Source organism: Lachnobacterium bovis DSM 14045 (assembly GCF_900107245.1).
GTDB classification, from domain to species: domain Bacteria; phylum Bacillota; class Clostridia; order Lachnospirales; family Lachnospiraceae; genus Roseburia; species Roseburia bovis.
Genome location: NZ_FNPG01000028.1, coordinates 1 through 41,404, shown reverse-complemented (window position 1 = coordinate 41,404; position 41,404 = coordinate 1). Strand labels below are relative to the sequence as shown.

General features: G+C 31.4%; 33 protein-coding genes, 1 tRNA gene and 1 riboswitch. Of the genes, 4 read left to right on the top strand and 30 right to left on the bottom strand.

What is annotated here, in order from left to right; genetic code table 11:
• Positions 1-383: 383 nt before the first annotated feature.
• From BLV79_RS10555 to BLV79_RS10500, 12 genes are all read right to left on the bottom strand, one after another.
• Positions 384-1,181, bottom strand: a complete 798-nt coding sequence (locus BLV79_RS10555; RefSeq protein WP_074718799.1) for a carbohydrate ABC transporter permease — start codon at positions 1,179-1,181, stop codon at positions 384-386.
• Between the two features lie 22 nt (positions 1,182-1,203).
• Complete coding sequence (locus tag BLV79_RS10550) at positions 1,204-2,124, bottom strand: carbohydrate ABC transporter permease (protein ID WP_074718797.1); 921 nt, start codon at positions 2,122-2,124, stop codon at positions 1,204-1,206.
• A gap of 124 nt (positions 2,125-2,248) precedes the next feature.
• Positions 2,249-3,589: an ABC transporter substrate-binding protein gene (locus BLV79_RS10545; RefSeq protein WP_074718789.1), complete on the bottom strand. Its 1,341-nt coding sequence runs from the start codon at positions 3,587-3,589 to the stop codon at positions 2,249-2,251.
• 215 nt (positions 3,590-3,804) lie between these two features.
• The gene (locus tag BLV79_RS10540) at positions 3,805-6,114 is read right to left on the bottom strand and encodes an ABC transporter permease (protein WP_074718787.1); all 2,310 of its coding nucleotides are present in this window, start codon (positions 6,112-6,114) and stop codon (positions 3,805-3,807) included.
• Positions 6,104-6,871 (bottom strand): ABC transporter ATP-binding protein, encoded by a 768-nt coding sequence (locus tag BLV79_RS10535; protein WP_074718785.1) that lies wholly within the window; start codon positions 6,869-6,871, stop codon positions 6,104-6,106. The genes BLV79_RS10540 and BLV79_RS10535 overlap by 11 nt, the downstream gene beginning before the upstream one ends.
• Positions 6,872-7,006: 135 nt before the next feature.
• On the bottom strand, positions 7,007-8,056 hold the full coding sequence (locus BLV79_RS10530; RefSeq protein WP_074718783.1) for a sensor histidine kinase: 1,050 nt from the start codon (positions 8,054-8,056) through the stop codon (positions 7,007-7,009).
• On the bottom strand, positions 8,053-8,721 hold the full coding sequence (locus BLV79_RS10525; RefSeq protein ID WP_074718781.1) for a response regulator transcription factor: 669 nt from the start codon (positions 8,719-8,721) through the stop codon (positions 8,053-8,055). The genes BLV79_RS10530 and BLV79_RS10525 overlap by 4 nt, the downstream gene beginning before the upstream one ends.
• Before the next feature lie 71 nt (positions 8,722-8,792).
• Entirely contained in the window at positions 8,793-9,593 is an 801-nt protein-coding gene (locus tag BLV79_RS10520; protein WP_074718779.1) for a hypothetical protein, read from the bottom strand.
• Positions 9,594-9,770: 177 nt separating this feature from the next.
• Positions 9,771-10,628 carry a carbohydrate ABC transporter permease gene (locus tag BLV79_RS10515; protein WP_074718777.1) on the bottom strand — a complete coding sequence of 286 codons (858 nt, stop codon included), beginning with the start codon at positions 10,626-10,628 and terminating at the stop codon, positions 9,771-9,773.
• Positions 10,629-10,646: 18 nt separating this feature from the next.
• Positions 10,647-11,567 (bottom strand): carbohydrate ABC transporter permease, encoded by a 921-nt coding sequence (locus tag BLV79_RS10510; RefSeq protein WP_074718795.1) that lies wholly within the window; start codon positions 11,565-11,567, stop codon positions 10,647-10,649.
• Between the two features lie 70 nt (positions 11,568-11,637).
• Positions 11,638-13,026, bottom strand: a complete 1,389-nt coding sequence (locus tag BLV79_RS10505; protein WP_074718775.1) for a type 2 periplasmic-binding domain-containing protein — start codon at positions 13,024-13,026, stop codon at positions 11,638-11,640.
• Between the two features lie 58 nt (positions 13,027-13,084).
• Complete coding sequence (locus tag BLV79_RS10500; protein WP_074718773.1) at positions 13,085-14,098, bottom strand: LacI family DNA-binding transcriptional regulator; 1,014 nt, start codon at positions 14,096-14,098, stop codon at positions 13,085-13,087.
• A 270-nt stretch (positions 14,099-14,368) separates the two neighbouring features.
• Here BLV79_RS10500 and BLV79_RS10495 point away from each other — a divergent pair, with 270 nt between their 5' ends.
• Positions 14,369-16,804, top strand: coding sequence for a glycoside hydrolase family 94 protein (locus tag BLV79_RS10495; RefSeq protein WP_074718771.1), 2,436 nt, complete (start codon positions 14,369-14,371; stop codon positions 16,802-16,804).
• Between the two features lie 289 nt (positions 16,805-17,093).
• On the opposite strand, the gene BLV79_RS10490 is transcribed toward BLV79_RS10495, so the two are convergent.
• From BLV79_RS10490 to ribD, 16 genes are all read right to left on the bottom strand, one after another.
• On the bottom strand, positions 17,094-18,485 hold the full coding sequence (locus BLV79_RS10490; RefSeq protein ID WP_074718769.1) for an MATE family efflux transporter: 1,392 nt from the start codon (positions 18,483-18,485) through the stop codon (positions 17,094-17,096).
• 16 nt (positions 18,486-18,501) lie between these two features.
• Positions 18,502-19,020: a hypothetical protein gene (locus tag BLV79_RS10485; RefSeq protein ID WP_074718767.1), complete on the bottom strand. Its 519-nt coding sequence runs from the start codon at positions 19,018-19,020 to the stop codon at positions 18,502-18,504.
• Positions 19,021-19,212: 192 nt separating this feature from the next.
• Positions 19,213-19,707, bottom strand: coding sequence for an HD domain-containing protein (locus tag BLV79_RS10480; protein ID WP_074718765.1), 495 nt, complete (start codon positions 19,705-19,707; stop codon positions 19,213-19,215).
• Between the two features lie 208 nt (positions 19,708-19,915).
• Positions 19,916-21,271: an NCS2 family permease gene (locus BLV79_RS10475; protein ID WP_074718763.1), complete on the bottom strand. Its 1,356-nt coding sequence runs from the start codon at positions 21,269-21,271 to the stop codon at positions 19,916-19,918.
• Between the two features lie 108 nt (positions 21,272-21,379).
• Positions 21,380-22,654, bottom strand: coding sequence for a phosphoribosylamine--glycine ligase (gene purD / locus BLV79_RS10470; RefSeq protein ID WP_074718761.1), 1,275 nt, complete (start codon positions 22,652-22,654; stop codon positions 21,380-21,382).
• Positions 22,655-22,745: 91 nt separating this feature from the next.
• On the bottom strand, positions 22,746-23,369 hold the full coding sequence (gene purN, locus BLV79_RS10465) for a phosphoribosylglycinamide formyltransferase (RefSeq protein ID WP_074718759.1): 624 nt from the start codon (positions 23,367-23,369) through the stop codon (positions 22,746-22,748).
• A complete protein-coding gene (purM, locus tag BLV79_RS10460) occupies positions 23,363-24,388 on the bottom strand; it encodes a phosphoribosylformylglycinamidine cyclo-ligase (protein WP_074718757.1) in 1,026 nt (341 codons plus the stop codon). Before purM ends, purN begins: the two co-directional genes overlap by 7 nt.
• Positions 24,389-24,552: 164 nt before the next feature.
• Positions 24,553-28,347: an efflux RND transporter permease subunit gene (locus BLV79_RS10455; RefSeq protein WP_074718755.1), complete on the bottom strand. Its 3,795-nt coding sequence runs from the start codon at positions 28,345-28,347 to the stop codon at positions 24,553-24,555.
• A gap of 97 nt (positions 28,348-28,444) precedes the next feature.
• A complete protein-coding gene (locus tag BLV79_RS12905) occupies positions 28,445-28,585 on the bottom strand; it encodes a hypothetical protein (RefSeq protein ID WP_173335698.1) in 141 nt (46 codons plus the stop codon).
• Positions 28,586-28,761: 176 nt separating this feature from the next.
• Entirely contained in the window at positions 28,762-29,457 is a 696-nt protein-coding gene (locus BLV79_RS10450; RefSeq protein ID WP_074718753.1) for a 5'-methylthioadenosine/adenosylhomocysteine nucleosidase, read from the bottom strand.
• Positions 29,458-29,599: 142 nt separating this feature from the next.
• Positions 29,600-30,061 carry an S-ribosylhomocysteine lyase gene (locus BLV79_RS10445; RefSeq protein ID WP_074718751.1) on the bottom strand — a complete coding sequence of 154 codons (462 nt, stop codon included), beginning with the start codon at positions 30,059-30,061 and terminating at the stop codon, positions 29,600-29,602.
• Positions 30,062-30,137: 76 nt separating this feature from the next.
• Complete coding sequence (gene pepF / locus BLV79_RS10440; protein WP_074718749.1) at positions 30,138-31,934, bottom strand: oligoendopeptidase F; 1,797 nt, start codon at positions 31,932-31,934, stop codon at positions 30,138-30,140.
• A gap of 181 nt (positions 31,935-32,115) precedes the next feature.
• A complete protein-coding gene (gene ribH, locus BLV79_RS10435) occupies positions 32,116-32,589 on the bottom strand; it encodes a 6,7-dimethyl-8-ribityllumazine synthase (protein WP_074718747.1) in 474 nt (157 codons plus the stop codon).
• A gap of 24 nt (positions 32,590-32,613) precedes the next feature.
• Entirely contained in the window at positions 32,614-33,873 is a 1,260-nt protein-coding gene (locus tag BLV79_RS10430; RefSeq protein WP_200795896.1) for a bifunctional 3,4-dihydroxy-2-butanone-4-phosphate synthase/GTP cyclohydrolase II, read from the bottom strand.
• Positions 33,874-33,926: 53 nt separating this feature from the next.
• The gene (ribE, locus tag BLV79_RS10425) at positions 33,927-34,589 is read right to left on the bottom strand and encodes a riboflavin synthase (RefSeq protein ID WP_074718791.1); all 663 of its coding nucleotides are present in this window, start codon (positions 34,587-34,589) and stop codon (positions 33,927-33,929) included.
• Positions 34,590-34,629: 40 nt separating this feature from the next.
• Positions 34,630-35,865, bottom strand: coding sequence for a bifunctional diaminohydroxyphosphoribosylaminopyrimidine deaminase/5-amino-6-(5-phosphoribosylamino)uracil reductase RibD (gene ribD / locus BLV79_RS10420; protein WP_074718745.1), 1,236 nt, complete (start codon positions 35,863-35,865; stop codon positions 34,630-34,632).
• Between the two features lie 241 nt (positions 35,866-36,106).
• Positions 36,107-36,220, bottom strand: a riboswitch (FMN riboswitch).
• A 434-nt stretch (positions 36,221-36,654) separates the two neighbouring features.
• On the opposite strand from ribD, the gene BLV79_RS10415 reads away from it, so the two are divergent.
• The 3 genes from BLV79_RS10415 to hydF are packed head-to-tail and all read left to right on the top strand — an operon-like array spanning position 36,655 to position 39,679.
• Positions 36,655-36,900, top strand: a complete 246-nt coding sequence (locus tag BLV79_RS10415) for a TM1266 family iron-only hydrogenase system putative regulator (RefSeq protein ID WP_074718743.1) — start codon at positions 36,655-36,657, stop codon at positions 36,898-36,900.
• 40 nt (positions 36,901-36,940) lie between these two features.
• Complete coding sequence (gene hydG / locus BLV79_RS10410; RefSeq protein WP_074718741.1) at positions 36,941-38,389, top strand: [FeFe] hydrogenase H-cluster radical SAM maturase HydG; 1,449 nt, start codon at positions 36,941-36,943, stop codon at positions 38,387-38,389.
• A 12-nt stretch (positions 38,390-38,401) separates the two neighbouring features.
• Entirely contained in the window at positions 38,402-39,679 is a 1,278-nt protein-coding gene (gene hydF, locus BLV79_RS10405; RefSeq protein WP_074718739.1) for a [FeFe] hydrogenase H-cluster maturation GTPase HydF, read from the top strand.
• A gap of 217 nt (positions 39,680-39,896) precedes the next feature.
• On the opposite strand, the gene BLV79_RS10400 is transcribed toward hydF, so the two are convergent.
• On the bottom strand, positions 39,897-41,114 hold the full coding sequence (locus BLV79_RS10400) for a GGDEF domain-containing protein (protein ID WP_074718737.1): 1,218 nt from the start codon (positions 41,112-41,114) through the stop codon (positions 39,897-39,899).
• A 189-nt stretch (positions 41,115-41,303) separates the two neighbouring features.
• Positions 41,304-41,376, bottom strand: a tRNA-Gly gene (locus BLV79_RS10395).
• Positions 41,377-41,404: the final 28 nt, after the last annotated feature.

Here is a 41,404-nt window from a genome sequence, read left to right as displayed (position 1 = left end):
TATCATCTCTGCTAGAAGAAGTCGTTGCAAAAGTAAACTAGACTTTTTTAGCCATTTTCAGTTGTCAAAGTACAGGTTTAGTTTTTCATTCTAGGCTATATGTAACTCTATTGTATCAAAAATAATATATAGAATATCATACTTTTCTTAAAATTAACATAAATAAACCTTAAGAAATCTTAAGATATCATAATATATTTAAATATATTATTTCCAACACTGTACCATTATATCATAAAACTGTACATATGTCCTTTAGCAATATTAACAATTTATTATAACTTAAAAAGCCACACCTTGCAAATCACAGTGCATGGCATGGCTTTTATAATAATAAATAAAGAAGAATGATTATGTAAAAAAGGAATCTTTACCACATTGAATTATTTTACGGCACCTGTAATACCTTCTGCAAACTGTTTCTGTAATACAAAGAATACAACAATTGTTGGAATTGAACAGAATAAAACACCCATCATAAGTACTCCATAGTCAATTGTATATCCTGCTGATAGATTGGCAATTAGCATTGGCATTGTTTGTGCACTATTATCTAACATTACTACTTTTGGCCACATGTAAGCGTTCCATGCATTCATAAAAGTAATAACCGCTGCTGCTGCATATGTCGATTTCATAATTGGCATATACATTTTGTAAAAGATTTTAAACTCACTCAATCCATCTATTCTAGCAGCTTCCATGATAGAGGTTGGAAAGTTTCTTGAATTTTGTCTAAACATCATTATCATAAATGGTGTTGAAATACTTGGTAAAATGAATGCCCAAACAGAATTTAATAATTTCATTGAAGACATCATTTTAAATAATGGAATCATTGTTGCAACCTGTGGAACCATCATTGCAAGTAATAAGATTGCAAATAGTTTATCTTTTCCTGCGTCATGATATAATTCAAATCCATACCCTGCTAATGAACAAATCAATAAGCAAAGAACTGTCTGTACAATCGCATAAAAGAACGAATTACCAAGTGCTCCCCAAAGGTCCTGACCTTCTAATAATTTTCTCATATTTTCGGCAGCCTTCATGCCGAATACTATTTTTCCTCTAGCCACATCTACTGTATCATTTGTAGCTGCTGTAATCATCCAATACAATGGAAAAACCGAAATAAATGATACTATAATTAAAAATATGTAACTAGGGATAAGTCTCATTTGTATAGCTGAAATTCTTTTTTTAGTCACGAGTATCACCTACTTTCAAATTAATTGCAGCAAGTACAGCTACTAATACAAATACGAAAAATGACATTGCTGAAGCATATCCAAAGTTCGCAACTCCCTGTCCAAACGAATTGTTATATATATAGTGTGACATAGTAATTGTTGTATTTGCTGGTCCACCTTTTGTCAAGTTTACGGATTCATCAAATAATTGAAGTGTACCATTAATTGACATAATAAATGTCATGATGATTGTAGGTTTTAGTAGTGGAACTGTTATATGCCAAAAAGTTTTCCAGCCATTTGCACCATCGATTTTTGCAGCTTCATATACTGAATACTCTATGTTTTGCAAACCTGCTAAGTAAAATACCATATTATATCCTGTCCATCTCCAAATTAATGCAAGTATTATTACAACTTTTGCACTAGATGGTGTTCCTAAAAAATTATAATTACTATGTAATATTCCAATTTTAACTAAAATACTATTAATTAAACCTTGTGTTGCAAATAATGATTTAAAAATCAATGCATATGATACTAATGATGTTGCGCATGGTAAAAACACGCATGTACGAAAAATACCTCTAAATTTGATATCTCTGTTATTTAATATCTGTGCTAACAAAATAGCAAAAATTAACATTATTGGAACTTCTATTATTAAATATAAAAATGTATTTCCAACTGATCTTAAAAACAAATCATCTGAAAACATTCTAGTATAATTTCTAAAAAGCGGTTTAGACCAAACCATATCGGCACTTGATCCTGTTTTAAATGATGTTATTAATGCCTGAAACATTGGATAAAAACTCATTATAGTTATAAACAACGTTGCAGGTGTTAAAAATGCCCATCCAGCAGTGTGTTGTTTAGATGTAACCGTTCTTTTTTTTCTCATTTTAATATGGTTCTTACTGTTTTTCATATTTTTTGTACCTGTATAGCTTGCACTTAGCGTTTTACTACCCAAAGCTTATGCCCCCTTTTAAAAAAGGGAATTGTTAATCTAGTAATCATTTTAACAATTCCCCTGAATTGAACTCTTTTAACTATTTATCCATAGCAAACTTAACTTGTTTTTCAGCATCTTTTAATGCATCATCTGTTGATGTGCCATTAATGATATTCTGAATTGCTGCTGCTACTTGTTCTCTACATACGTAGTGGAAATCACTTTGTTCTACAACTTTAACTTTTGCACTCATTTCTACAATCTTTGAATAAATTGGCTGATCTCCAAAGTATTTAACACCTTTGTTGTAAACTTCTGATTTACCAGCTGAGATACATGTTGTGATAACTCCACCATCTTCAAGGGCTTTATCGTATGTCATTTGTTTTCCTTCTCCACCGCCAAATGTGTAAGCCAAGAAATCCTTAGCTAAATCCTGTTTTCTACAGTTACTTGTAATATATAAAGAAGAACCACCATTTGAGGCATATCCTTCTTCACCACTTAGTGTAGGCATTGATGTAATAGCCCACTTACCTTCGTTTTTCTTAACCTGTTTAATAGTTGGAATAATCCAGTTTCCGTTCATAACGCCACATACCATATCTCCAATAATTGTTTGATCTGTATAATCAGACCAATCATTAGCAAGATATAAAACATCTTTTTGTTTCATCTCTACGATTTTGTCAATTATCTTTTTAACTGTATCATTTTTAGTTAAATTAACTTTGCCATTTTTAAATTGAGAAACACCTTCTGCCTGTAACATCATGTATGGTAAGTCATTACCTGCACCATCCATTGAAAGTAAATATTTACCAGTTTTCTTATGTACTTTTTCACCAATCTCAATGAATTTGTCCCAGGTTACTCCTGTTAAATCATCAATTGTATATCCGCACTCTTTTAATAAATCTGTTCTGTAAGCACATACTACTGTTCCATTATCAACTGGTACTCCATAATGTTTTCCTTTAATAGTTGAATATGATAATTTTTCTTCTCCAAAATCTGCCCATTGAACATCAGATTTATCAAGATTTACCCATGCTTTAGGATAATCTGTTACATATTTTTGAAAATAATGATCCTGGAATAAAACAATATCTGGTAATGTTGTAAAATCACCTGCTGAGCCTGCTGTTGTAATTGCAGTTTCTACATCTGATGATTGTGACTGCTCAATAATATTTAATTTAAACTTCGGATTCTTTTTTTGGTATGCTTTTTCTGCAGCTTTTAACGCTGGAATATTAAAGTTTTTGTCCCAGGCATATACTGATAAAGTATTTTTATCTTCCTTAGTAACATCAACTTTTGATACTTTTTTGCCATTCTTTTTGTCTGAACCTGAAGCTTCCCCTGAACCACAAGCTGCTAAAGAAGCTAGCATTGCACCTGTTAAAATAACTGAAATAACTTTTCTTTTCTTCATATAGTTTTCCTCCGTTCCCCTCTGTTTTCGCAATTTTTAGTTATCTTGACGAAAACCTTATAACTTTTCCTTTTCTTTGTAGTTATTTTAACAGTATTATTTAAATTAATGTAACCGTTAACATACAAAAAAAGTGCATTTTCAACTATATTCTATTTTTGTTCTTTGTATATATTCTTTGTTTTTGTTTCTATTTCGTTGTTTTTTTATTATTTCTACTTTCTTTTTATAATTCTTTTACTATTTAAGTATGTCACGATAAAATATGTAACATAAATCACAATAATCCAAGCAAAAACAACTAAAACTGTACACATATTAAGATTAGAATTTGATGCAACAAAAATTTTATTTGAAAATTCAATACCAAAAATACAATGAATCAATGCAATGACGAGTGGCATCATAAAGAAAATGAATCCTTGCTTAAATAGTGACGCATTAATCATTTTTTCATCAGCTCCAATTCGTCTAAGGACATCATATCTTCCAATACTGTCTGTGTTATTTGCTAATTCTTTTAAAGCTAAAAGTGCAACAGATACTATTAAGCAACCTCCACCTATATAAAAGCCAACAAATACTACAATTACACCAATACTAACTGATTCATCAAGCATCGTGGTTCTTAAGTTTACAATTCTAAAACCTGTCATCATTTCCAACTTATCTTGAAATTTGTCAGTAAAAGCACGATCTATCTTTCTTTTTACATCAGTAGAGTTTGCTTTATAATTGCCTACTAAAACTTCATAAGAAGGACTACCATTATTTTCTACAATATAATATTTGCCCGAATTACCTAATCTCTCAAGATAATTCTGTTTTTCTTCGTCTGTTTTTTTACTGTTTATTTCATTAATGGCATTATTTATGAAGTCCTCGTTTCTTTTAGCTATTGCCTTATAAAGTTTGGCATACATTTCATCTGATACAATAATTGCTCCTGAAGAATCCGCTAAACTATTTTCTGTAGTTACTCTTCCATATTGAATATGCTTGTATTTAGGTGTCACTTCAATTCCACAAATTGGTATTTTATTTAACTCAACTTCATCAAGTACTGCCTTCTGATAATTCTCTTTACCTGAGTAAAAAAGTACAACATACTCATCATTTTTTACAGAAACCTGTCGTGACTCTGTTATTTTTGCAAGTTTGTTATATTCACTTTGCTTGTAAATATTTTTAAACAAAGAAAATGAATATCTATTATCATTTCTTTCAGCAAGTTTATAATTTGGATCACTAGATAAACTCTTTGTATTTATCTCCAATGGGCCTCTGTTATCTACCCAGCTTATTGGTCTGACTATTGCATACTCTTTAACATTATCAAAATATTTGCTATCAAGCTTGTTAATTTTTTCTTTTATGCCAAGTCTCTGAAATGCGTATTTTTTTTGTCGTTTTTTACTATCTTTTTTAATAATATCTTTATATTCTTTATCATTTTTATTGACTTCATCATTTAAAAGATCATCAACATTTTGTTGACCTTCACGCAATGTTGAATTTGAAATTTCTATGTCAAAAGGCATAATCTTTCTTGCTTTATTTGATAAATCTTGTTTTAAAGAAAAACCTGTCGCTGTAATACACAAAGTTACAAATAGTAAAATACAAATAATTGACATTGCTACTACATTTGTATTAATTTGATAGCTTAACTGTCTATAGGAAAAACTGTTAAGGTTCCTATAATAAATATTAGATTTATGTATTAAAATTCTTAATGCAAAACCTGCTACCGACCAGAAAAACATCAATGTACCGACACAACCTAAAATAATCGCAACAAGAAGTTTAATTTCAATATTTGATGTAAATGAATCTGAGAAACAATCAACTAATGCTATATGATATGCAATGCCTAATACTATAATTGATAACATAAAAACTATAATACTTGGCCATATTCTTTTTATTTTTATGCTTTCTGATTTGCGATTTTCATATAACATATCAATTAATTTGTATCTACCGATTTGGAAAACATGAAAAACAATATCTACCAAGAAAATAATTCCAAAGCAAATCATTGTTTTTATAATTGCATGTTTCGAAAGAACAAATTCAAATTTTGTCATATCTGCTTCAAATAAACCTGCAACTAATCCACTAACAAAATATGAACCGAATATTCCTACTAACAATCCAACAACAAGTGAAAACAATCCAATTAATAGATTCTCTCCTACTAAGATAAATGAAACCTGTTTTTTGCTCATACCTAAAGTAAGATAGATTCCAAATTCATTTTTTCTTCTTCTTATTAAAAATCTACTTGCATAAATTATTAAGCATCCAAAAATAACTGAAATAAAATAACTCAATATATTTATTACGCTCATAAGAGTTTCTATCAAATTAAAACTACTTGCGTTCATCTTCATTATTGCACTTTGCGAGTCTAATGAATTGAATAAATAAAACATTGAAACACCAAGTGCTAAAGTCATAAAATAAACAACATAATCTTTGATTCCGGACTTTATGTTTTTGTATGAAAGTTTAAATAACATCACTTACATCTCCTCCTAATAATGCAATAACATCTATTATTTTGTTAAAGAAAACATTACGTTTATCATTACCACGATTAATCTCATGGAAAACTTCGCCATCTTTAATAAAAATAACTCTATTTGCATAACTTGCACTAAAGGCGTCATGAGTAACCATTAAAATAGTTGCATCATTTTTTTCATTTAATTCTCTAAACTGACTAAGTAACATTGCTGCAGATTTTGAATCAAGTGCACCTGTTGGTTCATCTGCTAAAATCAATGATGGTTTATTTATAATTGCTCTTGCTGCTGCAACTCTTTGTTTTTGACCACCTGATAATTGATAAGGATACTTTGGAAGAATTTCTGTTATTCCAAGGATTCCGGATATCTCAGCAATTCTTTCTTTTATAATATCTGGCTTGACTTTTTGAATAGAAAGTGCAAGTGCGATATTTTCATAGGCTGTAAGCGTATCTAACAAATTAAAATCCTGAAATACAAATCCTAATTCATCGCGCCTGAATTTGTTTAATTTATTTCCTTTTAATTTTGTAATCTCTGTACCATTTACAACAATACTACCTGCAGTAACTTTATCAATTGTTGAAACAAGATTCAATAAAGTAGTTTTTCCACTTCCTGATGATCCCATGATAGCTACAAACTCTTTTTTTTGAACTTCAAGCGAAATATCTGAAATAGCTTTTGTTAAACATGATTTGTTTCCGTAATATTTTTTTATGTGATCGATTTTTAAAATTGTTCCCATTTTGGTCCTTTCTCCAATTAATCAATTGGTAAAAATATTTTATGTTCTTTTTTATACACTTCTTTGTTTTTTCATCTTACATGCATATAATAAGCTATTTCAAAGTTTTTGTCGCAATTTTAATATTACTTAACATTACAAATTTGTAATATTCATATATTGATTCTTACCAAAATATAATATTACTTTTGTATACTCGTGTTTCACTGACTCAATCTCAATTTTATGTCCTAACGATGTGATAAGTTTTTTAACGATATAAAGCCCAATTCCTGTGGACTTATTAAAGACTCTCCCATTTTCTCCTGTAAAACATTTTTTAAAAACATTAGATAAGTCTTTTTTATCTATTCCAATCCCATTATCTTCTATTTCCAATCTGATTAAATCTTTTCCATCTATTGCAGTGATTTTAATATACGAATCATTCTTAAGCTCATCTGAGTATTTAATACTATTATTAATAATTTGGTTAATTATAAAAATCAACCATTTTTTATCTGTTAATACCTCTAAATCATTTACATCAACAGATAACGATATATCTTTTTCTAGCAAATCATCTTTATTATTTAAAGCAACATCTTTTATTATTTCTCTCAATTTACAACGCCCAAAGATATAATCACTTTCTTTGTGCTCTGAACGAGTATAATACAAAACCTGTTCAAGATATGTATCAATTTTTTTTAATTGCTTACTTATCTTTTTATAGTTTGTCATCTCGTCTATAGTATTATCACTATTTAGACCATTTTTACACATTATTACTGCACTCGCTAAAGGGATTTTCACTTCATGAACCCACATTTCTATAAATTCTTTGTATTCTTTGACTACTCTTTCATAATAACTGACATGATCACACATAGATTTGTCAATATCATAAATCCATTCTGAAAATATTTTTCCTTCATAATAGTCTGTTTCTTCTAGTAATTCTGTAACTAAATATTTTTCATCTAATGAATTCAACATATCTTCTGTTTTTTTAAAAAATTTTCTTTTCTTAGAATAGCATATACTTAATGATACGATTTCCTGCAAAATGAATACCAATACAATTGTATGAATAAACTCTTTATTGAGTCCATAGGCATATCCAAAAACTGTAAAATTTATCATTGCGAGAAATTTAATTATTATTATTATTGCTTTACTTTTTAAATATTTTATTAATGTCATTTTAAAATGTACCCCTGTTTTTTTCTGGTTTCTATTACATCTGAATATCCATAATTATCAAATTTACCCCTTAATCTGCTAATATTAACTGTCAGGGCATTGTCATTTATATATTCATCATTATCCCACAAACAATTCATAATATCTTCTCTTGATACTATTTTTCCTTTATTTTCAAGTAAACACATAAAGATAATCATTTCATTTTTAGTAAATATAATTTCACAATTTTCATTAAAAAGCGTACTTTTAGCTAAGTCTATTTTAAAATCTTTATAACTAATTTCGCTATTATTTGGGATATTATCATTTCTTTTAAGCACTGCCGAAATATGAAGCAAAAGCAAAGTTGGATTATATGGTTTGGTAATATAATCATCTGCTCCATAACTTAATGATAAAACTTCATCAATTTCACTTGTTCGACTCGTCACCATAATCACCGGAACCTGAGACTGTTTTCTTAATTGCTTTAAAACAATCTCACCATTCACAACCGGGAGATTAATATCCAACAGAACTAAATTGGCATTTTGATTAACGATTTCATCAACAATATTGTCAAATTTATCAACTTTATAAGTTTCATAACCTGATGTTTCAAGTAAAATTGACAATTCCTGTCTTAATGATACATCATCTTCTACTATTACTATTTTTTTCATTTCTGCTCCAATCTGTTTTCTCAAGATTTGTAGTGATGGATTTGGAATCACTTATTATATTTTTGTCTGCTTTATTCTAAACTCTTTACATCTTCTATCTTCACGTCTACTTTTACCAAAAAATTGACATGACTTATGTCATCCATACACCATAAATAATATTGTTTTCCATTATAATCCGAAACCTTCTTTACGAAAGCTTTTCTTGATTCTATGCTTATATCCTTTTGTCTTTCCTGCATAGTAACTCCCCAAGCTATATCTCCTTTTACATTATAGATTTTATTACGTTTTAAAACTTGTAATGCATCTACTCTAATTGTTTTCTTCTCAGAATATTTTTTTCTTTCTCCAAAAACACATTCTCTTTTTCCAATATAGTAATACTTATTTGAAACATTTATTATTTCATAACCTGTTATTTTATTTCCTAATTTATAAAAATCTATTTCCACATCCTTATTCCTAATGGAATAAACTTTATAAGCACCATATGGAATTGGAAGGTTCTTTCTTGTTTCATCAAAACTTTTATATGTTTTTTTAATTTTACCTTCGATATATTTACAAGTATTGTAATTGTTTCCTGCCTGAAAAACTTTATCCTTTGTAACAACAAACAATGAACAAATCTGTACTCCTAATAAAACAGCCAATCCAATCGTTACCAATGATATTCTCACAACATGATATTTATTTCTTATAAGTAAAATATTTATAACCAGAATTCCCCACAGTGAGCCAGCCATAACTAGCATTCGTAATCCTTCTTCAACAATACTCTTTGAAAAAACCAAAACATTTGCAAAGAATATAACATCTAAAATAATACCCTTCAAAACTAATTCAAATTCAAACTTATTAATTTTCATACAAACCTCTTTCTATTACTCGTTATAACCCTTTTAACATTCTATCATATTTCAAATACATTTTCACTATAAGCCTCTATTTTTATATATCATACTCAAAAACGCCGCCCTTACACTATATACTATGCAAGAGCGACGCCTTATTTACTTATTACACCATTAATTAAAACTAAGTAATTACTCTTTTACACCACCTAATGTTACACCTGCAACGATGTACTTAGAAAGGATAATGTAAACTATGATAATTGGAATAATTGCAATCATAATCAATGTGTAAACTTTACCCATATCAAACTTCAAGAAATCGGCACCTCTTAATGAAGCAATCAAAATTGGAAGTGTCTTTAATTCTTTTCTGTTGATAACTAAAGCTGGCATGAAGTAATTATTCCATGAACTAACAAATGCAAATATTGCTTGTACTGCAAGTGCTGGTTTCATAATTGGCATTACAACACGGTTAAATGTTTTAAATTCTGAACAACCATCTATTCTTGCCGCCTCTACTAACTCCATTGGAAGCGATGACTGCATGTAACTATACATGAAGTAGAAAATCGCTGGAGCAGCTATTGATGGAATAATAAGTGGCAATAAATTGTCGCTCATAAATGGGATTTTTTTAACTAATCTTAAAAATCCTAATGCAGAAACCTGTGTAGGCATTACTAAAATAAGTAAGATAAACACAAATGCTGGTTTCTTTAATTTAAAATCATAAGCATAAATACCATAAGCTGTTAGTGCTGAGAAATATACTGCCAATGCAGCTGATGCAGCTGAAACTATAAATGAGTTTTTTATACCAGATAAAATTGGTACATTGGCATCATTTAATACGTTGTTAAAGTTCTTCATAAACGAAGATCCTGGTATTGCCGAAAAACCTTTCTGTATTTGTGCATGGTTTCTTGTTGAGTTAATAATTAAAATGTAAAAGAAGAACAAACATAGGAAAGCTAATATAATTAATACTAGATATGCAATTAATTTTCTAAGTCCGCCTGCTTTTAATCCTTTTCTGCTATTCATATTAATCTTTCTCCTTCCTTATTTATTCTCTCCAGCTGGGTCAGATGTCTTGTAAACTGCTAAACATAAGATCGCACAAATTACAAATAATACTACTGATACTGCACCTGCCATACCGTTATTCTTGCTGTAAAGGTGGTTATTTAAGAACATAATCATTGTTGTTGTTGTTCTATTTGGACTACCTGATCCACCTGTTAAAATCTGTGGAACATCGAACATCTGTAATCCACCAATCATAGATGTGATAAATACATATACAAGTATTGGTCTAATACTTGGTAATGTAATTTTAAAGAATATCTGTCTATGATTACATCCATCTAATTGAGCTGCCTCAAATAATGATGGACTAATGCCCATTACTGCTGCCATAAGCAAAATAGTTGTATTTCCAAACCACATCAAAAAGTTCATGAGTGCTATTAGGCCTCTTGCTCCAACTACAGACGATAAGAATCTAATTGGACTCTTAATTAAGCCTATTGACTGTAAAAACGAGTTAATTGGTCCAATGTCTGAAAATAATGCGAAGAACAACATTGAAAAAGCACTCGCCATAATAAGGTTAGGCATATAAATTACCACCTTAAAAAACTGTTTACCTTTAATCTTTAATCTCTCATCTGTAAACCATGCAGCTAGTATCAAAGATACGATAATCTGTGGGATGAAGCCGACTATCCAAAGAACAAATGTATTTCCCATATATTTTGGTAAATCAGCTCCAAATAATTCAATGTAATTTCTTAATCCCACAAACTTTGGTCCAACGATATCAAGACCATCTTTATAGTACTCAAAAAAACTATAGTATACTGTTGATGCCAATGGAATCAACTGAAATATGGCAAAAGCAAGAAAGAAAGGCAATATAAATACGTAACCCCATACACCATGTTTGTCTCGTTTGTATTTTTTTGTTTTATTTTCTTTCATTTTCCTCACCATTTTCCCTTTTCTCATTTATATAATACTTTTATTACCTTATTTTAAATCAAAATCAAAATCAATCTTTTGGCCATTTAACTTTTTTGATGTTTGGATAAACTTCTTTGATTGATGTTTCGAAGTTCTTTTTAGCTTTGTCTAATGAAACTTTTCCATCAAAATAGTCTTTCATAGCTGTCTGGATCTTTTCGTTACATCCTTGATCGTATTTACTTGTGTTAGACATATCAATCTTCTTAGCTGACTCACTGAATAATGCAACGTGGTTTTGTCCACCTAAGAATGAAGAACTAAATTTAGGATCCTGAGCGATTTCTTCCATACCTGATTGAGTGTTTGTATAATCTTGAATGTCAGGATTCTCTGTCATTTTCTTCATGTTCTCTTTATCACAAGTAAGTTTTAACATGATATTTTTGATTTCTTTTTTGTCATCTGTTCCTTTTGCAGCGCAAAGCCATGTTCCACCCCAGTAATATGGAGCTGGTCCTTCACAAACTGCCCAGTCACCGTATGCACCGTTTCCTACTTCAGCTTTTCCATCTGGATTAGCTAAAGAGTTTTTCATCAATGTAAAGTTGATTCCCCATGTTGAATAGAAGAAACCAAATACTTTTCCGTCTGGTCCTTGATCTTTAGACCATGCATCAGACCAAAGAGATGTTTTATTATTGTATCCTTTGTCTGTGAATTCTTTAGTTTGTTTTACCCAATTCATGATATTTTCATCAACTGTTACAGTATCACCTTTAACCCAAGGCTGTTTTACATTGTTAGAGTAAACTCTAAATGAATCATCATAACCTGATAGCATCTGATATCCAGCTGTTTTTGCTTTACCAGCTACTTCATTGAATTTATTCCAATCGCCTAATGCTTCTTGAACCTGTTTTGGATCATCTGTTCCTAAAACCTGTTTAGCGATAGTTCTTCTATATGCAAATAGACCTGGTGTAGCTTGCCAAGATGTTGCTTTTTGAACACCCTTGCTTGTTACGATATCTTTTGTATATTTATATTGATCTCCTAAATCTTTCTTTGTAAGACCAATATCTTTAACAACATCAAGTGTGCTTGAAGAATTTACATATTTTAATGCGTAATCTGCTTCAATTAAAAAAATATCGATTTTATCGTTATCATCTTTTTCATCTTGCTCTTGAAGAGCTTCATCTAATTTATTCTGATAGTTATTATCTTTGTTTTCATTTATTGTCCATTTAACAACTGTACCATCTTTTAAGTAAGTTTTTGATTTATCTTTAGAAACTTTCTTAACTTCTGGATAATAGTCATTAAATCTGCTTTGGAATTCATCATTCCAGCACCAAATGTTTAATACATGCTCATCACTTGCAGATTTCTTACTTGTTGAACAAGCTGTCATTGGTACTAACATAGATGTTGTTAATAATAATGCCATTAATTTTGTGATTCTTTTTTTCATAGATTTTTCCCCCTAATCTACCTATAAATTTAATAAGTTAGTTTTAAAACGTTCATGTTTATTTACTTAAGTCTTTGACTGTGCCACCCTCAATGATTTTTCCTCCAACCATTATTTGTTCAGGCACGCAAAACTTAGGTTGTTCTATTATTTCTACCAATTTTCTTATTGACTTAACACCAATCGTCTCTGCGTTTTGGTAATAAGTTGTAAGTTTAGGTCTAAGGACTTGCGTTAATTTGACACCATCATATCCAACTACGCTTACATCGCCCGGAACCGAAAGATTCAATTTTTCTAAAGCATTTAATCCTCCTAAATAAGCAAAATCGTCTGGATACATAATCGCTGTTGGTTTTTCTTGCAACTTCATTATTTTTTCAGTTGCTTCCTCACTAGATTTCGTATCATGGTATTTTGCTTCAACGACCCATTCTTTTTTTTCAAGTATTCCTCCTTCCTTACAAGCTCTAAAAAAACCATTCAATCTCTTCTCAGTCACTGACGTTTTCTCGCCATGGATAAACGCTATCTTTTTATGACCCTTATTTATTAAAAATTTAGTAAGTTCATACGTTCCCTCTATATTATCTGACATTACACTGCTGTGATTGTCGTACGCATAATCAATGCTAATTGTTGGGATTTCGCTGTTTACTAAATTAATAACCTCTTGATCCTTATAATTGATACTAGCAATCAAAACTCCATCCACTTTTCTATATCTTGCATGATCTAAATAAGAAAAGTTTTTTCTTCCCATGTTTTTACTAATAAATGTCATATCATAGCCTAATCTCTCAGCCTCTTCTTTTGCACTATTTAATATAGTGGAGAAATATTCATGAGTCAGGCCACTATTTGTTTCATCAACAAACAAGACTCCAATGTTGTGTGACATGTTCGTCTTTAATTGTCTTGCTGCCGCATTTGGAAAATAATGCATTTCTCTAGCGGTTTTAAGAACTAAGTCTCTTGTTTTATCACTTATATCTTTATAACCATTCAACGCTTTACTAACCGTAGTCGTCGATACGTTACACGCTTTCGAAATATCTTTTATCGTTACCATTTTTATCCTTCCTAACACTAACGTATCTTGCGAATACGTTTTCGTTAATTTAATTCTATCCTAGTTATCTATTAGCGTCAACTTCTATATTTCACAATAAAAAGAATTATTTTTTGTAATTTATGCACAATTTTACATTTTTTTGCATTTTTGTGTTTATTTTTCTATATTTGCTTGCTATAATGACAATGAAAAGTTTACGAAAACGTATTCGTAGTTAGTATTTATAGGATTTAAGGAAATGTTACTTATTTTGATTGGAGGTATATAATGAAATACGGATTTTTCGATGACAAAAATAAAGAATATGTTATAACAACACCTAAGACTCCATTACCATGGATCAATTACTTAGGATCAAATGATTTTTTCGGTATTATTTCTAATACCGCAGGTGGTTATGACTTCTATAAGGATGCTAAGTTACTAAGACTTACTAGATATAGATATAATAACTGTCCATATGACTCAAACGGTCGTTACTACTATATTAAGGACAACGAAACTATTTGGAATCCAGGTTGGCAACCTACTCAAACACCACTAGATTCCTACGAATGTAGACATGGTCTTGGTTACTCTACATTCGAAAGTGAGAAAAATAAGCTTCGTGCTAAAATGACAGCTTTCGTTCCTATTAAGGACAACGTTGAAATAAACAAATTAGAATTAACGAATATTAGCGAAAACGTAAAAACACTAGACTTATTCAGTTATGTAGAGTTCTGTTTATGGAATGCAGAAGACGATTGTACTAATTTCCAACGAAACTTTTCTACAGGTGAAGTTGAAGTAATTGATAGCACAATCTACCACAAAACCGAATATCGTGAAAGAAGAAATCATTATGCCATTTATCATGTAAACCATGAAATTGATGGTTTTGATACTGACAGAGCGACATTTACAGGTTTTTATAATAGCCCAGCTAATCCTGACGTTGTAAAAGCTGGCGTTTCAAAAAATAGTGTTGCTCATGGTTGGTCTCCAATCGGAAGTCATCATATAAAAGTAACATTACAGCCAAATGAATCCGCTTCATTTATTTTCTTGTTAGGATATTGCAAAAATAAAAAAGAAGAGAAATTTGAAGCTCCAAATGTTATCAATAAAGCTCCTGCAAAAGAGTTAATCGCAAAATATTCTACAGATGAGCAAGTTGATACAGCTTTAAATGAATTAAAAACATATTGGACTAATTTATTATCTAAATTTAACATCGAAACTGGTAACGAACAGTTAAATCGAAGTGTTAATATTTGGAACCAATATCAGTGTATGGTTACATTTAACATGAGTAGAAGTGCTAGTTACTTCGAAAGTGGAATGGGACGAGGAATGGGATTTAGAGATTCTTCTCAAGATCTACTTGGATTTGTTCATCTTATTCCATCAAGAGCTAGAGAAAGAATCCTTGATATTGCAAATACTCAATTTGAAGATGGTAGTGCATATCACCAATATCAGCCACTTACAAAAACTGGTAACTTAAATGTAGGTAGTGGATTTAATGATGATCCATTATGGTTAATTGCCGGAACATGTGCGTACATCAAAGAAACTGGTGATTATTCTATTCTTGATGAAGAATGTACATTCGACAGTGATGCAAATAAAAAAGCTACTCTTTTAGAGCACTTAAGACGCAGCTTTAACTATACAGTTACTCACAAAGGTCCACACGGTCTTCCATTAATCGGTCGTGCTGATTGGAATGATTGTCTAAACCTTAACTGCTTCTCAGATACACCTGGTGAAAGCTTCCAGACAACTGGTCCAAGCTCAGGTCCTGTAGCAGAAAGTGTATTTATTGCAGGCTTATTCGTTAAATACGGAAAAGAATATGTTACATTATGTCAAAAACTTAACCTTGATGACGAAGCTAAAGCTTGTCAAAAAGAAGTTGATACTATGATTGAGGCAATTACAACCCATGGTTGGGATGGAAAATGGTTTATCCGTGCATTTGATGCTAATTCAAATCCTATCGGAAGCCACGTTAATAAAGAAGGTCAAATCTTCATCGAGTCTCAAGGTATGTGCGTAATGGCTGAAGTTGGTGTTGATAATGGTATGGCCCTTGAAGCATTAAATAGTGTTAAAGAAAGACTTGATACTAAATACGGAATCATGCTTCAACAACCTGCATATACAACATATCATCTTGAACTGGGTGAAATTTCTTCTTATCCACCAGGATATAAAGAAAATGCTGGTATTTTCTGCCACAATAACCCATGGATTGTCTGCTCTGAAACAATAGTTGGACACGGTAACAGAGCCTTCGAATTGTATAAGAAAACAAATCCAATTTTCTTAGAAGACGTTCAAGATGTACATAGAACAGAACCATATGCATTCTGTCAGATGGTAGCTGGTAAAGATGCTCCTTCATTTGGTGAAGGAAAGAACAGCTGGCTTACAGGTACAGCTGCTTGGACATTTGCTACAATCAGTCAATTTATTCTAGGTATTAAACCTGATTTTGACGGATTACGCATTGATCCATGTATTCCAAGTGACTGCGATGGCTACAATTGTGTTAGAGTATTCCGTGGAAAAACATATAACATCCACGTTACAAATCCTAACCACGTTGAAAAAGGCGTTGCGTCACTTAAGGTAAACGGAACAGTTATGCCTTCTAACGTTATCGATCCAACTCTTGGAGAAGATACAGTAGAAGTAGAAGTTGTTCTTGGATAAATGTTTTGGATGATTGTTTAGAGATAATTATCACTAGATAATTTTTCTTGATAATTGTTCTGATAAAAACATTTTTATAAAATAATCATTTGAAATAATACAGTGAAATAACTGAAACACAACATTTAAGATTACACTTTTTTAATAATTATATAAGTTTTCCTTTTTTTAAAACACAGCATCGAAAGCCTAAATTGTCATAGGTAATCGATGCTGTGCTAAATTATATATTTTTTTACATCTTACATAAAGCAATAACTTTTTTGTTCTTATTCAAGTTAATAATAACTTATACTTCCTGCGTTAAATCATGAATCCACATTCCACTTTTTACCATTAAAAAAGCCACTAAGCATTTTATGAGATCTGCTAACTGAACTATTATAAAAGTTGTAATAATATCGAAGCTAGTGAAATGTGTAATCACAAAAGCTAATGGTAAACTACATACCCACACAAATCCTGCATCAAATAAAAATGTAATAAATGTTTTTCCACCTGATCTGATTGTAAAATAAGAGGCATTTTCAAATGCATAGACAGGCATAAAAATAGCACCAATTTTTATTAATGCACTTGCCACCTCTTTAATCTGCGCTTCTGTTTTATAAAGCATCGGAAATATTCCCGATAAAGAAAACATTATTAGTCCCATAAGAATACTTACTTCTACTGAAAAAATAATCATTTTATTAGCGTCATCTCTTGCTTTTTCTAATTTACCACTTCCAAGTTCCTGTCCTAAAATAATTGCTATTGCATCTCCTAATGCAATAAAACCAATATTACAGACATTTGCAAGTGTACTGTGTATATTAAAGGCTGCAACAACACTAAATCCTAATTTTGAATATTGCTGACTCAAAACTGTATTTCCCAGTGACCATAAAGTTTCATTTAAAAGAAGAGGCCATGCTTTTAACATTATTCTTTTTGCAATATCAAGAGGTATATGAAATTTCGAATATAATCCTTTGATAAAACAATATTTTGCTTTATTTCTACTAACCCACAAAACAACATAAATCACTTCAACGCATCGTGAAATAACCGTTGCTGTAGCCGCGCCAACAACTCCAAGCTCTGGCAACCCAAATTTTCCATAGATTAGTAAATAATTACCGATTAAGTTGACAAAAATAGCTACAATTCCGGCTTTCATTGGAGTAAGTGTTTCTCCGCATTCTCTTAAAGTACCAGAATAAACCTGCCCAATTGCAAATGGTATAAGACTTATACAGAGTGTAAATAGATATATTTTTGCCGCATGCAATGTCTCAACCATGCTTGCTTTATCAGCTGTTTTAGTCAACCATAACGATGCTACATCAACTCCTTTTGTATAAAAGAATACAAGACCTGTAATTGATAGTACTAATGCCATTACTATTTTCATTCGAACTGTTATTCTTATTCCTTCATCATCGCCTCTTCCAACATACTGTGCTGTAAAAATACCAATACCTGCAAGTCCACCGAAAATCATTAGATAAAAAACAAACATCATCTGATTAATAATCGCAACACCTGACATCTGGTTTGTACCAACTTGGCCAACCATAATATTATCTAACATTCCTACCAAATTTGTTATACCATTTTGAATCATTATTGGAATTGCAATTTTCAATACTTTATAATAAAAATCTTTAGATGCTATAAAATTATTCTTTTTAAACATTACTCTTCCTTTCCTATTATAATTTCCTTTTTTCTTTTAATTTTCTCTGATGTCGCTTAATCATAAACACATCTAAAATCATTTCAATTCCAAGAACCCTTATATGAAAAATAAAATGATGGAATGGATCTACCATAAGCATTATTGCAAAAATTGTTGAAATCACACACACTAAAATTCTTAATTTAGAAAAACACCTTTCCGACAACATCTCATCTATTTCTTCACCTATCTCTTTCAATGAAATAAAAGCCCACAAAATCCCCATAATGGCCAATGTATTTTCGACCTCAACTAATAATATTATTCCTAAAATGATCATAATTAAATTGTCACCAATTCGAAGTTCAAAAGATTTACCATTAAGAATTATCTCAATCAAAAGATTAATTCCACCATAAAATGTCATAATCACACCAATTAAAAAAGGTGAAAATAAAGCAACGTTTTCCGCAAAAACTATACAAATTAATCCTATCAAACAAAATATATATGCTTGATCATTTTTATTTAAAAAAACTAATAATTTCTTCATTTATGTTCTCCTTTCTAGCTTAAAATAAACATACCAAAAGTTTTTTAACAAAACATATATAAAAAATTTTTACATAATAAAAAAACAGCAACACACGATTCTCGTAACATCTTACAAAATCATATACTGCTGATTATTATCAAATATGAACTTACTATACAAGCAATTTTAATGTGCCTCTTTTTTAATAAACTATACACTAATAAACTTGCTTGCAATCAAATCTTCCATATGTAAAGTTTCTTTAGTTGCACATATTTTATCTGCCATACATACTATCCACGCTTCTTTACTTTGTGGTGGAATAATAGTAAGCGGAAACATATGATGTCTAATAATATCTCCCTCTAATTCAGAAAGAACAGTGTCCCTTCTTGCATTTTCATACGCTTTCCTTGGATGTGAGAATCCATGTAAACGATGACTGGAATCATTATCATGCCAATCATATAAAAAATAATCATGTAATAATGCGCCCTTAATCAACTTTGAATAATCAACGTCTGCTTTTAATCTATATGCTATTTCACAACTTTTAACCATAACCATTATGCAATGTTCATATACTGTCACATCGCCATGTTGAATAAATCCCTTCGTTTTTAAAAATTGGGTATTGTCATTCAAATCTTTAATTTCTCTAACCATAAGATTTTCGACTTCTTCCCATGTTTTTTTATTCTTCATAATTTTCCTTTCCTTCTTCGAATAGCCTTATTCCTTTTGTCTATTACATCACACACTTTTCATTATAAAACATCTGAAGAATAAATCAATTAAAAAAACATGAATTTTATGTGAAAATTAAGAAAAATAAAAATCGCCGAAGGATTTACATCCAACGACGATTTTTTATGTAAGACTTTAGGTTCGTATTGTTCTCTATTAATCCAGATTATAGGAAAATATATTTTAATACGAATAATATTGATAACACATACATAAGTGGTGTAACTTTTTTGAATTTACCTGCACATACGTTAAGTACTGTGTAAGAAATTACACCAAATGCGATACCTTCTGAAATACTATATGTAAGTGGCATTGCGATAATTGCTAAGTAAGCTGGAATAGCTTCTGTTAAGTCACTAAAATCAATATCTACCACTGATGAAATCATTAAAAATCCAACGTAGATTAAAGCTGGAGCAGTTGCAAAACTTGGGATTGCAATAAAAATTGGTGATAATACAATTGAAACAAGGAATAATAAACCTGTTACAACTGAGGCTAAACCTGTTCTTGCACCTTCAGCAACACCTGCTGTACTTTCTACGAAAGTAGTTGTTGTAGATGTACCGAAAATAGCACCTGCTGTTGTTGCAATAGCATCTGCTAATAAAGCAGGTTTAATTCTTGGTAATTTACCTTTCTCGTCAAGTAAGTTAGCTTTTGTAGCTACACCTACTAATGTTCCTAATGTATCAAAAATATCTACAAATAAGAACGCAAAAATAATTACAACAAAATCACCTGGTTTGATAGTGCCAATTACTTTAGAATCAAAACACTGTCCAAATGTTTTACCAATTGAAGTAACATCAAATGAACTTAATGTTGGAATTAAAGATGGAGTACCTTCTCCTACTGCATAAATTCCTGTTACTTCACAAAGCATTCCAAGAATCCATGTAATTAAAATTCCAAATAATAAAGATCCTCTAACTCTATAGTAGTTTAATACAACAATTACTAATAAACCAATAATTGCAAGAAGTGCACAAATACCAACTGTTCTAAAGTTTTCTTTGAAGTTAACAATTGTTACAAGAGTACTTCCGTCTACAACAATCTTAGCACCCTGTAATCCGATGAATGCTACGAATAAACCAATACCAACTGATACACCTTTTTTAAGAGTTGTTGGAATTGCATTAAAAATTGCTTCACGAATATTTGTAAGAGATAATACAATAAAAATAATACCTTCTGCAAATACTGCTAACAATGCCACTTTATAGCTATAACCCATAGTTCCACATACTGTATAAGCAAAGTATGCATTTAATCCAAGACCTGGAGCTAAAGCAAATGGGTAATTAGCAAGTAATGCCATTGCCATTGTTCCTACAAAAGCAGCTAAAGCTGTTGCCATAAGGATTGCATTTTTATCCATTCCTTTAGCAGCTGATAAAATAGTAGGATTGAGAGCTAGAATGTAAGCCATAGTCATGAAAGTTGTAATACCACCGACTACTTCTCTTCTAACTGTAGTGTTGTTTTCTTTCAAATGAAACATCTTTTCTAACATTTCGTTATTCTCCCTGTGACATAAATTAATATGTCTATTCTAATATTTTTTTATTTCTATCGACTGCAACAGCAAAATGTTACAGTCAAATAAAAACCTAAATTTTACTTATGCTTCATCAATTGCTTTACCAATATCATGACGCATATATTTATTAGCAAAATCAACCCACTCAGTAGCTTGATATGCTTTTGCTCTGGCATCTTTTAAGTCACTTCCTGTTGCTGTAACACCTAGAACTCTTCCTCCATTTGTTACAATTTTGCCAGATTCATCAAATTTTGTTCCGGCATGGAAACAATAATAGTCATCCTTGCCATCGAACTTCTCTAATCCAGTAATTTCAAATCCTTTTTCATATGCTACTGGATATCCATCAGAAGCTAATACAACACAAACTGCTGCATTGTCTTCGAACTGTAAATCTATTTCATCAAGTTTTCCTTCAACACATGCTTCCATAACATCAATGATATCATTTTTCATTCTTGGAAGTACAACCTGTGCCTCTGGGTCACCGAATCTTGCATTATATTCTAAGACTTTAGGTCCATCTTCTGTCAACATTAGTCCAAAGAAAATTACACCTTTGAAAGGTCTGCCTTCTTTTGCCATTGCATCAACAGTTGCCTGATAAATATGCTTTTTACAAAATTCATCAACTTCATCTGTATAGAATGGACTTGGTGAAAAATTACCCATTCCTCCAGTATTTAGACCTTTGTCGCCATCTTTTGCTCTTTTATGATCTTGAGCTGATGACATAATTTTAATAGTTTTTCCATCAACAAATGATAAAACTGATACTTCTCTACCTGTCATAAATTCTTCGATTACGATTGTGTTACCTGCATCTCCGAACTTCTTATCTTCCATTAGAACTTTAACACCTTCCTGTGCTTCTTCTAATGTGTTACAGATTAAAACACCTTTTCCTAAAGCTAATCCACTAGCCTTTAATACTATAGGCATTTTAGCTGTTTCTAAATATTTTAAAGCATCATCTTTATTATCAAAATTTGCATACTCAGCTGTAGGAATATTGTATTTTTTCATTAAATCTTTTGAAAAAGCTTTTGAGCCTTCCAAAATTGCTGCATTTTTTCTAGGGCCAAATACTTTTAAGCCTTCTTTTTCAAATTCATCTACAACACCAGCAACAAGTGGATCATCCATTCCTATAATTGTAAAATCAATTGATTCTTTTTTTGCAAAATCAACAAGGCCTTTAAAATCCATTGCTTGAATTGCTACACACTCTGCTAATGCTGCGATTCCAGCATTACCTGGTGCACAAAAAATTTTATCCACTCTACTGCTCTTTGCAAGAGCTGTTACTATTGCATGTTCTCTTCCGCCGCTTCCAACTACTAAAACTTTCATCTTTATGCCTCCATCTAATGTAAACGTAATTTATAATTGCTACATAATTATCATATACGTTTTGTACATTTTATTCCATGTACCTTTGCACTTACTTTATGTATACCTTTTTGTCAATTACGCTCACTTTATTGTTAGCAATCAAATTAATTGCCTGTGGCATAATTTTCCATTCAGCTTGTTCCATAACTCTTCTTTGTAAAACTTCTGGAGTGTCATCTTCTAAAACTTCTACTGCTTTTTGAAGAATGATAGGACCAGTATCTGTTCCTTCATCAACAAAATGTACTGTTGCTCCAGTTATTTTAACACCGCGACTTAGTACGCCTTCGTGAACTTTAAGTCCGTAGTATCCTTTTCCACAAAATGATGGAATTAACGAAGGATGAATATTAATTATACGATTTGTATATTTTTTAATCATTTCCTCCGGTACAACTACCAAAAATCCCGCTAAGACTACTAAATCCACATCATAACTATCTATTTTATCAATAAAAACTCTGTTAAATTCTTCTCTACTGTCGTAACTTTTAGGTGATATACAAACAGATTCTATTTCATGTTTCTTGGCTCTTTCTAATGCATAAGCGTTAGCATTATTACTGATTACTACAGAAATCTCAGCATTTGTAATTGCCTTACTATCAATTGCATCTATAATAGCCTGTAGGTTTGAACCACCGCCTGATACGCAAACCGCAAGTTTTAACATAATTCAACTCCCTTTTCGCCATCAACGATCTTACCTACAACATATGGTGTATCACCTGCTGCCTTAATTGCGTCCATTGTTTTGTCAACATCCGCTGGATCAACTGCAAGTACCATTCCAAGTCCCATGTTGAAAGTATTGTACATCATGTGTTCTTCAATGTTACCTTCCCTTTGTAACATTCCAAAAATTGGTGGAATCTTGTAACTATCTTTTTCAATTACCGCACGTTTTCCTTCTGGTAACATTCTAGGTACGTTCTCATAGAATCCTCCACCTGTAATATGACTACATGCCTTTACAACTACGCCTGCATCTTTGATACTCTTTAAAGCTTTAACATAAATTCTAGTTGGAGCTAAAAGTGCTTCACCTAATGTTGTTCCTAACTCTTCATGATAAGTCTCTAAAGTAGCTTTATCCACATTGAAAACTTTTCTTACTAATGAAAATCCGTTTGAATGAACTCCTGTAGAAGCCATACCGATTAAAACATCATCTGCTTTTAAATTCGCACCTGTGATAATGTCTTTTTCATCAACTACACCAACTGCAAAACCTGCTAAATCATATTCATCCTCTTCCATAAGTCCTGGATGTTCAGCTGTTTCTCCACCAATCAAAGCAGCGCTTGATTGTTTACAACCTTCTGCAACACCTTTAACAATTGATGCGATTTTCTCTGGATAATTCTTACCGCAAGCAATATAATCTAGGAAAAATAATGGTTCTCCACCTGCACAAGCAATATCATTTACGCACATTGCTACACAATCAATACCAATTGTGTCATGTTTATCTAAAACAAATGCAAGCTTAACTTTTGTTCCAACTCCATCTGTTCCTGATACTAAAGTAGGTTTTTCCATATTTTTAATTGCTTCTAATGAAAATGCTCCTGAAAATCCGCCTAATCCTGTTAGAACTTCTTTTCTCATTGTCTCTTGAACATGTTTCTTCATAAGTTCAACTGATCTGTATCCTGCTTCAATATCTACACCTGAGTTTTTGTAATCCATTTTTTTTCCTCCTGTATTAACACATAACTAAACTACTGGATTAGTCATATTAAATTGTGTTCGAATATGCCCTCGAATCACCTTCTATAGTATAACTTCATTTTATAATTTACTCAAATAAAAATTAATAATCTTTTCTATAAGATAAACTAATAAAAGAGTGTTTATTTTTCTTTTCGATGGACAATATCATAAATACAAGGTTCTACAACCAGTGTGAGAAGTGTACCGTAAATCATGCCTCCTATAATTGTTATAGCCATTGGCTGCATAAGTTCTGATCCTTCACCTATTCCAAGTGCCATTGTTGACATCGATAGAATTGTTGTAAGTGCCGTCATCAAAATTGGTCTGATTCTTACAAGACCTGCACTTATAATTGCTTCTTTCTTTTCTAAGCCACTTTCCCTCGCCTGGTTAATATAATCGATAAGAACAATACCATTATTTACAATCAATCCTGCAAGCATAATAAATCCAATCATTGCAATTACACTAAGTTCGTTTCCGGTTACAAATAATCCTATAAAACCACCTGTAAAAGCCAAAGGAATTGTAAACATAATAATAAATGGCGAAAGTAATGATTGAAACTGTGCAACCATTATTAAATAAATAAAAATAACTGCAAGCAAAAGCATTAAATATAATTGACTCATTGATTCTTTAATGTTTTCATCCTCTCCTACCATTTCAATTGTATAACCTTCTGGTAGTTTCAACTTTTTAATTTCTTTTGAAATTTCATCACTTACAAGAGATACATTGTGTTTTTCATCAATCGAAGCTGAAACATTAATGTATCTACTCTGTGAATCTCGATTAATGGTACTAAGAGTTTTTATTTTTTTGAAGGAAGCGATTTCCTTTAATGGTATCGTGCTTTCATTTCCTGTTAAATCTTTGGATTTAAAAGTTAAATTTTCAATATCTTCTAAAGTTGCTTTGTTTTGCTTATCAGAAACCAAATATACCTTATAGTCTTTCAAATCAGTTTCTATTGTAGTTGTTGGACTCTCATTTTTCATTACTTCATATACTAACTGATAAGCCTGTGCTACCGTAAAACTATGCTCAGCAGCTTTTTCTTTATCTATAGTGATACAAAACTCATCCATTGTATTTTTTAAGCCATCATTAACATAATCAACTCCTTCTGTTTTTTTTACGATTTTTGCTGTTTTCTTGGCTATCATTTGTAATTTTTCAATGTCTTTTCCTTTAATTTGAACAGCAATTCCGCTTCCTAAGAAGCTTTCAAAATCCATTGCAGATGTTTGTGTACTCACATTACAATTCATGTCTTTTGTTTTTTTATGAATATCTTTTTCTATATCCTTTAAGCTTCTTTTGTTATTATCATTTAAAATTACATACATTGTAATTGAACTAGATCCACCAATTCCCTGAATTCCAAGAGATGCTGATGTGCCTCCTGTCATGGCTCCAACCGTTTTTACTCCATCGATTTTTCTTATTCTTTCTATAATAGCATCTGATTTTTTTGTTAAATCTTTAAATTCAAGTGTTTCTCCTCTCTTAGGAGATATCGTTACAGAAATTTGATTTGTTTCCATTTCCATATTCATAAAAATCATTCCTCGTGATATCATCGCAAAAAAAGTAGACACTAAAAGGAGAACCGTTACCAAAAAAACGATTATTTTATGTTTTAAACATTTTCCCAGAAAAGCTTCATATTTTAATTTTATTTTTTCAAACCAGACTATCTCCTTTTCTTCATCTTTAGCTAACATCTTAGAAGACATAGCTGGAACAACTGTAAGTGCCACTATTAAACTTGCAACAAGTGTAAATGTTACTGTAAGTGCCAAATCTACAAAAAGCTGACGAGTTATTCCTTCTGTAAAAACAATTGGTGCATAAACGCTGACTGTTGTTAGCGTCGACGCAATAATTGCTCCTGATACTTGTTTAGCTCCCACTATAGATGCCTTTTTTATGTTATCAGTTTCCTGTTTCATTCTAAAAATATTTTCAACAACAACTATCGAGTTATCTACAAGCATTCCTATACCTAGTGCGAGGCCCGACATCGATATAATGTTCAACGTAATTCCCATAAAATACATCAAAACTATTGCAAACACCACTGACATTGGAATTGAAAATGCAATTATAATCGTTGTTCTCCAATCTCTCAAAAAAATGAGTAATACTATAATTGCAAGAATTGCTCCAAAAATCATATTCTGAGCAACACTCTTTACGATTATATCAATATAAATTCCCTGGTCCATAAGCACTGTGAATTTTAATTTATTATTCTCTTTTTCTAATGATTTGAATTTTTCTTTTATTTTTTTAGTTACATCACCCGTAGAATAACCTGTCTGTTTTTCCATAGCAAGTAAAATTCCAGGTTTTTCATTTACTCGTGCATAAGTGCTATCCGAATTATCTGTAAGTTCTATTCTTGCAATATCTTGTAAACGCACCATAGAAACATTATCTAACTTCATATCTATCAACGGTAGGTTCTCTAGTTCATCTACAGTCTTTACTTTTTTTCCTACACTTACTAAATATTTAACATTATTATCAGTTACATATCCAGCTGGCATATCAAAGTTTTGTGCTATTAAAATCTTAGATAAAGTATCCATTGATAAAACTTTATTAAGATCTGCCTGAGATAATGTTGAATTCTTGGTATCTTCTATTTTTTCTTTCGAATCACTTATTTTATCTGCTGCACTTTGAAGTTTAGCCGAATTAGTAGCCATTTCCATTGATGCAATAGCAGCATTCGAATTAAGCACCTCAAGAATGCTAGAGGTTGTATACGTTCCAACCAATATTTCTCCTAAAGATGTTGAAAGTGTTAATATTTGAGTATTTAAAACTGTGATATCTTCTGCGACTTTACCTGATGCTTCATTAAAACTAGCATAATCATCAACATTAAATCCAATCTCTTTTAGAGCCGCAAATCTGTTTTGAATGTCAAGGTTTTGTCCTTCAATCGCTTTCCTAGTTTCTTCTATTTGTTTTTCTAATTCTTGTCTATTTCCTACTCCAACCTGCTGAGCGGCTTCATTTAATGCACTGAGTCTTTGAACATTTTTTTCTAATTCAACAAAATTATTACTTGTCGAATATGTTAAAAAAGTCTGTTGTATCCTTAACAGCTCATTACGATCTTTTATTAGTTTTTCTAATTGATTTTGTATATCTGATTGCTTTTTATATAATTCTTCTTTTTGTTTTAAAGTATTATTTATGGTATTTTCTAATGCCTTCTTACCATCTTCAATTTTATTTTGACCATTTTTTATTTCTTTATCTGCACTATCTAATTTACTGCTTGCTTCTTTAAATTTTTCTTCTATACCCTGTTTTATTTTATCATTTAATGTATCAATTTTGCTCTGATCAAGATAAACATTTACTTTTTGTTCTAGCTGACCTGATGTTGACACAGAAGCTACGCCTTCTACACTTTCTAGTGAAGGTTTAACTTCATTATTAATGTAATCTGATAATTTATTTGCATCTAAGCCTTCTACATCTACAGCCGCATTCATTACGGGTAACATATCAGGATCTACTTGCATTATAATTGGAGATGATGTTTTATCATCCCACTTACTTTTTAATTGTTCTATTTGTTGCTGAATTTCAATAATTGTAGAATCCATGTTTGATGATTGTTCATATTCTAGCATTACCATGGAATAACTATTGCTAGAACGAGATGTAATTTCTTTAATATTAGATGTTGTCGCCATAGACGCTTCAATAGGTGCCGTTATATTTGTCTCTATTTCCTTTGGACTTGAGCCAACACTTGTTGTAACAATAATTACATATGGAAAACTCATATTAGGCAACAAATCCATTGTCATTTTTGATAATGATACTATTCCTATAACAATTACCAACAAAACTGCAACCAGAACTGTATATGGTCTTTTTACACTAGCCTTTGATAACATTTAATCCTCCCCAAAAGTCAAAAACTACACTATCAAATTTATATTTATACTAAAAAAGGAATCTGCTTTATTTAAAAAACAAATTCCTTTTTCTTAGTTATTCATCTTCTTCGCTTTCTGCTTCATCAACATAACCTGCTACTGATGCAGTCACTGCTGATACTACCGCAAGAACGGCTACAATAATAACTAATACAAAAATAAAGCCCATAAAAATTATTAAACCTGATCCATTCATATGCTATCTCCTTTGCTGTTCAACCTTCGGTTTATAAAATTTACCTATAACATATACTAATCATATCGGATACTAAACCTTCTATTATTAGTCTATATCAATAGTCATGTCTTATTAGCAAAACTAATTAGAATAATACTAACCATATTTACCAACAATATTCAAAAAAATACTTACTAACAATCAGCTCCTACTTTGCCAATAAATGATATAACTACATCTATAGCAACCTGTGCTGCTTTTGTTGCAAATGTCTGATAATCCATTGCTCCACCTTCACTATCAGAAATAGTACGTAAAATTACAAAAGGTACATTATTTACGTAACAAACGTGACCAATACTTCCGCCTTCCATCTCTGCTGCTATAGCATCGAAATTATCACAAATCCATTCTTTTTTCTCTTTTGTATGGATAAACTGATCACCTGTAGCAATTGTTCCAACTTCGTAGTTTAATCCTTTTTTCTTTAAAGTTTCAATTAAAACATTTCTAATATTTTCGTCTGTAGGAATATATATTTTATTGATTCCAGAAAGTAATCCTACTGGATCACCTAATGGTGATGTATCCATATCATGTTGTACAACATTTTGTGCTACTGCAACATCAAATACTTTTAATTTGTTTGTTGTACTTCCTGCTACACCTATGTTAATAAGCATATCTACGTTGTATTTTAAAATCATTGTTTCTGCACAAATTGCTGCGAACACCTTACCTACGCCTGAAACTGCTGCAACAACTTCTACATTTCCGATTTTACCAATTGTAAAATTAACAGAACTTACTTCTTCTGTTTTTTCTACCTGCATTGATTTTTTTAGGTTATCAACCTCAATTTGCATTGCACCAATAACACCAATTCTCATATAGTCTCGTCCCTTTAACTATTATAGTAGTATTTTTTAGACTCTCTCCAGAGTCAAGCATAAGCTAGAACTAGCTACACTTTTCTTACAATTCTAGCTTTATCACTTTTACTGCTATCATCCACAGATTTATTTCACAGTTTTATTTAGTTGGATATTTAAATTCCATATCTGTTTGATTATTTAAAACTTCTAAATAACTCTTGCACTCTTCCTGAGCAATAGCTAAATCCAGGTTTGCATAATTACCACATTCTATTGCAGAAGCTCCAAAAACCTCTCCTTTGTGATCGATTATTTTTTGAAGAACTTCTTTTGTAATTTCAAATGCCTTTTGAGGAGTTTCATTTCTAACTAGAAGATAAAATCCTGTCTGACATCCCATTGGTCCAAAATAAACCACATTATCGCCAATTGACGAATTACGTACATATGTTGCAAACATATGTTCAACTGAATGCATATCGGCATTGCTCATATATGAACCAGCATTAGGTTTTCTAGTTCTTAAATCATATGTAATGATATCTCCATCTACTCTAGAAATATAAAATCCAGGTACTAAAACATCATGATCTATTGTAAAACTTTTAATTCTATCCATGAAAATTTCCTCCTTAAATAACAAGAACAGTTCTTATCATTATAGCATCAAATAGAACCTTTTTGCAATCCAGTTGTTATAAATCTAAATATTCCTTTAGGTATTCTTCAAAACTTTCTAAAGCTTTATCTACAGGTTCAGAACTACTCATATCTACACCTGCTGCTTTAAGTAATTCAATAGGACTCTTTGATGATCCTCCACATAAAAATTCTTTAATATATCTATTTGCTGCTTCTTCTTTTCCTTCTAAAATAATCTTTGCAAAAGCTGTTGCTGCTGAATATCCTGTGGCATATTGATATACATAAAATGGTGTGTAAAAATGAGGAATTCTCATCCATTCATAATCAATCTCTTCATCAACTACCATATCCTCACCATAATATAAAACATTTAAATCATGATATATTTTATTTAGTTTTTCCATTGTAAGGGCTTCGCCTGCTTGAATTTTAGAATGAACTATATGCTCAAATTCTGCAAACATTGTCTGTCTAAATAATGTTGTTCTAAATTCTTCTAACTGATGATTCAATAAATATTTTCTTATTTTTACATCATCCGTTTTTTCTAACATATAATGCATAAGCAGTGCTTCATTGCAAGTTGATGCAACTTCTGCGACAAAAATTTTATATCCCGCATATGTTATCGGTTGATTCTTATTAGAAAAATATGTATGCATTGAATGACCCATTTCATGAGCAAGTGTAAAAACATCGTTTAATTTACCATGATAATTCAGTAAAACGTATGGATGTGTTCCATATGCGCCCCATGAATAGGCCCCACTTCTTTTGTTTCTATTTTCATAAACATCAATCCATCGACTATTCATTCCTTCTTTTAAAATAGAAACATACTCATCGCCCATTGGTTGTAAAGCATCTGCAACTATCTCTTTTGCCTCTTCAAAAGAATATTCTTTTTCAACGCCTTGTACTAATGGAACATAGATATCATACATATGCAATTTGTCAACATTAAGTGTGTTTTTTCTGTCTTTTAAATATTTGTGAAGTGCTGGTAAATGTTTATGAACCGTTTCTATTAAGTTGTCGTAAACACTCTCTGGTATTTCACTTTTATCTAATTCCATTGCTCTAGAACTTGAATAATTTCTAAGTTGCGAATAGAAGTTTTCCTGTTTTAAGTTACTGGTAAATATTGCAGAAACGGTATTTCCATAAGCTTTATATGAGCTATATAAACATTTAAACGCATCTTCTCTTACTCTTCTGTCATAGCTTTGCATATAGTGAATAAAATTACCATGCGATAATTCTACTTCATTTCCGTTTTCATCTTTGATCTTTGGAAATTTAATATCTGCATCATTGAACATGTGGAAAATATTATCTGGACCCATCGCAATTTCACCTGCTTTTGCAAGTATTTCTTCGCTTTTTTTATCTAAGACATGATCTTTTGTACGCTTTATCTCGTCAATTAATCGTTTATATTTTAATAATTCTGGTTTTTCCTGGTAAAAACTTTCAAACTTTTCATCCGAAATCTCTAATAATTCTGGATTTGCAAATGATGTTGCGCCGCTTGCATTTACCAACAACAGTTCAGCATTAGCCGCATAACCCTGATATTTCGAAACTGTTGTATCCTGATGATATCTTTGATTAGCATATACATAAACGCGATCTACATAATAATCTAGATTGTCGCTTTCTTTAAAAAAATCTAATAAATTCTGGGCACTTGAAGCTAATGTTCCTTGAAATTTGGAAATTTGCTCAACAATTTCATTTGCTTTACTCAATTCCTCTTCCCAAAGAACATCACTTTCATAAATATCTTCAAGCTTCCATTTATATTTTTCTTCTATTTCATCTCTATTTAATAATTGTTTTTTCATAATTCCTTCACCCTTTCCTAGAACGTAAAACTTTATAACAAGAATTACTATTTTAGGCTAAATAATCAATTAAAGTTTTTATTGTAGTCTTTCATAATTCTATCGTAGTTAGTCTCATATAATTCTATCATAGATGAATTGTAAAAACAATTATTCTATTTTATATATTTTTTATGTCTTTTTATATTTGTTTCATTAAATTAACCATCTCTATTGCAGAAAGTGCGCAATCATATCCTTTATTACCTGCCTTGCTTCCTGCTCTTAGAATTGCCTGTTCAACATTTTCTGTAGTTACAACGCCAAATAATGTTGGAACTCCAGTGTTTAATCCTACCTGCGCAATACCCTTTGAAACTTCGTTACATACATAATCATAATGTGTTGTATCTCCCCTGATTACAGCTCCAACGCAAATAACTGCATCATATTTATTACTCTGAGCTAATTTTTGAGCAATGATAGGAATCTCAAATGCACCTGGTACCCAAGCCGCATCTATGTTTTCCTCTTGAACACCATGACGAACTAATCCATCAACTGCACCACCGACTAATTTATTAACGATAATTTCATTAAATCTTGCTGCTACAATTGCAACTTTCATCCCCTCTGGTGCTACTACTTTTCCTTCCAAAACATTGATATTGTTCATTTTTTTTATCCTCTCTCTTCTAAATTATTTGCATAATTTTTTTGTATCTATATTTTTTAATATATGACCCATTTTTTCTTTTTTGGTTTTTAAATAGAATGCATCAAATTTCTGTGGTGAAATTTCAATAGGTACACGCTTATTAATTTTCAAACCAAAATCCTCTAATCCATATACTTTAAGTGGGTTATTTGTCATAAGATTTATTGTCTTTACACCTAAATCCTTTAAAATCTGTGCTCCAACCCAATATTCTCTAAGGTCTGGTTTAAAACCTAATTTGATATTTGCTTCAACCGTATCGTATCCTTCTTCCTGGAGTTTATACGCTTTTATTTTATTAATGAGTCCGATTCCTCGTCCTTCCTGTCTCATATAAAGAATGATTCCTCGTCCTTCTTTTTCTACTTTTTCCATTGCAGTCTGGAGCTGTTTACCACAATCACAACGCAAAGAACCAAACGCATCACCTGTTAAACACTCTGAATGAACTCTGATTAAGACGTCTTCTCCATCTCCTATGTCACCTTTTACCAATGCCACATGATGTTCGCCCGTAATGTCATTTACATAACCACACATTTTAAAAGTTCCGTGTTCCGTAGGTAAATTTGCCACTGCTTCGCACGTTACATGTTTATCGTGACTTCTACAATAATCCTGTAAATCTGCAATCGTTATGAAAACTAATCCATATTTTTCTGCAAAATCAAATAATTTATCCTGACGCATCATTGTTCCATCATCATCCATAATTTCACAACAAACACCACATTCTTTTAATCCTGCAAGTCTCATCAAGTCAACTGTAGCTTCTGTGTGACCATTTCTTTCTAAAACACCATTTTTCTTTGAAATTAGAGGAAATACGTGTCCAGGGCGACGAAAATCTTCTGGTTTAGCATCTTCCTCAACACATTTTCTTATCGTATACGCGCGCTCTTTGGCTGAAATTCCTGTTGTTGTATCCACATGGTCAATTGATACTGTAAATGCTGTTTGATGATTATCCGTGTTGTTTGTTGTCATTGGTGGAAACTGCAATCTATTTGCCAAGTTCTGACTCATAGGTGTACAAATAAGTCCTTTTGCTTTTGAAGCAATAAAATTAATATTTTCTTGTGTTGCAAATTCTGCTGCACAAATCAAATCTCCTTCGTTTTCTCTGTCCTCATCATCAGTTACTAGAATAATTTTCCCTTGTCTTAAAGCCTCTAATGCTTCCTCTATCTTGTTATATTTTCTTTCTTTTTTGATTTCAACATCAAATGTTCTGTTTTCCATATATACCTCCTATATTGAATAGACTTTTTCGTACTATTCTTTTATTTTCATATCTAAAACCCGTTTTCTAAAAGCATTTCCATTGTTACATTACTTTGTTTTGGCTCATCTTCATTACCCAAAACATAATCCTTTTGCATAAAGTTCTTTACATATTTTCCAATCATATCATTTTCAAGATTAACAACATCCCCAATTTTCTTAGAGCAAAGTGTTGTTTCATCCTTCGTGTGTGGAATAATTGACACTGCAAACGAAGTCTCATCTAAATACGCAACCGTCAAACTTATTCCATCGATTGTAATCGAACCTTTCATAACTATAAGATCAATTATATGTTTAGGAGCATCTATGTATATCCATATTGCGTTTCCATCTTCTTTCATTTTAGAAATGATACCTGTCCCGTCAATATGCCCCGATACAATATGACCACCAAATCTGCCATTTATTGCCATAGCCCTTTCTAGATTTACTCTAGAATCCACTTTAAGACTTGATATTCCAGTTCTTTTTACTGTTTCTGACATAACATCTACTGTAAAACTATTACTAGAAATCTTATTTGCTGTAAGACAAATTCCATTTACTGCAATGCTATAACCTAAATGAATATCTTCCATGATAGTTTTACATTCTATTTCAATGGACATATAGTTTCCATTTTTTGATATTCTTTTTATCTTTCCTATCTCTTCTATAATTCCAGTAAACATTTGTTTTTTCTTTTCTCCTTTGAAGATACAAATATACGTTTTAATATTTTTTACAAACCTTATATCCAATCATAACATCCCCACCTAGCTTTTCTAAATTCTTTAAAGATAACTTATATGCCTCTTCAATTTTCGAAATACCAAGGCCTTCAACAGGACTTTTAGCTTTTCCACCAAATATTTTAGGTGCTATAAAGCAGATTATTTCATCAACAACTTCACTTTTTAGAGCATCTTCATTTAAAGTTGCTCCTCCCTCAAGTAAAATTCCATCTATTCCAATCTCACCCAAAAAACTCATCAAAGTTTTTAAATCAACTTTAATTTTTGATTTTGATTTCAAATTAGAATTAGATTTAACCGCATTTATCAAAATGATTCCTCTAAAACGCAATTCAAATATTTTATTTAGCGTCTCTTCGTCAACTTCTTTAAGCTCTTTGCTATTTTTTATTTTATCAATATTTATCTCACCATTTTCAAATTCACTAAAAGCTGTAGCAATTATTGTTGGATATTGATTTGCAGTTTTTACAATATTTGAATCCATCGGAATTCTTAGTTTAGAATCACAAATTATTCTAATTGGATTTCTTACCTCAGTTATATCTTCAGCCTCTAGTCTACAATTCAACATTGGATCATCCACTAAAACAGTATTAATTCCAACCATAATTCCTTTATATTTATTTCTTAAAGTGTGCACATATTTCAATGCTCCTTCTCCTGTAATCCATTTGGATTCATTCGTTTTTGTAGCGATTTTTCCATCCGCAGTCATAGCATATTTCATCACAACATATGGTTGTTTTTTCTGGATATATTTGAAAAAGACATCATTTAATCTGTCGCATTCTTCTTTCAAACAATCACGCTTTACCTCAATTCCTGCATCCTCTAAAATTTTTATGCTTTTTTCTCCGACTAAAGGATTAGGATCTCTTGATCCAATTACAACTCTCGAAATCTTATTTTCTATAATTGCATCCGTACATGGTGGCTGTTTTCCCCAATGACAACAAGGTGTTAACGTAACATACATTGTTGCCCCATTTAATCCTTCTCTATCACCACCATTTTCCTTTAAATAATTAAAAATTGCATCTCTTTCTGCGTGAAAATCACCATATTTTTTATGATAACCTTCTGCAATTATCTTTGAATTTTTTACAATCACAGCTCCAACTAGAGGATTAGGATTAACCTTTCCGACACCATTTCTCGCTAGACAGATAGCTTTTTCCATAAAAAATTCATCAACTTCGATATCTTTCATATTTCTACCTCTAATTCCACTTTTGCTTTTTTTAATATATAATACCTTGATATTTATTCTTTGGGACTTTGTACGACTCGAATCCGCCGTCTTTAGAAATTAGAATTACTAAACCTAGTACGGTTTCCATAAAACTTAATGATTATTTTGCTATTTATTGTTTTACTATTCATTATGTTTTACGTCTATTCATTAGAAATCACTATCTGACACTGTCACATAGCTAACTAATAAATTCATTTTCATTCTTCTCTCATCCAGACTTTACTGTCGGCTATGGAATCTCACCATATCAACCTTTTGGCTCGCGGGCTTTACCGCCGGTAGGGAATCGCACCCTGCCCCGAAGAACAATTCTATTTATTATTATTACTAAAATTTATTTTTTATTTATCACGTCACATTATAATTCACATATCTATTAATTGCAACCCACTTTTTTAAAAAATTATAAAAATATTTAAAAAAAAAATAAAAAAGGCATATTTTAAATTCTATTTTGTAAAAAAATGCCATTTCTATCTTTTAAATAGCAATTCTATCATTTTACACGCATATTACGTCATATTGATAAATCCAAAAATAATCACGCCGAAAATTTTTGTGTATCTCATAAAATACAATCTATTTTTAATATTATTCGTTATGCATATTGACTATTGTTAAAAATTATTGTATATTTCTTAACAAAGCTCCTTTTATTAAGAATATTCAATTATTTCTGAAATACTAAGGTGTTTTTACCTACAATTTTTTTGTAGGATTAGGCTAACCTAAAGGAGAAACAAAATGGAAACACGAGTAGCATTATTAAGCATAATTGTGGAAAATTCAGTTTCTGTTAATCCACTCAATGATTTGCTTCACGAATACAGTGAATTCATCATTGGTAGAATGGGAATTCCTTATCAGAAACGCGGAATCTGCATTATTAGCATCGCTTTAGACGCACCTCAAAATACCATTTCTACTTTGTCTGGCAAGATTGGCAAACTTAATGGAATAAGCGTAAAAACTGCTTTTTCCAAAGTTTAATCTAACTAAATTTTTCAAATGAAGAAAGAGAGAAACACAAATGGCAATTTATAATCCAAAATCATTAAAGGCAGAAGAGTTTATAAATCATGAGGAGATACTTAAAACTCTTGCTTATGCCGACGAAAACAAAAACAACGATAAATTAATCGACGAAATTCTAGAAAAGGCACGTCCTCAAAAAACCAAAACAGGTTATGTTTGTGCAGGACTATCTCACAGAGAGGCTTCTGTCCTACTTGCATGTGAAAATCCAGAAAAAATCAAAAAAATGTTTGAAGTCGCAGAAGAAATCAAACAAGCATTTTATGGAAATCGTATAGTTTTATTTGCACCACTTTATTTATCAAATTATTGTGTAAATGGCTGCCTATACTGCCCTTACCACGCAAAAAACAAACATATCGGACGTAAGAAATTAACTCAAGAAGAGGTAAAAGCTGAAGTAATCGCACTTCAAGATATGGGACACAAACGTCTTGCCATCGAAGCTGGTGAAGACCCTGTCAACAACCCTATCGAATATATTCTTGAATGTATAAAAACAATTTACAGCGTACACCACAAAAATGGTGATATAAGACGTGTTAATGTAAATATTGCAGCTACAACAGTTGAAAACTATAGAAAATTAAAAGAAGCTGGAATTGGAACTTATATTCTTTTCCAGGAAACTTATCATAAAAACAGTTATGAGACATTACACCCAACAGGACCAAAACATGATTACGCATATCATACAGAAGCTATGGATCGTGCTATGGAAGGCGGAATCGATGATGTAGGTCTTGGCGTGTTATTCGGATTAGACAAATATAGATACGAATTTGCTGGTCTATTAATGCATGCAGAACACCTTGAAGCAGTTCACGGTGTAGGTCCTCATACAATTTCAGTACCTCGTGTTAAACATGCAGACGACATTGATCCAAATGTTTTCGATAATTCTATCTCTGATGAAATGTTTACTAAAATTGCTGCTTGTATCAGACTAGCTGTTCCTTATACTGGAATGATTATTTCAACTCGTGAAACCGAAGCAGTTAGAGCCAAAATGTTGCAAGTTGGTATTTCACAGGTTAGTGGCGCATCTCGTACATCTGTCGGTGGATATACTGAAGAAGAGCGTCCACACGATACAGAGCAATTTGACGTATCAGATCAACGTACCCTTGATGAAGTTGTACGATGGTTAATGGAAACAGGTCATATTCCTTCATTCTGTACAGCTTGCTATAGAGAAGGAAGAACTGGCGATAGATTTATGAGTTTATGTAAGAGTGGACAAATACAAAACTGCTGTACACCAAATGCACTTATGACTCTTACTGAATATCTAGTCGACTATGCTTCTGAGGAAACTAGAAAAATTGGATACAGACTAATCGAAGATGAATTAAAGAAAATTCCTAAAGAAAATGTAAGAAAAATTGCTGCAGAACATATTGAAGCAATTAAAAACTCTAACAAACGTGACTTTAGATTCTAAGAGGTGAACGATATGGATTTAAACTCAACTCCAGGCGCACTGCGAACACATATTAGTTTTTTTGGTATACGAAACGCCGGAAAATCTAGCCTTGTAAACGCTATTACCAACCAAAACGTATCTATTGTTTCAAACACGAAAGGAACAACAACAGATCCAGTAAGAAAATCAATGGAGATTCTTCCTCTTGGACCAGTTGTAATAATCGATACACCTGGAATAGATGATGAAGGTCATCTTGGTGAAATGCGTGTAAAAAAAACAAAAGACATTTTAAAAGAAACAGATGTTGCAATACTTGTGGTAGATTTTACCACAGGTATTACAGCTCTTGATCAAGAGCTTATTAATATTTTTGTTGAAAAGAAACTTCCATATATCATTGCTTATAATAAAGCTGATTTATGCGAAAAATCATGTAATAATGTTGGGGTATCTACAAATAAAACTAAGTCTCAGACTTTATCAACCCTAAAACAAAATGATTGCTCTACATCCTTAAAAAATGAAATCTTTGTTAGTGCCAAAAACAACACAAACATATACGAATTAAAAGAAATGATTGGTCACATTATTAAAAATGATTCATCAGTCGAAAGAACATTGCTCGAAGGTTTGATTGAACCAAATGATATCGTTGTACTTGTTATTCCTATCGATAGTTCAGCGCCAAAAGGTAGATTGATTCTACCTCAACAGCAAGTGCTTCGTGATGCTCTCGATAAACATGCTATACCTTTATGTTGTCAAGTAAATGAATTACCTCATTTACTAGCCTCACTCAATAAAGCACCAAAACTTGTAATCACTGATTCTCAAGCATTTAAAGAAGTTGATAAATTAACACCTTCTGACATTTCCTTGACATCATTTTCAATTTTAATGGCTCGTTTCAAGGGTAATTTAAAAGAACTCATTCATGGTGCAAAAAAACTTGAGGAACTAAACAACGGAGACACTATTTTAATTTCTGAAGGCTGTACACATCATCGTCAATGTAACGATATTGGTACTGTTAAAATGCCAAATTGGATTAACAGTTTCACACAAAAGCAACTAAATTATGAATTCACATCCGGAAAAGAATTTCCAGATAACTTATCAAAATATAGTCTAATCGTACATTGTGGTGGATGTATGCTTAATTCAAAAGAAATGCTTTCAAGAATAGAAACTGCCAAAAAAGAAGGTGTTCCGATTGTCAATTACGGCATAGCTATCGCTCATATGCATGGAATACTAGCTAGAAGCATTGATATATTCCCAATATATAAAAAGATCCTATATTAATAACGTATAAATTAATAAATCTATTAATTTATACATAAATAGATTAACAATTTAATAAAATAATAACTTTAAAAAAACTCAAAAAAACAATAACTTAACTACACCAAAAAACTACGACTGTAAGCTTGCTCTGATTTACTTTCACTATACAGTCGTAGTAGTTTTTATCTTAATTTTAAAAACCCATATCTGTTCTTTATTCTCTAACCTTCACCATTTAAATAACAGCCCTCTTAATTTGTTCTTTGCTAATTCTATCTTTTCTCATATTTTCTTCTGCTTCTTTGAAACAATTAGGAACACCGTTCTTTTCTATTTTATAACGCGATACCCCTATATTTACATCTAGATTATAGAGCTGTTCTTCTCTCGCATTATATCTGGCTACAGCGTTTTTTATGTCACTCTTAAGTTCCCTTATTATTGCTCTTTCCTCATAAAGCTGTTTATCAGGTTCACTTTCTCTGTAATAAATTTTCATAAACAACGCAAATTCATTTACTTTAATTCTACCAACAATTGCTTTTCTGTTCGCATCGACAGAGAGATCTTCTATTATCTTCGCAAAAGCTTTTAGTTTTTTCCCCACTTCATCATTGCCTTGTTCACGACCTATTACATCTATTTTATCTATTTCAAAAACGAGTAGATATATAACTGCAAAATTATCGTCCCTCAATTTAGCAACCTCATCATACATCCTACGCATAAACTCACGATTATTGTTCAATGCTGTAACTGTATCTTTTGAAATAAGATCTTCTTGTGTTGCAAAAAAAATAAGTAAACTAACAATTGTAACAGAGGCAGAAATCAAAGGCATCCAATTAAATTTTATTTGAATAATACTAAAAAGTATAGGAATAAACGGAACAACTGCAAGAGTTGCATGCTTTCGTCTGTCTATAACTTCATCCGAAGAAAATAATTTTGAAAAAGCTTGAAAACTTCCCGTTATTAAATAAATATAAGCTAAAACAATCTGCAAGACATAATGACTGCCTAAATGAAACGTCAAATCCTTGTCATAATAAAATACAATACCCGTTTGTGAATTTATTACGCAAATAAAGAAATTTATAAAAACGAAAAACATAACAATCGAATTTAAAACTTCTTTTCTTTTTTGATACTCTTCACCTTTTCCTAATACATATTCAAAATAAACAAACCACAAATAACCCATAACCGTCTCTGAAACAAAATACATAGATTTAAAAACATATAACAAATCAATGTATTCTCTTCCCTTTCCATAACTAGCGACTCTACTAATGCAATCAAAGCTCACATAAAACATAGTACAAACTACAGCATTAATATATGAGCGTTTATAATTAGGATTATTCAAACGAACACTACTTTGCAAGGCAATAATAACAAGTAGCATAACACATAATACACTTATCTCTATATAAAGAGTCAAATATCTCATACTTTCACCTCATAATCTAATTTTTTATAAGAAATGCCACGATATATCCATATCATTTATCCAAAATGTATATCGAAATAGTTAAATTAGATTATTATTGTTTTTTATTATTTTGGGAATTAAGAGATGTCTCGAAATAAAAAAAATCCCGAAACCGTTGTCATCAACAGTTCCGGAACCTCTTTAAAGAGCGACAGACGGGGCTCGAACCCGCGGTCTCGACCTTGGCAAGGTCGCGCGTTACCAACTACGCCACTGTCGCATATTATTTCCGACCTAAGCCAGAAATA

Coding starts and splice junctions, on each gene's coding strand:
- BLV79_RS10415 (WP_074718743.1), top strand. CDS start 36,655: ATGGAAACACGAGTAGCATTATTAAGCATAATTGTGGAAAATTCAGTT.
- purD (WP_074718761.1), bottom strand. CDS start 22,654: ATGAAAGTTTTAGTAGTTGGAAGCGGCGGAAGAGAACATGCAATAGTA.
- BLV79_RS10450 (WP_074718753.1), bottom strand. CDS start 29,457: ATGAGAATTGGTGTTATTGGTGCAATGCAAATTGAGGTTGATAACCTA.
- BLV79_RS10535 (WP_074718785.1), bottom strand. CDS start 6,871: ATGGGAACAATTTTAAAAATCGATCACATAAAAAAATATTACGGAAAC.
- purN (WP_074718759.1), bottom strand. CDS start 23,369: ATGTTAAAACTTGCGGTTTGCGTATCAGGCGGTGGTTCAAACCTACAG.
- BLV79_RS10445 (WP_074718751.1), bottom strand. CDS start 30,061: ATGGATAGAATTAAAAGTTTTACAATAGATCATGATGTTTTAGTACCT.
- BLV79_RS10550 (WP_074718797.1), bottom strand. CDS start 2,124: ATGAAAAACAGTAAGAACCATATTAAAATGAGAAAAAAAAGAACGGTT.
- BLV79_RS10475 (WP_074718763.1), bottom strand. CDS start 21,271: ATGTTAGAAAAGATGTTTCATTTGAAAGAAAACAACACTACAGTTAGA.
- BLV79_RS10480 (WP_074718765.1), bottom strand. CDS start 19,707: ATGAAGAATAAAAAAACATGGGAAGAAGTCGAAAATCTTATGGTTAGA.
- BLV79_RS10495 (WP_074718771.1), top strand. CDS start 14,369: ATGAAATACGGATTTTTCGATGACAAAAATAAAGAATATGTTATAACA.
- purM (WP_074718757.1), bottom strand. CDS start 24,388: ATGGATTACAAAAACTCAGGTGTAGATATTGAAGCAGGATACAGATCA.
- ribD (WP_074718745.1), bottom strand. CDS start 35,865: ATGAAAGATATCGAAGTTGATGAATTTTTTATGGAAAAAGCTATCTGT.
- BLV79_RS10520 (WP_074718779.1), bottom strand. CDS start 9,593: ATGAAAATTAATAAGTTTGAATTTGAATTAGTTTTGAAGGGTATTATT.
- ribE (WP_074718791.1), bottom strand. CDS start 34,589: ATGTTTACTGGAATTATAGAAGAGATAGGAAAGATAAAAAGAATATCA.
- BLV79_RS10530 (WP_074718783.1), bottom strand. CDS start 8,056: ATGACATTAATAAAATATTTAAAAAGTAAAGCAATAATAATAATAATT.
- BLV79_RS10510 (WP_074718795.1), bottom strand. CDS start 11,567: ATGAAAGAAAATAAAACAAAAAAATACAAACGAGACAAACATGGTGTA.
- BLV79_RS10500 (WP_074718773.1), bottom strand. CDS start 14,098: ATGGTAACGATAAAAGATATTTCGAAAGCGTGTAACGTATCGACGACT.
- BLV79_RS10490 (WP_074718769.1), bottom strand. CDS start 18,485: ATGTTTAAAAAGAATAATTTTATAGCATCTAAAGATTTTTATTATAAA.
- hydF (WP_074718739.1), top strand. CDS start 38,402: ATGGATTTAAACTCAACTCCAGGCGCACTGCGAACACATATTAGTTTT.
- BLV79_RS10485 (WP_074718767.1), bottom strand. CDS start 19,020: ATGAAGAAATTATTAGTTTTTTTAAATAAAAATGATCAAGCATATATA.
- hydG (WP_074718741.1), top strand. CDS start 36,941: ATGGCAATTTATAATCCAAAATCATTAAAGGCAGAAGAGTTTATAAAT.
- ribH (WP_074718747.1), bottom strand. CDS start 32,589: ATGAACAATATCAATGTTTTGGAAGGAAAAGTAGTAGCACCAGAGGGG.
- BLV79_RS10455 (WP_074718755.1), bottom strand. CDS start 28,347: ATGTTATCAAAGGCTAGTGTAAAAAGACCATATACAGTTCTGGTTGCA.
- BLV79_RS10525 (WP_074718781.1), bottom strand. CDS start 8,721: ATGAAAAAAATAGTAATAGTAGAAGATGATGTATCATTAAGACAGGAA.
- BLV79_RS10540 (WP_074718787.1), bottom strand. CDS start 6,114: ATGTTATTTAAACTTTCATACAAAAACATAAAGTCCGGAATCAAAGAT.
- BLV79_RS10430 (WP_200795896.1), bottom strand. CDS start 33,873: ATGGAAAACAGAACATTTGATGTTGAAATCAAAAAAGAAAGAAAATAT.
- BLV79_RS10545 (WP_074718789.1), bottom strand. CDS start 3,589: ATGAAGAAAAGAAAAGTTATTTCAGTTATTTTAACAGGTGCAATGCTA.
- BLV79_RS10555 (WP_074718799.1), bottom strand. CDS start 1,181: ATGAGACTTATCCCTAGTTACATATTTTTAATTATAGTATCATTTATT.
- BLV79_RS10505 (WP_074718775.1), bottom strand. CDS start 13,026: ATGAAAAAAAGAATCACAAAATTAATGGCATTATTATTAACAACATCT.
- BLV79_RS12905 (WP_173335698.1), bottom strand. CDS start 28,585: ATGAATGGATCAGGTTTAATAATTTTTATGGGCTTTATTTTTGTATTA.
- BLV79_RS10515 (WP_074718777.1), bottom strand. CDS start 10,628: ATGAATAGCAGAAAAGGATTAAAAGCAGGCGGACTTAGAAAATTAATT.
- BLV79_RS10400 (WP_074718737.1), bottom strand. CDS start 41,114: ATGAGATATTTGACTCTTTATATAGAGATAAGTGTATTATGTGTTATG.
- pepF (WP_074718749.1), bottom strand. CDS start 31,934: ATGAAAAAACAATTATTAAATAGAGATGAAATAGAAGAAAAATATAAA.